Below are 44935 nucleotides of genomic sequence, written 5' to 3'. Positions count from 1 at the left end.
GCACCAGCACCAGCACCAGCAGTTTTGCAAGCGCAGGTTGACGCGAATATCGTCTTTGATAAGTCAAAAAGCCAAGCAGTAATAGCAAGCTCTACGTTAATGACCTACGAAGCTGGAGTTGATGCAATTTTGCGGGAAGCTATAGCTGATTCTTTAATACTTGCTAAATACTACGCCGATAGTGTGCAGAATTTTGAATCATCTCCGAAAGAATGGTTTGAAGCCTATCTGCGCGTTCTGGAAGCATGCGGATGGGCAGTAAGTGGATTGCTATCTGGTGACTATAAATCGGCGGGAAAGGCAGTACAGGTGCATCAAGCAATCATTGGTTTGCTAGCAGCTGTGGCGGGAGGAGCAACCGGAGGACTGCTGCTAGCAAAGGCACTTCTTGAGTCGTTAGATAAAATGGACGAAGGCGAGTGGATTACGCTTTGGAAAAAAGAAACATTTCAGTCGAAAATTTCTCAATTCCAAGTCGGGTTTGCTAGCATGAAGGACGATTTTGTGGTTGTGAGTCTTGCTCTAATGTATCTGAGGGCTGCAAAAAATCTTCAGCAGGTTCTATTTTTTAAGTGGAATAATGCCGAGGCGGATTTGTATGGGAGATCTCAATCTGTTTTGTTAGACAAAGCGGTCGTGCTAGAAACTGCGCCGGTTGTCAGAAGTAAAGTTAGACAAATGCGCGGAAACTTTCTTAGCTCTATTATGAATTTGACGCCGAATATTTAGAAGATTTATTGATTGATTTATAAAAGCACTCGATTCGGTCAAGTGCTTTTCAATTTATAATCTGTCTGTTGGATTTCTGTCAGAATTGCATTGCGGGTGCTGATATATTTTATGAGGCGATATTTCTTGTCGCATGCATGTTGTTTATCTAAATAAATAGTGCAAATGAAATTATTTTTCATAAAATACCGTGATGCAATTATTTGGATAAGTACAGCCTGTTTCGTTTGTGCTTCATCGGCGCAAGGCTTAGATGCTCCTTCAATAAAAGAGCAAACTAAGCGCATTATTGAAGCCGTTTCTCACTATGGGACGGCCATCGGTTGCATGGACGTGGCTCCCACATCGAAAGAGATTGCCGCAATGATTCCGTATCAGTCGATGGAAAATCGACTTGATGCAAAGTTCGCCGTTATTTGGTCGGGAGACATCGGGTGTAACGGCGGCTCTGGCTCATCCGGAGCTCACATTGCGATTGTTCGTGTTGGTAGCGGAGACACCTTCTATGTCAGTGCGTCAGAGTCCGAGCCACAAATTGATTCTCCATTGCCGAGATCGGTAGAGCGGCTAGTAGGAGCTACAAAAAACTCACTGATCCTGGATACCAGAGATTATGGTGAGAAGGACGCAAACTGCTGTCCTACTGAGCGCCAGAGAATAACTATCAGGCAATCAGAAAAGGGAAGCTGGAAGAAAGTTGAGATGAAGCAACTAGCGCCTGCAAAGTACTGAGCATGTGCGTCATCGAGGATCTGAAGCAACGCCGAGGTGTAGTGATCACACTACGATGTTGCTACGGATCTTCTTAATGTTGTTGTAGTTCTTTGTTTTTAAAGGATTTTTTTGTATTGTAGATCCCATCGATCATGGGCGCCACGGACATGCGCCACATGCTGGCAGGTGCTTGATTTTCTACGTTTCTCATTGATCTGATTGGGTTTTTTGCTCTGGCGTCGTTGCCTGATTCTTCGCCATACAACCCCGTTTTCCTATTTGTTCAACTCTAAGCACTCAATCGGAATGATCACCGCACACAAGCAGGCAGGCGGCTCGCTGGCTGACACCGTACAGGTCCTGCCAATGGGAACGGTACCTTCATCCACAGCGAGAGTCCGGCCTTCATCGGACGGTCTTGGCGGACGAGTGTCTGCGTAGGCGCGTGTATGAAATTGAGCAGGAGCGTGCATCTGGCAGATGCAGCACAAGAGAGTTTCAGTGGGGGAGTCGCTGTGGGACTATGTCAGCGTAGCTGAAAACGTGACTGAGTTGGGCCGTAGCAAAAAGGCCGACATCGCACGCCTGCAGGCCTCTGGCCTGGGTGACCTCCAGGCCTCCAAGCTCACGGTCCAGTTCGGAAGGGTCAATCTCCAAAGAAAAAGCCCCTGGCGCGCACGCACCCAAGGGGCTTGAGGCGCCGCCTAGACTTGGCGCGCACCTCCTTGCTTGGTGTATCGGCTGCACGCCGCCTAACTTTTGGCCTTTTCGACCAGGAATTGCCCGCGGTTCTTGCCGTTGATCCAGTTCGGCGGCTTGTCGCGGCCGAGCCGGGGCGCACTCGTCTCTGGGGCACGGAATCTGGGCGTGGCCACGAAGCTCTTCGCCTTGGAGCCGCTGGCAGGGAACACGTTCTGCTCGGTCAACTGGCAGTCTTGAATCAGGGCGCGAACCTCTTCCACCGCACCGGCTTTTTCTGTTTCCATCATTTCCGCGATGCGTGCATCCGGCTCGGCCTTCGGCTGCAGTGGGTTCAGCGCCGCATCCATGGTCCCTGTGCACGGGGACGTGCCTTGCTGTCGCTGGCGCGGCACTGTCCATCGCCGACAAGACTGCCTTGAATCCAAGCGAGTGGCATCACTGACGCAAAAATCATCCATTGCGCGAGGCTGGTTGTGGTCGCTGCATGTAGGTGGACGAAAGGATTCGAATGAATTTGATCTTCAATTGCGTGATGCTAGTAAAGAATTACTATCTTCACCAATGCCTTTCGATGTCATATTCTTGAGACTCATCGATCGACGCATCGAATAATGCAATTGGAGGCATGCCAAATGAATGCTGAAGAGAAACAAGAATCATTTGTACAGCAATCGCGGTTGCAGGCATTGTTGATCGACCCGGAGGTGGAGGACTTTGCAGGGTTAAACCTGTTGCTTGGTCAGGCTGGATATGATCTGCGGATGGCAGCAAGCCCGCCAGAAGCATTGGCGGAGTTTTCTGGTGGACGAATTGACTTATTGATATGCAATACGCATGTACTTGACAAGGATGGCGGACAGTGGTTGGAGAGTATTGTTGGAGAGTTCCCTGACCTGTTTGTGATTTTTCTTTCGGAATACGGCAGAACTGTGATTCCGAAAGGCATTGGTCGTTTGATGGGTTTGTACCGTCACATAGTAAAACCTTGGAATAGTGAGCAATTTTTGGATGCTATTGATCAATTAAACGATCAGAAAATTACACGCCATGAAAATATTCGTCTGGAACAAAAAAATAAAGCGCTGACGAAGGAGCTGGCAGAATTAAATGCAACTGTTGAGCTTACTGCCCATGAGCATGACGACGAATTGTTAGAGGCGCATAGGAAGCTTAAAAAGAATTTCGTCGCAGCTATCCGGATGTTTTCCAATCTTCTTGAGTGGCGGGGTGGGCTGCTTGCAGGGCATTCTAGACGCGTTGCGGACCTGACCCGCCGAACCGCAAATATTATGCAGCTGAGCGAAGAAGATCAGCAGAATTCTTTTGTTGCTGCGCTCATTCATGATATTGCCCATATTACTCTTGCCGATGGGATGTTGAACAAGCCCGTCCCAAGCTTAAGTCATGAAGAGCTGGAAAAATATAGGAATCACAGCAGCTTGGGAGAACAGTTGCTTCTGCCGATAGACGATGCGCACCCGGTCGCTATTCTCGTCAGGTCCCACCATGAGCGATTCGATGGGGCAGGTTTCCCTGATGGCCTGAAAGGGAAGGATATTCCAATAGGAGCGCGGATAATAGCGGTTGCTGATTTTTACGATGACCTGATGATAGGGCATTTAAGCAGCAAGCCACTAAATTGTGCAGAGGCAAGAACCCTCATTTCGCATGGTAGAGGAACACAATTTGATCCAGAGGTTGTCGATGCTTTCTTGCAGATTTTGATACAAGCAACCCCCGTTGCCGACCCAGCCCCACTTTATGTTCCCTGTTCGGAGCTCCGGCCAGGAATGATTTTGGCTCAAGACTTCGTATCGAGGGAAGGTTTGGTATTGCTTACGGCAGGTCGAGTTTTGACGACAGACTTGATACGCAGAATGCAATTGCGTGTTGATCTTGGCCGGAAATTGCCGATTCGCGCCATGGCCTCGGCTGTTTGATGATTTTTGAGATTTTGTAATTTTTTGGTATGGATTTGATCAAGTTGTTAATGGTTTTCGCTCTCTGGTCGTCTTAAAGAACTTCAGCAGAATTTCACCGTTGGATGTAATCGCTTGTTTTTCTGATATGTCAGCTATATGCGAAGGTGGTACTTCTGTGGAATATAGCTTGCTGTTGCTTATTCTGTATAAAATTCTCTTGTCTCCGACTATGAATTCATCTCCTTCAATCAGTCCTATATACCGGCCATTTTTCGTATAGGCTTTCCACCATCCGCCTTCTATCATTTTATGCCTCGCGATACTATGGTTTATTGTTGACGCCCAACACGTCAATGCTTAGGGGTGAAATGCTAATCTGAGAGTCGTCCGATTTTGCAATCGATGCAAAATTTGACAAAGTAATTGATTTTGATAATCCATTATCAGATTATCATCGAACGAGAGTGACATTCACATATGTGGGCGGTTTGGTGGGTAACTATTGATCAAAGTATTCACAAGCCCTGCGTGCTCCGCATCGGGAGCCATTTTTTCTTCACACGCTGCATGCGTTCAAAAAAAGAGGACCCTGGTTCCCCGGGGTCAAGCCATGGCTGCTGGCGGCAGGAGTCCTGCGTGATTTACCCGCCCACGCCCTTGCCCAGCGACAGTATTTCGCTCGCATGGACGATGGCCTGGGCAATCTCCTCCACCGAGCTTCGCCGGCTCATGGCCTGGGCGCGGATCATTTCGTAGGCTTGGTCTTCGTTGATCTGGTGGGTCTGCATGAGGATGGCCTTGGCTTCGGCCACGCGGCGCTGGCCCAGCAGCTTGGCCTGGAGCTTGGCGATGCGCTGCTGCTGCTGGCGTGATTCCTTGTGGTTTCTGCGCGCCAGCACCAATGTGGACAGCAGGCCGAAGGAGCGGATGGGCGAGGGCAGGATGGCTTGCACCTGCAGCTCCAGCACGGCGGAGACGATGGTGGGGTTCTCGTAGTTGACTACGGCGATGGCGGTGGGCGGGCTCTCTCCCTCGCCTTGGGTCCAGGCGTAGTTCAACTGCAGGTGATCGGGGCGCACGGCCAGGAAGACCACGTCCGTGCCCTCGGGCAGGCTGGGCTGGGGCGGCCAGATGGCCTGGACCTGGCAGCCTATGCGCTGCAGCTGCTGGGCCAGCAGGCGGCCGTCCGCGTCGTCGGGGTGGACGACGGCAATGCGCAGCTGGCGCAGTTCCTTCAGTTGGGGCGAGGTGGCACGCAGCAGCGGTTTTCTTTCCAGCAGCGGCCGGCCTGTGGCAGCGCTGCCGGCGTCCTTGTTCGGGGCGGCATCCACGCTCAGTTCTCCAGGGCACCGAGGCTGGCGGTCCAGTCGCCCAGGGAGTGGGTGACCAGGTAGGGGTCGGGCGAGACGGCCCGGGTGGCCTGGCGCACGATGGTGAAGCCGCCCTGTGCATTGGCGCGGCCCACGCGCGGGTGCAGCCAGGTGTGGTGGTTGTCGGGATCCAGCCGGATGCGGCCCTGGGGCGCGTCGAATTCGCTGCCCAGCAGATGGGGCAGCAGCTCACCTATGCGGTCACTGCCGGCCTGGCGGAATGCGTTGGCGAACAGGTGCATCTGAAAGTAGGCGGCCTCCCAGCACAGGTTGGGCCGGCAGTCGTCGCCCAGGCGCTGGCGTAGCCGGGCCAGGCAGCGCGCATTGGCCGGTGAATCGATGGACTGGAAGTAGGGCGCGGCCGTGAAGTGGCCGGCAGCCACATCGGCGCCCATCTGGGCGATCTCGGCCTCGGAGGTGGTGAGGCTGGCAATCGGCATGGTCTGCGGGTTGAAGCCTGCATCGGCATAGGCGCGGTAGAGGCTGGCCGTGGAGTCGCCGACCACGGTGGAGAAGATGAAGTCCGGCTGCCTGGCGCGGATGTCCTGCATGATGGCCGCGTAGTCGCGCTCGGTGGCATCCAGCGGCAGGTAGTGTTCACCGAGCTTGTCACTGCCCGGGTGCTGCATGACCAGCTCGCCCATGATGCGGTTGGACTCATAGGGGTAGATGTAGTCCGAGCCGATGAGGTAGACCCGCGCGCCGAAGCTGCTGGTCATGTAGTCGGCCAGTTGCACGCTGTTCTGGTTGGGCGCGGCGCCCGTGTAGATGACATTGCCCGAGAACTCGAAGCCTTCGTAGAGCGTGGGATAGAACAGCAGCTTGTTCCATTTCTCGACGATGGGGATGACGGCCTTGCGGCTGCTGGACATGTAGCAGCCGAAGATGACGTTGATGCCGTCGCGCACGATGAGCTGCTCGGCCAGGGCCGCATAGCGGGCCGGCGTGGAGGCCGGGTCGTAGCGCACTGCGACCAGTTCACGCCCCAGCAGGCCGCCCGCCTCGTTGATTTCGTCGATGGCCAGCTGCGCGCCCTGCAGCTGGGACTGGCCGATGGTCGATGTGGTGCCGGTGGCCGAGTAAAGAATGCCGACTCTGACGGGGTCGTTCATGGGTTCCTTCTGTGCCAGGTGCTGGCGTGCGTTCTTTGCAGGCTTCAGGTTAATCGAGATTTCCGTGGCGCTTGCCGTGGTCAGCGGCCGGCTGCGAGCCTTGCGCCCATCTGGGACAGCCGCCTTGGCAGATGTCGCGCGTCGTCGGCAATGCCGTAGTTGCGCCCGCCAAAGATGTGGCGCACATAGTCGTCTGCCTGGCTGTCCACAGCCAGGCAACTGATGCGTATGCCTGCGGCGCGGGCCTGCTGCACGGCGTGGCGCGCGTCTTCGATCAGGTAGCGATCGTCATGCACGTCGATGTCGGCGGGTGCGCCGTCGGTGATCACCAGCAGATGGCGCTGGCCAGCAGGCTCGGCCGCCAGCAGGCTGCTGGCGTGGCGCAGGGCGGCGCCCAGGCGTGTGGAATGGCGGCCCTGCAGTGCCTGCAACCGGATGGCTGCTGCTGCGGCAAAGGGTTGGCCGAAGTCCAGCAGGCGCAGGTAGCGGACTTCGGCGCGCGTGTTGGACGAGAAGGCGTGGATGGCCAGGCGGTCCACGCCGGTCCTGTGGCCTGCGCGCGATTCGGCCAGCATGAGGGCCGCCTGTTTCTCCAGCTCCAGCAGGCTGGCGCCTTGGGGGCCGGGCGTGTTGACCGATTCGGAAGCGTCCATCAGCACCAGCAGGCTGGTGGGGCGCGGGCCTTTGCCGGCACGCATGAAAAGGCGGGGCTCAGGGCGCAGGCTCAGGCGGCGGTCCACCTGGACCTCGATGGCGGCATTGAAGTCAAGCTCATCGCCTTCCCACTGGCGGCGCAGGCGCTGGCGCCGGTCCAACTGGCGTGCGGGCGGCAGCGGCAGGGGCGGCAGTGTCTGTCTGCCGGCCTGGGAGCCTTTCCCGGCCAAAGCCTCGGCCTGCCATGCGGGCAAGGTGTCGATGACGGTGCACCAGTCCGTCTTCAGGCGCTCCGACCTGCGGTCCCATTCGGGATAGCTGTGGCGCGACAGTTCCAGGCCTGGGTCCAGGTCCAGCGACGGGCCTTCCTGGGCATCGGACTGCTGTCCTGCGCCGGCCGGTGGAGGCGGAGCCGCGCGCGCAGCGGACTGCTGCAGCGCGAGTGTGTCTTCCTCGTCCTGGGGCGACTCCGGATGCTGCCAGAGATAGCTGTTGTCATCACGGTAGATGCTGGGCACGGCATGGTGCTGCGGGTCCATGCGCACGCGCATCTGGCCCAGGTCGTTGGCCAGGATGGACGCAATGGCCCGGAATGCGGCGTAGTCCTCCAGGCCATGGCGCGTGGCGGTGTTCTCGAACAGGTCACGGGCCTTGTGGATCCAGTGGTTGCCGTCCATGCGCTCTGGCCACAGCAGCATGCGGTCCAGCCGGGCCATGAAGGCGGCAAAGCCCAGGTCGGATGGGTCGGGCTCGGGCGCGATGCAGGCCTCGAACCAGCGGCGCACGCCGGGGTGCTGCAGACACAGCAGCCGCTCCACGCGCGCATCTTCCAGCGCGGCCACCACGGCCTGGCCCATGGGCTTGAGGGCGCTGCTGTCCTGGCTGGCGGGCGAAAAGCGCAGATGGGCTGCGGCATGGGCCATCGTTGCTGCGTGCAGGTGTGCCTGAGTGGACAAGTTGGCGGGAATCAGCAGTCGGGCAGGCTGGCTGATCAGCACGGCGCGCGGCGGCAGGGCGTGGGCCTGGCCCGGCGCCGGGGCATTGGCCGGCGCCCTGGCCAGCGCCTGCACGGCGACAGGCTGGCGCGCCAGGCCGCTGGCCAGCAAGCTCAGCCTGTGGAGCAGGCGAGTGTCTTCGGACAGTGCAAGGGCAGGGGCTGGCATGGCGTGCTGACCTCAGACGCCGAACTCGGCTTCGACCAGCTGGCGCAGTGCGGCTGCCGTGTCGGGGTCGTCGGTCAGGGCGCTGGTGATGGTCATGTTGCAGCTGTCGTGCACCGACACGCCGTCGCGCATCAGCAGGCCTGCATAGATCAGCATGCGGGTGGATGCGCCTTCGTCCAGGCCCCGGTGGCGCAGTTCGCGCGTGCTGCGCGCCAGGCTGACCAGGCTGCGAGCGGTGGCCAGGGCAATGCCGGTCTCGTGGGCCACGATGTCCGCCTCGATCTCGGGCGCCGGGTAGTCGAAGTCCAGCGCCGCGAAGCGCTGTCGGGTCGATGGCTTCATGTCCTTGGCGCTGCTCTGGTAGCCGGGGTTGTAGGAAACCACCAGCTGGAAGTCGGGGTGCGCGTGGACCACTTCGCCCTTCTTGTCCAGCGGCAGGGTGCGGCGCGCGTCGGTCAGCGGGTGGATGACGACCGTGGTGTCCTGGCGGGCCTCCACCACTTCGTCCAGGTAGCAGATGCCGCCGTGGCGCACGGCCAGGGTCAGCGGGCCGTCGTGCCAGGCCGTGCCGTCGGCATCCAGCAGGTAGCGGCCCACCAGGTCGGAGGCCGTCATGTCCTCGTTGCAGGCCAGCGTGACCAGGGGGCGCTTGAGCGCCCAGGCCATGTACTCCACAAAGCGCGTCTTGCCGCAGCCCGTGGGGCCCTTGAGGATGAGCGGCATGCGGTGCTGGTAGGCCTGGCGGTACAGCTGCACTTCGCGGCCCGAGGGGCGGTAGAAGGGCTCTTCCTCGATGCGGTAGGCCGCCAGCGGGTCGGCGGCCTGGCTGGCAGGAGCGTGCAGCGGGCCTGTGGTTGTTGTCGTGCTCATCTTCACTCTTCACCTTTCCGTGTTCGTGGGCGGGCCTGCCCCCAGGCCTGCAGGCTCGGGGGCAGGACGCTGTCAGCGGTGCTTGGGCGCCTCGTGTGGAATGCCTTCGATGGGGCATTCGGGCGTGCCCACGGTGGTGCGTGTGAAGGACTCCACCATCTCGCGTGTGCCCTCGGGATCGTTGACCCACTGGCTGTAGAAGTTGTAGGGGCAGGCGGCCACGCCCTTGTCGCCATCGCCGGAGTTGATGGTGCCGGTGTAGCCCCGGTGCACCAGCTTGAACAGATGGTTCTGCGACTGGCCGTTCTTGCGCGCATCGCGGATCAGGTGCTTGGACAGCTCGGCGTACTGGATGCCCATTTCCTCCTCGCCGGTCTCGCCCAGGGTGCGGCCGTCGAAACCGATGATGGCCGAGTGCCCGAAGTACGAGTACACGCCATCGAAGCCCGCCGCATTGGCCACAGCCACGTAGCAGTTGTTCATGAAGGCCATGGCCTTGGAGACCATGATCTGCTGCTCCTTGGCCGGGTACATGTAGCCCTGGCACCGCACGACAAGCTCGGCGCCGCGCATGGCGCAGTCGCGCCAGATCTCGGGGTAGTTGCCGTCGTCGCAGATGATGAGGCTGATCTTCAGGCCCTTGGGGCCCTCGCTCACATAGGTGCAGTCGCCCGGGTACCAGCCCTCGATGGGCACCCAGGGCATGATCTTGCGGTACTTCTGCACGATCTCGCCCTGGTTGTTCATGAGGATCAGGGTGTTGTAGGGCGCCTTGTTGGGGTGCTCCTCATGGCGCTCGCCCGTCAGAGAGAACACGCCCCAGACATTGGCCCTGCGGCAGGCGTCGGCGAAGATTTCGGTCTCTTCGCCTGGGATGGCGCTGGCCGTGTCGTACATCTCCTTGGCGTCGTACATGATGCCGTGCGTGGAGTACTCGGGAAAGATCACCAGGTCCATGCCCGGCAGGCCGCGCTTCATGCCCACCAGCATGTCCGCGATCTTGCGGCAGTTGTCCAGCACCTCGGCCTTGGTGTGCAGGCGTGGCATCTTGTAGTTGACCACCGCCACGCCGACGCAATCGTTGCTGCTGGAAATATCTCCGTGTCTCATGCTGCTGCTCCTGAAGGGGTTGAGGGGGCGGCGTGCGGCATCGCAGCCCTTTCGATTCCCGGCCAACAAAAAAAGGCCCGAACCGCTCCGGGTCAGGGAGCGGTTCGGGCCTTGTTGCCCGACATCGGCGCTGGCAGCTTTGGCAGCGGATGTCGTCTTGTCGGTAATGCGGGAATGAATCGGGGCGATGCCTTATCGCCGTGCATGCATTGTTGCCATGCACCCGCTCCGCGCATATACGTCATATGCCGGTTGTGGGGGGCGCGATGCCGTGGTATTTCCCGCGCGCGCTCTGCGCCCTGGTCCCTCAGAAGGATCCGAACATGGTGCCGAGCGTGATCACCAGCACCAGGGCCAGCAGGGGCGCGCCAATGGTCATGATGGCGATGTTGCCGTACGACTGGCGGTGCGTGAGGCCGCAGATGGACAGCAGCGTGATGATGGCGCCGCTGTGCGGCAGGGTGTCGAAGCAGCCGGCCGCCATCACGGCCACGCGGTGCAGCAGCTCGGGGCTGATGCCCAGTTGCGCGGCCATGGCCAGATAGTCCTTGCCCAGCGTGGACAGCGCAATCGACAGGCCGCCGGACGACGACCCCGTGATGCCCGCCAGCACGTTCATGGCCACGGCCTCGGAGATCAGCGGGTTGTGAGGCGCCACATTGAGCACGGCCTCGCGGATGATGGCAAAGCCCGCCAGCCCCGCGATGACCGCGCCGTAGCCCACTTCCGAGGCCGTGTTGAAGATGGGCAGCATGGAGCCCAGCACGCCCTTGTTCACCGACTCCTTGAGATTGCGCCAGCGGCCCAGGCCCAGCAGCACCAGTGCGGCGCAGGCCACGGCCAGGGCCATGATCAGCGCCCACAGGCCCGTCTGCTTGGCCGGGTCCACGGCAGGAAAGCGTTCCTTCAGAAAGCCGAAATCCATCTGCGGGAACACGCCGTAGGTGAGCAGCGCATTGACCGCGATCACCAGTACCAGCGGCAGCAGGGCCAGCAGCAGCGGCAGGTCCCGGCGGCTGTGCAGGGCGGGATCGCTTTCTTCATGCAGCCCCTGCTCGACGGCATCGTCATGGTCGCCGTAGCCTTCGCCGGCCACGCGCGCCTTGGCCGCGCGCGACTGCAGCCACCACAGGCCCAGGGCCAGCATGGTCATGCCGCCGATGATGCCCAGGCCCGGCGCCGCGAACACATTGGTGCCGTAGTAGGGAATGGGAATGGCGTTCTGGATGGACGGCGTGCCCGGCAGCGCCGTCATGGTGAAGGTGAACGAGCCCAGCGCGATGGTGGGCGGTATCAGCCGTTTGGGCACATGGGCCGCGCGGAAGAGCGACTTGGCAATCGGATAGATGGCAAAGGCCACCACGAACAGCGACACGCCGCCATAGGTGAGCACGGCGCAGGCCAGAACCACCGTGAGGATGGCGTGCTTCTCGCCCAGCACGCGCATGATCCAGTGCGATATCGCGGTGGCCGCGCCCGAGTCCGCCATCAACTGGCCGAACAGCGCGCCCAGCAGGAACACGGGGAAGAACTGCAGCATGTAGTTGCCCAGGGCGCCCATGAAGGTGCTGGTGTACAGCGGCAGCATGTGGCCCAGGTCGCCGGACAGCAGCACGGCCACGGCGGCCATCAGGGGGGCCAGCAGCAGCACGGAGATGCCTCGGTAGGCCAGGAACATCAGTCCCGCCAGTGAAATCACGATTGCCAGGGTACTCAAATCGTCTCCAGTCCAGTGGTTCTAGTCAAAAAGACAGAATAAATGCGGATGGGTGACAATTTGGCGTAATTGGCGTGCTTTGTAGATGATTTGGCGCAATATATCGCCACGTTTACCCGGCCTGTGCGCCGCTGCGCGACTGCAGCCGCAGTCTCAAGGGCGTGGATGGCCGCAGCGTGACCTGCAGCACAGGGCGGGGCGCGCCGGCACCTTCGGGCACGCTCAGCCGCAGACGCTGCAGCACCATGGCCGCCACCACCGTCATCTCCGTGCTGGCCAGGTGCTGGCCCAGGCATACGCGCGGGCCGGTGCCAAAGGGCATCCAGCTGCCGCGCGGCGCGGCAGGGGCTCCGTCCTTTTCGGCATCGGCGAAACGCTGCGGCTGAAAGGCATCGGGTTGAGGGAACCAGCGCGCATCGCGTTGCATGAGGCCGGGCGCAATCATGAACAGGGTTCGCGCGGGCAGGCGCCACGGACCCAACTGCACAGGCCGTGTGCAACGCCGGCTGATGAGCACGGGCGCGGCCGGGTACAGGCGCATGGCTTCCTGAAGGCTCCAGCCCAACTGGCGCAGCGCGGGCAGGTCCTGCGCCGTGGGCGTGCGGCCCTGCAGCTGTTCCTGGATCTCGTCAGCCACCTGCTGCTGCGCCTCGGGATGGGTGGCCATGCACCAGGACCACCAGGTCAGGCTGCTGGCCACGGTTTCGTGACCTGCCAGAAAGGCCGTCATGCACTCATCGCGCACGGCCTGCAGTGTCCAGGCCTGGGCGTCGCCCCGGTGCAGGCGCAGCAGGCGGCTGAGCAGATCCTCGGGCCAGTCTGCGTCGGCCTGCGCCAGCCGGAGCCGGACCTGCCGGTCGATGAAGCCGCGCAGCCAGGCAAGCGCCCGGCGCTTGCGGCGCTTCCAGGGCATGGCATCGGGCCAGCGCAGGGGCCAGTAGAACTCGCTGTTGGCGGCATGGCTGACTTCGCGGATGGCCTGCTCCGCGGAGCGCGCATCCTCGCCGATGGCGCCGGAGAACATCAGCCGCATGATCACATCCATGGCCAGGGCGGTCAGCGCCTGTTCCATGGGAAAGTCCTCGGACTGCTGCGGCCAGGCCTGGAGCGCGGCCTGCGCGGCTGCGGCCAGGGCCGGTATCTGGGCCTGCACGGCCTTGGGGGAGAAGGCCGGCAACAGGGCCTGCCGCTTGCTGCGCCAGGGCTGGCCTTCGCTGACCAGCACGCTGTGGCCGTGCAGCTGGGCAAAGACCGAGATGCCGTGCTCCCAGCGCACCAGCGCATCGTGCTGGCCCACCAGCAGCTCGCGCACCAGTTCAGGATCCGTGACGACGACCTGGTGCTCTGGCCAGATGCGCAGATGGATGGCATCGCCGTGCTCGCTACGCCATTGCGCCAGCGTACCCAGCAGGTCGCGCGACATGCGGCGCAGCAGGCCCCAGCCCATGAGCCCCGGGGCCGGGCCGGGTGGCCAGGCCGTGGAGGCCGTCTGCTCGGAGTGCTCGGTTTGCGCCGGTTGCGCGGGTTGCGTGGCGAAGGGGCAGGAGGCCGCATTCGACGGCGCCGGTGTGCAGGTATCTTGCGTGGAATTCGGGCGGTTCATGTTCCCATGCTCGCTGGTCAAGCCGCCCGTGGTCTTGAACGAAAGCGTCACGGGATCGGCGGGCGGCAAGGCCTACACTGCGCCTCCATGGATGCCGTCGTGATGCCCGAAGCCGCAATCGAAGCCTGTACGTCCAGTGCCTTTGCTGCCTGTCCGCCCCTGCATGCCAGGGCCGCGCGCTGGGCAGGCCAGGGGCGGCAGCCGCACTCCATGCTGTATCCCGCGCCGGCAGGGCTGCATGGTGCGGTGGTGGCCGTCGTCTGCCGCGATACGCGGGGCGTGGTCCTGGACGATGCGCAGCGGCTGTCGCATTTTCCCGCCACCCCCATGGTCTGCCTGTCCTGGTACCAGGACATGGCCGCAGGCCTGGTGGGCGTGCACGGCTGCGAGCCCTTTGAGGCATCCGTCATGCTCTCGGGCAGCCAGACCGCGCCGACGGCCAGCTGGGCCAGCGGACCGGGCCGTGGCGGCATGGTCTGCCTGCACCTGGATGCCGCGCTGCAGCTGTTCGGCCCCGGCGTGCTGCAGGCGCAGGATGGCTTTGTCGCGGCATCCGGGGTGCTGGGGCCGTCCTGGTCCGCGCTGTGCCAGGCCCTGCTGCATGCGCAGGACGATGCCGGCACCCTGGAGGCGTTGCAGCGCCACCTGGCGCCGCGCTGGCGCGAGGTCCGGGGGAGCGCCCTGCAGGTGCTGCCCTCATTGCGCGAGCATGGGCGCCACTGGGTGGCCTGGCTGGGGATGCAGGCGCTGCAATGGCAAAGAACGCTGGGCGCGCGCCAGGTGGAGCGGCGCATCAAGCAGTTCAGCGGCCGCTCCCTGCGGCAGTGGCAGGGCATGGTGCGCACGGAAAGCCTGTTCCATGCGGCGCGGCGCCACCATGAACAGGGACAGGCGCTGGACTGGGCCGCGCTGGCGCTGGACGAGGGCTTCTCCGACCAGGCCCATATGTGCCGCGCCGTGCGCCAGATCACGGGGTTTTCGCCGGGGGAGTTTGCGCGGCGCTTCGAGCACGATGAATCGTTCTGGATGTATCGGCTCTGGGTTTGACCCGGGGGTCTGCTCCGCTTGCGTGTCCGTCACGCTACAGCATTTTTTGCATGGTAGAAAACGCGGGGGCTGCAAGCCGTTTCCCTGTGAAAACAGGTCCCGAATGCCGCTGTAAAACCCTAAGTCTTCTACAAGACTTAAAAAATATGGCGGGTTCCGCTTAGAATTTTGTATTGTGGGATCGCATTGCAGAAAACGCCGGGGCAGCATGCTGGCGCGACGGGGCATTGCGTGACGGTCCTACTGCCTCAGGCTGCACCGGCCCCGTTTCCCCTAGCGGATGCCCGGTTCGACGGCCTGCGGCGCGACCCCTACCTTTTCACTACCTGAGACAAGAGATGAGCACGCAGCAACCCACCATCATCTACACCCTGACCGATGAGGCTCCGCGCCTTGCCACCAGTGCCTTCCTGCCTGTGGTGCGCGCCTTTGCCGCACCCGTCGGCGTGAATGTCGAGACCGCCGACATCTCCGTGGCCCACCGCATCCTGGGTGAGTTCTCCGAATTCCTGGCCGAAGACCAGCGCGTGGCCCACACCTTGTCCGAGCTCGGCAAGAAGACGCTGGAGCCCGATGTCAACATCATCAAGCTGCCCAACATCAGCGCCTCGGTGGCCCAGCTGACGGCTGCCATCAAGGAGCTGCAGGGCAAGGGCTACGCACTGCCCGACTATCCCGAGAATCCGACCAACGACCAGGAAAAGGACATCAAGGCACGCTACGGCAAGTGCCTGGGCTCGGCCGTGAACCCCGTGCTGCGCGAGGGCAACTCCGACCGCCGCGCTCCTGCCGCCGTCAAGAACTACGCCAAGAAGCACCCCCACTCCATGGGCGAGTGGAAGCAGTGGTCGCAAACCCATGTCTCGCACATGGAGCACGGCGACTTCTACCACGGCGAAAAGTCGATCACGCTGGACGCCGCACGCGACGTCAAGATGGAGCTGACCACCAAGAGCGGCAAGACCGTGGTGCTCAAGTCCAAGGTGGCCCTGAAGGCTGGCGAGATCATCGACTCCATGTTCATGAGCAAGAAGGCGCTGTGCGACTTCTATGAAAAAGAACTGGACGACTGCCGCGACGCCGGCATCCTGTTCTCGCTGCACGTCAAGGCCACGATGATGAAGGTCTCGCACCCCATCGTGTTCGGCCACTGCGTGAAGATCTACTACAAGGAAGCCTTCGAGAAGCACGGCAAGCTGTTCGACGAGCTGGGCGTGAACGTCAACAACGGCATGTCCACGCTGTACGAGAAGATCGAGACGCTGCCCGCCTCGCTGCGCGAAGAGATCATCCGTGACCTGCACGCCTGCCAGGAACACCGTCCCGCGCTGGCCATGGTGGACTCGGCCAAGGGCATCACCAACTTCCACTCGCCCAACGACGTGATCGTTGACGCGTCCATGCCCGCCATGATCCGCCAGGGCGGCAAGATGTGGGGCGCCGACGGCAAGCCCTACGACTGCAAGGCCGTGATGCCTGAGTCCACCTTTGCCCGCATCTACCAGGAGATGATCAACTTCTGCAAGTGGCACGGCAACTTCGACCCCAAGACCATGGGCACCGTGCCCAACGTGGGCCTGATGGCGCAAAAGGCCGAAGAGTACGGCTCGCACGACAAGACCTTCGAGATCGAGGAAGACGGCGTTGCCAACATCGTCGATCTGGCCACCGGCGAAGTGCTGATGAGCCAGAACGTGGAGCAGGGCGACATCTGGCGCATGTGCCAGGTCAAGGACGCTCCCATCCGCGACTGGGTCAAGCTGGCCGTCACGCGTGCCCGCAACTCCGGCATGCCTGCCGTGTTCTGGCTGGACCCCTATCGTCCGCACGAGGCCGAGCTGATCAAGAAGGTCAACACCTACCTGAAGGACTACGACACCACGGGCCTGGAAATCCACATCCTGTCTCAGGTCCGCGCCATGCGCTACACGCTGGAGCGCGTGGCCCGCGGGCTGGACACCATCTCGGTGACGGGCAACATCCTGCGCGACTACCTGACCGACCTGTTCCCCATCATGGAACTGGGCACCTCGGCCAAGATGCTGTCCATCGTGCCCCTGATGGCCGGCGGCGGCATGTACGAAACGGGTGCTGGCGGCTCGGCTCCCAAGCACGTGCAGCAGCTGGTGGAAGAAAACCACCTGCGCTGGGATTCGCTGGGCGAGTTCCTGGCACTGGCCGTGTCGCTGGAAGACCTGGGCATCAAGAACGACAACGCCCGCGCCAAGCTGCTGGCCAAGACCCTGGATGAAGCCACGGGCAAGCTGCTGGACGAAGACAAGTCGCCTTCGCGCCGCACCGGCGAGCTGGACAACCGTGGCAGCCAGTTCTACATCGCCCTGTACTGGGCACAGGCCCTGGCGGCGCAGACGGAAGATGCCGAACTGGCCTCCAAGTTCGCTTCGCTGGCCAAGCAACTGGCCGACAACGAGTCCAAGATCATCGAAGAGCTGCGCGCCGTGCAGGGCAAGGCCGTGGACATCGGCGGCTACTACATGCCCGACGTGGCCAAGATGGATGCCGTGATGCGCCCCAGCGCCACGTTCAACGCAGCCATCGACGCGCTGCTGTAAGCCACTGTGCCGGGGCCTGGCCCCGGCAGGCTTCAGCCATGACCGGCCGACCCGCAAGGGCGGCCGGTTTTTTCACGCCTGCAACGGCAGGAAAGAAAACCGCAGGCGAAAAAAAACCGGCCCAGAGAGCCGGTTTTTGGAAGCTGCGCCGTGATCAGTAGCGACCGCCGCCGTGGCCGCCATTGCCATAGCCGACGTCCGAACGCTTGCCGGCGTAACCCTGCGGGCTGTAGCCACCAGAGCTGCGGCCTTCTTCGCGAGGACGGGCCAGGTTCACGACGATCGAGCGTCCGTCCACGGACATGCCGTGCAGGCCCGTGATGGCGGCCTGGGCGACTTCGGCAGAAGCCATTTCCACAAAGCCGAAGCCCTTGGAGCGGCCGGTTTCGCGGTCCATCATGACCTTGGCGGAGGCCACGTTGCCGAACTCGGCAAAGTTGCTTTCCAGGCTGGAGTCGGTCACGGAGTAGGGCAGATTGCCCACGTAGATTTTGGTGGTCATAGGAAAACCTCTTCGATTGGATGTGCGCAAAAGGGCGCACCGTTGGCATGCATGCGGCGGACTGTGCAATCCGCGGCGGTGAATGGGTGGGAGGGCGGCAGGCAGCCGGGCAGGCAGGCCGTCAGCACGCAGGCGGATGCTGCATGCAGGTCTGAAGCCAGCCCTGGGTGACGGCAAACAGCCGTGCTGCTTCGCGGGAGGCGAACGCCTTGTCGAAACGGAATACGCGGCAGTAGCTGCCGTTGCCTTGGGAGCGATGGACCGCGAAGGAGGCGCGGAAGCGGCCGCAGTCGGTCGGGTGTGTCGAGGGCGAGACGACGTACTTGCCCATGGGAATGCCAGTGTTTGAAATGTGGTTCAGTCAGGTTCGCAGCCTTGAACAGGCCTGCGTGAGCATCTGGGAACTCGGTTGGCTGCAGCTCTACAGACCAACTGTGCGACAAAGGTCGCAAGAGACATCCTGCGGGGAGCGGCGGACAGCCGTTGTGCAGGGAAGGGAAGTGGGCGGCTTAAGCGCTTGGCCTCAACAACGGAGCTGACTATAACCTGTTGTGTATTTAGGTGCAACTTAATATTCTTTTTAATTGTAAAACAGTGCGTGGCCGCCGATTTTGTTATGTTATAACGTAACTGTTTTGATTCAGGGCAAGGTCGCTGCCCGCCCTTTTTGACCAGGAAACCACCATGTCCCACTCCCTGACCACCAAGCAACAACGCGTGCTCGACACGCTGCGCCAGGCCGGCGCGCCGCTGACGGCCTATGCGCTGCTCGACCAGTTGCGGGACCACGGTTTGACGGCCCCTACCCAGGTCTACCGCGCGTTGGACAAGCTGGCCGAGCAGGGCGTGGTCCATCGCCTGGAGTCGCTGAATGCCTATGTCTGCTGCTCGCATCCGGACGAGGGCAGCCACGATTTCTCGGCCTTTGCGATCTGCGACAGCTGCGGCCAGGTCGATGAGTTCGTGGACGACGCGCTCAACCGCTGCCTGGGCAGCTGGGCGCATGGCAATGCCTTTGCGCTGGCCCATTCGAACATCGAGCTGCATGGCAAGTGCTCCGCCTGCACCGCGCTCCCCGCCTGAGACCCCTCCCTGCGCATGCGGCCGCAGTGCCCGCCGCGTGCTCCCTGTCCCTGTTCGAGAGATTCCATGATGCATACCGTAGCGCCGGTTCAGCCGCCGCATGCCCGATTGCCTGTGACCGTGCTGTCGGGTTTTCTGGGCGCGGGCAAGACCACCTTGCTCAACCACATCCTGCACAACCGCGAAGGGCGGCGCGTGGCCGTCATCGTCAATGACATGTCCGAGGTCAACATCGACGCGGCCCTGGTGCGCGACGGCGGGGCCGACCTGTCGCGCACCGACGAAAAGCTGGTGGAGATGAGCAATGGCTGCATCTGCTGCACGCTGCGCGAGGATCTGCTGCTGGAGGTGGCGCGGCTGGCGGGCGAGGGCCGTTTCGACCAGCTGGTCATCGAGTCCACGGGCATCTCCGAGCCGCTGCCGGTGGCCGAGACCTTCACCTTCGCGGGCGAGGACGGACGCAGCCTGGGCGATGTGGCGCGGCTGGACACCATGGTGACCGTGGTCGATGCCTTCAACTTCCTGCACGACTATGGCTCGCGCGACAGCCTGCGCTCGCGCGGTGAATCGCTGGGCGAGGAGGACCGCCGCACCGTGGTCGATCTGCTGATTGAGCAGGTGGAGTTCTGCGATGTGATCGTGCTCAACAAGATCGATCTGGTCACCGAGGAGGACTGCACGCGGCTGATGAGCATCCTGCGCGGGCTCAACCCGCGTGCCAGGCTGGAGATCGCCTCCTTCGGCCAACTGCCGCTGGATCGCGTGCTGGATACCGGGCTGTTCGATTTCGAGGAGGCCTCCAGGGCGCCGGGCTGGCTGCAGCAATTGCGTGGCACGCACCAGCCCGAGACCGAGGCCTATGGCGTTGCCAGCTTTGTCTACCGCGCCCGCCGCCCCTTTCATCCCCGGCGCTTCTTCGGCCTGGTGCAAAGCGAATGGCCGGGAGTGGTGCGCTCCAAGGGGTTTTTCTGGCTGGCCAGCCATCCGGCGCTGGCCGGCTCCTGGTCGCAGGCTGGCGCCGTGGCCCGCCATGGCCCGGCCGGCCACTGGTGGGCCGCCGTGGAGGCCGAGCGCTGGCCGCGCGACCCCGAAAGCGTGGAGCGCATCCTGGACAAATGGGTCGATGGCGTGGGCGACGCGCGCCAGGAACTGGTGCTGATCGGCATGGGCATGGACGAGGACGCGCTGCGCGCCCGCCTGGACGAGTGCCTGCTGACCGATGCAGAAATGGCCCTGGGCCCACAGGCCTGGGCGCAATGGGACAACCCGTTTCCCGACTGGAATTGAACGAATACTGCGCCGGCCTGGGTCGGCGTGGCCACTGGAGTCCCGAATGCCTGCACCTCTTCCCGATGTTTCCCTGACCGATCCCGCTCCCAGCCTCAGCCCGCTGCAATGGGTGGGCATGCAGGGCATAGACCTGCCCGTGACCGTGGCCGAACCCGGCTACTGGCGCGAGCTGCATGCGCGTGCCGATGTGCAGGTCGATCTTCCTGCGGCCCATGTCAAGGGCATACACATGTCCCGGCTGTACCGGCAACTGGACAGCCTGGCCGAGGAATCCGCGCTGTCTGCCCTGGCGCTGCGCCAGGCGCTGCAGGCCATGATCGACAGCCACCTCGACTGCCAAAGCCGCAGCGCCCGGCTGCGCCTGTCGCTGGACCTGCTGACCCAGCGGCCCGCCCTGGTCACCCACGATCTGTCGGGCTGGAAGTCCTATCCCGTGCGCCTGGACGCCACGCTGGCGCAAGGCGTGTTCCAGCTGCGGCTGCAGGTGAGCGTGGGCTATTCCTCGACCTGCCCCTGCTCGGCGGCACTGTCGCGCCAGTTGCTGGAGCAGGGCTTTTTGCAGGCCTTTGCGGGCGAGCCGCTGGTGGAGCCGGACCAGGTGGCCTCCTGGCTGCGCCGGCATGGCACGCTGGCCACGGCACACAGCCAGCGCAGCGAGGCCCAGGTCAGCGTGGACCTGGCCTGTGATGCGCCCGACCTGGGCATCCTGCCCCTGATCGCTCGCGTGGAGCAGGCGCTGGGCACGCCCGTGCAGACCGCGGTCAAGCGCGCCGACGAGCAGGCCTTTGCCGCGCTCAACGGCCGCAACCTGATGTTTGTCGAGGATGCGGCGCGCCGCATACAGGCCGCGCTGGAAGGCATCTACGCCCGGCCGCGCGTGCATGTGCGCCACATGGAGAGCCTGCATCCGCACGATGCCGTGGCCTGGGCATGACCGGCGAGTCGGCACCCGTTTCTCTACAACCCAAGGAGTTTTCCCATGCAAGTTCTCTCGTCCCTCAAGGAAGCCAAGCTGCGCCATCGAGACTGCCAGGTGGTGCGCCGTCGTGGCCGCATCTACGTCATCTGCAAGAGCAACCCGCGCTTCAAGGCCCGCCAGGGCGGCGCAAAGAACAGGCGCAAGGGATGATCCGCAAGAACCCGCGCGGCGACCTGCCGCGCATCCATGCCAGCGCCTTCGTGGACCCCACGGCCATCCTGTGCGGACTGGTGGTCGTGGAAGAGAACGTCTTCATCGGCCCCTATGCGGTGATCCGTGCCGACGAGATGGATGCGGAAGGTCACATCGACCCCATCGTGATCGGTGCGCACTCCAACATCCAGGACGGGGTGGTGATCCACTCCAAGTCCGGCGCGCGCGTCAGCGTGGGGCAGCACACCTCGATCGCCCATCGCGCCATCGTCCACGGGCCCTGCACCGTGGGCAATGGCGTGTTCATCGGCTTCAACAGCGTGCTGTTCAACTGCGTGGTCGATGACGGCTGTGTGGTGCGCTACAACGCCGTGGTCGATGGATGCCACCTGCCGCCAGGCTTCTACGTGCCGTCCACCGCGCGCATAGGCCCGGAGACCGACCTGTCCACGCTGGCCCAGGTGCCCGCCGACGCCAGCGATTTCTCCGAGGACGTGGTCCGCACCAACAACGAACTGGTGCGCGGCTACAAGGCCATCCACAATGAGTTCTAGAACAAAGCACCCCCTGAGCGGCTACGCCGCTTCCCCCTCTCTCGCTGCGCGGGAGGGGGACGACACCCTCGGTGCGGGGCGGCGCGGCCGGCATAGGCCCTTCCTCGGTGTCCCTGAGCTGGGGTGCGCCAGTCTCGTGGACCGTGGACGGTTGGTAGCGCGCATTGGCGTGAATCACTGAGACAAGGGAGGGCTGCATGTCCGATTCCGCTGACCTCAAGAACCTGGGGCTGAAGGCCACGCTGGCGCGACTGTGGGTACTGGACATCTTTCGCCACGGGGACCAGCGGCATCTGGCGGCGGAGGAGGTCTACCGCCAGCTGCATGACCAGGGCCGGGGCACCAGCCTGGCCACGGTCTACCGCGTGCTGGCGCAGCTGGAGCAGGCCGGCATGCTGCGCCAGCAGCGCTTTGCGGCGGGCAAGGCGGTCTATGAACTCGACGACGGCGAGCACCATGACCACCTGATCTGCACGCGCTGCGGTCTGGTGCAGGAGTTCCACGATGCCGTGATCGAGCAGCGCCAGAAGCTGCTGGCGCGCTCGCATGGCTTTGCCATCGTGGAGCACTCCCACATCCTCTACGGGCGCTGTATCAAGCCCGACTGCGAACGGCTGGCGGGCCGGCAGGAGGCTAGCTCTCCTTGAGGCTGCGCTGCGCACGCTCGCAGATGCGGCGCGTGGCGGGCACGGGCGATTCCTGGAGCCATTGCGCGCACAGGGCGCGCACCCAGTCGGGCCGGCTCTTGGCCGCGTCGTTGAGCCAGTTGGCCACCGAGTCCTGCACATAGGGCGAGGCATCGGCGCGCAGCCGCTGCAAAAGGGGCAGGGCGATCTCCGGCTGCTGCTTGAGCGCCGCGATATGGCTGCACCAGACGCCGCGCGGCCGCAGGGCCTCGCTGGCGAAGCGGCGCAGGCGGTCGGAGGGCCTCCTTGTCCACCGGGACAACTCGGCCACAGCCTGCGGCAGATCGCTGGCCAGATGCGGGCGCACGCCCATCCACGACCATTCGCGCACGCCGAAATGCGAGTCATCGGCCAGCGGCTGCACCAGCTCCAGGCGCTGGCTCAGGGTCAGGCCCGGCTGCGCACCGGCCATGAAGCAGGCCCAGCCGCGCACCGTGTCAGAGCGGTGCGTGAGGCAGCGCTGCCAGCCCGCCTGGCCCAGCGCCTGCCACAGCAGGCCGCCAATGCACTCCATGCGCTTGAGGATGCCCAACTGGCCCAGCGCCTGCGCCGTGTCCTCCAGCTGCGGCCACGCGTCGGGAAAGACGGCCTGCAGCAGCCGGGCCTGGTCCACGGCCAGGCTTTCGGTCAGCGTGGCGGTCTCGATCTCGCCCAGGGACAGGGCCTGCAGCAGTTCGGGAGTGATATCGACCGTGCGGTTGGCGCCCTTGCGCCGGGGGGTGGGCGCCGTCATGCGCTGGCCTCCACGCCTGCGGCGGCCTTGGCCAGCAGCTTTCCCAACTGGCCGCGTTCGGCGGGCGACAGGTTGGAAAACAGGCCGGCGATCCATTGGCTGTGCCGGGCAAACAGCTTGCGCGCCAGCTGGCGGCCCTTGGCGGTGAGCTGCACGCGCAGCGCGCGGCGGTCGGCCGGGTCGGGCAGGCGCTCGGCCAGGGCCTCGCGTTCCAGGCCGTCCAGCAGGCCGGTCACGGTGGCGCGGGTGATGCCGGCCTGCTCTGCCAGGTGGTTGGGCGCGAGCCCTTCGCTGGCGGATTCCAGCAGGAACAGCAGCACGAAGCGCCCTTCGGACAGGCCATGGGGCGCCAGCAGCGCGGCGCAGTCACGGTCGATGCGTGCGGCCAGCGACAGGGTCTGGAAGCACAGCCGCATGCTGTCCACGTCGTCCAGCTTGCGGCGCTCGGCCTCGGCCAGCAGGGCCTGGTATTTCTGTTCGAGTTGCATGCGGCAAGCATACAGTATGGCGGCTAACCATGTGGCTGCGCCTCCAGGCAAGCAGTGGCCTGTGCGCGAAGGCTGCGCCTGCGGCGCAGCCTTCGCACGCCTATGAGCACGCCCGTGGCGCTCATCAGCAGGCCGCCCAGGCTGAAGGCCAGCAGCAGCCCATCCCACAGCGGCCGGCGCTGCAGCAGCGGCAGCCAGTCCCAGCTGTGCAGCATGGCGAACAGCCAGCGCTTGAGGCGCTGGGTGCCATCCAGCCGGCCCAGCACCTGGCCCGTGTGCGGGTCGATGTGCACCCAGCTGGCCGCAGCATCGCCAAAGACCACGCGCAGCACGGGCAGGGGCTTGTCATGGCCGCCCATCATGGTGTGCTCGGCGCGCTCGTACCAGTACAGGTCGTGCGCGGTCAGCCATTCGCTGCGCAGCACGGGTGCGTCGATCAGCAGGGCCGCGCGGTCCAGCAGGGCCTCGCGCGAATGGGCTGCGGGCGCTGCGCTGGCACTGTCCAGCACCAGGGGCGTGCCGGCTGCGGGCTGGGCCAGCACCTCGGTGCGGCCTGCGGTGCGCAGCCAGCGCAGTTCGCGCACGGGGCGGCCCGCTGCGGCAATCAGCGACTGCGGAGTGGCGTCGTCCCCGGTCAGGCTCAGCGGGCCTTGCTGCCACCGGGCCATGTGCAGTGGTGGCGTGCCCGTGTCGAACAGGCGCCAGGGGTTCATGGACATCAGGCCGCTGAAGATCCAGGCCAGCGTGGTCAGCGCAAACAGCAGGCCCGCCACATGGTGCCAGCGCATGGCGCGGCCCGGGTAGGGCGTACGCCGGCCGCTACGGTAGGGCTGCCTGAACCGCCAGCGCATCACCCCGACCACGGTGCCGGTGATGGCCACGGCAATGCCGACCAGCGACAGCACGTTGACGATGTCGGCCCAGGCGCCATCAAAGGCATTGCCCCGGAACATGTACAGCCAGTGCAGCCAGGCGCCCAGGTAGTTCCAGCCGCGCTCGGTGCGCGTGGCATCGCGCACCACCTCGGCCGTGCGGCCGGAGATGTACAGCAGCGTGCCCTGGGCATCGTCCAGTTGAACGCGGTGCAGGGGGCGGTGGATGTCCAGCGCGCGCGAGTGGCTGAAGGCATCCTCATCCACCGTGCCCAGGTAGTGCAGACCCGTGCCGTCCCCCGCGAAGGCTCGGGCACTGGCCAGGGCCTGCGCCTGGCTGGTGGCGGGCAGCACCTGGCCGCTGGCCGCATCAATGGCCACGGGCTGGCGCCGCCCGTCGGGCGTGGCCAGGTAGCTGGCACGGCTGGCGCTGCCGGCATGCAGGCGCAGATCCTTGAGCGGGCCGTCGATGCCGGCCGCATGCAGCGCCTCGGCGGGCGCGAGCAGGGCGGCGTTGCCATCAAGCGGGGGCAGGTGGCGCAGCCGTTCGGCTTCGGTGAGCTTGGGGTAGCCCACGTACATCATCACCATGCCCGAGACAAACCACAGCGCAAAGAACAGGCACACGGCAATGCCCAGCCAGCGGTGCAGAAGGAACAGCCAGCGTTTGAGGTGAAGGCGCATGGCGCGGCCCTTTCTCAGAACGCCACGCGCAGCGTGATATCGGCCGTGCGCGGCGCCCCCAGGTAGGCCATGGTGCTGGTCAGGCTGGCGGCGTAGACGCGGTCCGTGGCATTGCGCAGCCGTGCAACCACGGTCATGCGCGGGTCGATGCGGTAGCTCAGGCCCAGGTCCAGCAGGGTGTAGGCGGGCCAGGACAGGGTATTGGCCGCATCGGCATAGATGCCTCCCACGCGGCGCAGCCCGGCGTTGACCTCCAGGGCCGGCGTGATGCGGTAGCTGGTCCAGAGGTTGAGCACGCTGGCGGGAGTGTTCGTGGGCCGCTTGCCGGCCAGGGACACGCCGCCTTGCTGGTAGTTGTCATAGCGCGCGTCCACATGGCTCCAGTTGCCCTGGACCGACCAGCGCGGCGTGGGCGCCAGGCCCATGGACAGCTCCACCCCGCGCGAGGACTGCTGGCCCACCAGCACCGTGCGCGTGCTGTCCTGCGGGTCCTGGGTGGAGATGTTGCGGCGCGTGATGTGATAGACCGCCAGCGCCGCCGTTCCCTTGCCCTGCCAGAACGACAGCTTGCTGCCCGCCTCCACCTGGCGGCCCGTGGTCAGCCCGGTGTTGTTGATGGCGTCGGCAAACGAGGCGCCCATCAGCATGCCCGACGGCGGATCGGCCGCCGTGGAGAACTGCGCGTAGAGATTGGCCTCGGGCGTGGCATCCCAGACCAGGCCCACGCGCCCGGTCGTCGGGCTGTAGCTGCGGCTATAGCTGGCGGGCAGCGCGGGCGTTACATCGCGCCGGTTGGTCAGGTCCACATCGATGCGTTCATGGCGCAGGGCGGTCAGCAGGTGCAGGGCCGGGGTGAGGGCCGTGCGGTTTTCCAGGTACAGGGCGGTGGTGGTGACCTTGTTGTCGCGGTCGGGCCTGAAGCCGGGCGCCATACCGGGAATGTCGTAGAAGTTCTCTGTCGTGAAATCGTAGGGATTGACCGTGCTCACCGTGCCCGACAGGCTGTTCGGAAAGCGCGTCTGCCGGTTCACGCTCACATCCAGCCCAAAGGCCCATTCGCTGCGCCGGCCGGCCAGCTCGCCCAGGTAGCTGCCTTCGATGCGGTCGCCCACCATGCGCTGGTCATGGCGCTGCAGCAGCGCGGCCGAGCGCACCACCGCGCTGTTGTCGGGCGTGAAGCGGTAGGTCTCCACGTTGCGGTAGTCGCGCAGCGCGTCATAGGCGTAGAAGGTGTTGCTCAGCTTGAGCCGGTCGCTGGCCCGCCATTCGGTGATGGAGCGCAGCCACTGCACGCGCTGGGCGTACAGGCCGTCGGCGCTGTTGTAGTTCTTGCCGAGGGTGGCCTCGTCAATGCGCGCCTGGCCGCGCAGCGGGTTGAGCAGCGGCGTTCCCCAGTAGGGGCGGTCCACGCGCTCATGCTGGGCTTCGTAGGCCAGGGTGTGCGTCAGGCCGCCACCCAGGTCGGACAGCAGCGAGGCCGCCAGCTGCGTGGAGCGCGACTGCGTGCCGCCCACCCAGCTGCCGGCATCGCGGTGGTTGAGGTCCAGGCGCAGGTAATGGGTGGTGCCCTGGCTGTCGGTGGCATCGCCCAGGCGGCGGTTCAGCCCGACGGAGGCTTCTTTCAGCCCGTAGCTGCCCAGGCGCAGCTGGCCTTCGGTGAAGCTGTCGCGCTGGGCCAGCTTGGTGATGTAGTTCAGCGTGCCGCCCACGCCGCCTGCGCCGTAGAGAAAGCCGGAGGCGCCGCCAATGGCCTCCACCCGGTCGTAGATCCAGCTGTCCACGGGCCGTGCCGCAATGGAGTACTGCAGGTTGATGCCGTTGAACAGCTGGCTGACCGACCCCGTGCCGAAGCCCCGGTAGCTGATGCCGATGTTGCCGGGCGGGCTGTAGGCCGTGACGCCCGGAATGGAGCGCAGGATCTCCTGCGTGTCCTGGGCGCCACGCGCCTCGATGGCGGCGCGGTCCACGATGTGCACCGAGGCCGGTGTCTCGCGCGCCGTCAGGCCCAGGCGGCTGGCCGTGCCCACGGTCTTGTTCAGGGGCAGCAGTCCGTTGGCGTCGGCCGCGGCCTGGTCGGAGACTTCGACGGCGGGCAGTGCCGCCTCGGCCAGGGCCTGCGCTTGCGCGGCAGGCGTCCATGCGGCGCCCAGCGCACAGCACAGCGCCGTGGCCAGTGGATGGAGACGAAAGACGTGCGTGGACGCGCGCACCGGCGCCGCCATCGCGGGGAAAGGGGAAGAATTCACGAACTGACTCCGGGTCTTGCACCGCGCATGCGGCGCAGTCCTGGGCCACAGGCGCGGCACAGGCGGGCCGGGCGCGCATCAGCAGGCCCGGCGGCGATTCAAGAGAACACGGCAGTCAGCGGGGGAGGGCCGCGCGCCGGCAGCGGCGCGCGTGTGACGGAGGCAATGTGCGCCGCCACCAGCGGCAGCAGCGCGTGGGCCAGCGGTTGCTGGTGGGGCACGGCCATCTGCGGCAGGGCCGGCGGCGGTGCGCCGGCGGGCAGGCACATGGGGCAGTCGAGCTGGTGGTGGCCCATGCCCGGGGCTGCGCTGTCGCCAAGCGCCACCAGCTTGACGTCGCCACTGGCCGTGCAGACCAGCTCGAATCCCTGGGGATGGACCAGGGGCGATGCCACGGCAACGCCCAGCGTCACGGCAAACCAGGCCAATATCAGCCGGGTGAGCCAGAACGAGGAGCGAAGCGCTTGCATGGGGCGTGATTATGGCTTGGGGGCTGGCGTCGGTGTGAACAGACTGCCGCCCAGCTTGACGCCAGCCTTCAGGCCGCGCTTGGCGAACCAGCCCTGGTTCATCTCCAGCACATAGCGCACGGGCTTGGCCGAGCAGTGCGAGTCCTCGGTCATGGGCTTCATGTCGGCCAGGTTCACGATGGTGCCGTCATCGGCCACGAAGGCTGCGGTCAGCGGCAGCAGGGTATTGCGCATCCAGAAGCACTGCACGGCGGGCACCTCGAAGACGAAGATCATGCCCTCCTGCTGGGGCATTTCCTGGCGGAACATCAGGCCGATGGCGCGCTCGCGGTCCGAGGCGGCCACCTGGGCATCGATGCGGTGGAACCCGGCCGTCAACTCCACGCGGCGCAGATTCATCTGGGGGCTGCCCTGGGCCTGTGCGCCTGCCGATACGGCGGCGCCAGCCAGGCAGGCGGCCATGAGCAGCCGCTGCAGCGCGCGGCGGGAAAGGGATGTGTGGAGGGGTGTCGAAGGCTTCGTCATCTTGCACATTCTGTCGCAGGGGGCGCGTGGCCGGACGCAAAAATCGGCCTGGCCCGGCCATCATGGCCGGGCTGGCGGCAAAAAGCCCGCAGGGCATTGCTGACTTGCGGGCTTTTTTTGAGGGGATGCCGGCTGGCATCCCGCGGCATGGATCAGGCCACGGCCTTGTGTGCCTTCTTCGTGGAGCGCTTGGCGTGCTTCTTGCCGGAGTGCTTGCCGCTCTTGGCGACCTTGGCCTTCTTGGCTGTGTGAGCGGGAGCAGCTGCGGAAGCGGCCGTGGGAGCCGACATCGGCGCTTCGGGTGCTGCGGCGGCCTGTGCGAAGGCGCCTGCGGCAAACGAACCGGCGATCAGGACAGCGAGGAGTTTTTTCATATATGCCATTTCCTAGAAAAGCGGTAGAAGCCAAGTTGAATCAGACAACGGTGCGAAATTCTTGATGCACCGCACATGCTCAACGCGTTTACTGTATCGCCGTTGACAGGAGGGCGGCCCGATTGTCGTTAGAATTTTCTGCACCAAATTCGTGCCCGATCCGGGCATTCACTCTTGCCTCGTGCACCAGCCAACGGAGACCCGTCCCCATGAACCGCTTCCAGCACATCCAGGTGCCGGCCGAGGGCCAGAAGATCACTGTCAACGCCGACATGTCGTTGAACGTGCCAGACCAGCCCATCATTCCTTTCATTGAAGGCGACGGCACCGGCGTGGACATCACGCCCGTGATGATCAAGGTGGTGGATGCCGCCGTGGCCAGGGCCTATGGCGGCAAGCGCAAGATCCAGTGGATGGAGGTCTTCGCGGGCGAGAAATCCACGCGCATCTACGGCCCCGATGTCTGGCTGCCCGAGGAAACCATGCAGGCCCTGCGCGAGTACGTGGTCTCCATCAAGGGCCCGCTGACCACGCCCGTGGGCGGCGGCATCCGCTCGCTGAACGTGGCGCTGCGCCAGGAGTTGGACCTCTACGTCTGCCTGCGCCCCGTGCAGTACTTCAAGGGCGTGCCCTCGCCGCTGAAGGAGCCCGAGAAGACCAACATGGTCATCTTCCGCGAGAACTCCGAGGACATCTACGCGGGCATCGAGTACGAGGCGCGCAGCGAAAACGCCAAGAAGCTCATCGACTTCCTGGTCAAGGAAATGGGCGTCAAGAAGATCCGCTTCCCCGAGACCTCGGGCATCGGCGTCAAGCCCGTGTCCATCGAGGGCACGGAGCGCCTGGTGCGCAAGGCCATCCAGTACGCCATCGACAATGACAAGCCCAGCGTGACCCTGGTCCACAAGGGCAACATCATGAAGTTCACCGAAGGGGGCTTCCGCGACTGGGGCTACGCGCTGGCCGCGCGCGAGTTCGGCGCCCAGCCCATCGACGGCGGACCCTGGCTCAAGTTCAAGAACCCGCGCACGGGCCGCGACATCGTCATCAAAGACTCCATTGCCGACGCCTTCCTGCAGCAGATCCTGCTGCGCCCGGCCGAGTACTCGGTGGTGGCCACGCTCAACCTCAACGGCGACTACATCTCGGACGCGCTGGCGGCCCAGGTCGGCGGCATCGGCATTGCGCCCGGCGCCAACATGTCCGACTCCGTGGCCTGCTTCGAGGCCACGCACGGCACGGCCCCCAAGTACGCGGGCAAGGACTATGTGAACCCGGGCTCCGAAATCCTCTCGGCCGAGATGATGCTGCGCCACATGGGCTGGCGCGAGGCGGCCGACTTGGTCATCAGCGCGCTGGAAAAGGCCATCCAGAGCAAGCAGGTGACCTACGACTTCGCCCGCCTGATGGACGGCGCCACCCAGGTGTCGTGCTCCGGCTTTGGCGAGGTGATGATCTCCAAGATGGATTGACGGGCGCCCGTGCTCCATGAAAAAACCGCGCCAGGCGCGGTTTTTTCTTTGCTGGTCGTTGAGGGATCAGCTCTTGGGCAGCGCACAGCCATCGGGCCCGCAATCCTCGCCTTGGGGCGCGGTCTGCTCGCCGGCGGTGATGGCCGCCACCTGCTGCACCCACTCGCCCAGCTGCGTTGCCCAGCCCTGTGCATCGCCCAGCCAGGGTCCGATGTCGATGCGCTGGATGGCGCGCTGGCCCGGCTGCTCTGCCTCGGGGTGGTCGAACTCCAGCGCGAAGGTCGGGAAACCCTGGCCCTGTGCCAGTTCCAGCCATTCGCGCGACTGGGCGATATGGGCCTGGGTTGCGGCGCCCGAAAGGCGCTGGAAGGCGTCGGTGAAGGCCGCCACGTCCAGGCCCAGGTCCCGGGCCAGTTCCAGCAGCACGGCCGGATCGCTGATGCGGCGGCCTTCCACGTAGTGGGCCTGCTGCTGGCGCGCCAGCATGTCCAGGCCCCGGCCCGCCAGTTCCTCGGCGGCCAGCAGCGCCGTGGTGGGCGGCTCGGAGTCCAGCACGGCGCCCAGGTCGTTGAGCAGGCCGTCGAAGTAAGCCGTGCCGAAGGGCTGGCCCGTCATCTCGGCAATGCGCTGGTCGTGCGGCATCACGTGGCCGCGCCAGTCGGCCGTGATGGTGCGGGTGTGGGCGCCCGTGAGCATGCCGCCGCCATGCCACTGCAGCGTGACGCCGGGCACGCTGCGCGCGGCCTTGACCAGGGGCGCGGCGGCATAGCACCAGCCGCACAGCGGGTCGAAGATGTAGTGAAGGACAAAGGGCGGCTGCGCGGTCGTGGTCATGGCAGGAGCAGGCTGTGATGAAGGCGCCCACTGTAGCGGCTATTGGCTTGCCCGTGACTGGGCAGGGCCGCAGGCAGAATGGGCGACTGCCGCCGTGCAGCCACCGTGCTGCCATCGCCGATCCCGTCTGCATTGCCATGCGCCTCAAATCCACGCCGCCCCCGTCCGATCCGTCCGATCCGTCCGCTTCCTCCGCCCCGGCCGCCCCGGCCGCCGAGCCCAGCGTCCAGTCCGTCGCCCGGCGCGGCATGCTGGGTTTTCTGCTGTTCTGGCTGCTGGTCATGGGCGTGCTGTACTGGGCCATGCAGATGTACCTGAAGCCGGCCGGCGTCAAGGTCCAGGCCGATGGCACGGTGGCCATTGCGCGTGACCGCGACGGGCATTTCCGCGTGGAAGGGGCCGTCAACGGGCAGCCCGTCATGTTCCTGGTGGACACGGGCGCCAGCATGGTCGGCGTGACCGAGCCGCTGGCCGAGCGTGCGGGCCTGGACGGCGGCGAGCCCGTGCGCTTTCGCACCGCCAATGGCGAGCGCGACGGCCGCATGGTGGTGGCCGAGCAGGTGCGCGTGGCCTCCCTGGTGGTCAGCGGCCTGCGCGTGGGCACGGGCTATACGGGCAGCACGGACAGGGATGCGCTGCTGGGCCAGAACTTCCTGCGCCAGTTCGATGTGGAAATACGCGGCGACCGCATGCTGATCCATCCGCGCGGCAGCGGGTCTTCGCCCAAGCGGTAAGTAACTAACTAGCTAAGCAAGGGAGAGGGACATGACAAACAACGCCTTTCGCGCCGACAGGCGCAGATGGCTGCAGACGGGCGCAGCCCTGGCGACGCTGGGCTGCACGGCCTGTGCCAGCGTGGGGCAGGGCGGTGCCTTTTCCACCGGCACCGGCACCGGCACCGGCCTGGCCGAGGACCTGGGCGAACGCCTGGACCAGGGCGTGCAGAGCGGAGAACTGGCGAACCTGCACGCCGTCGTCGTGATGCGCCACGGCCGGCTGGCGCTGGAGCGCTATTTCGAGGGCGAGGACGAACGCTGGGGCGAGCCGCTGGGCAAGGTGGCCTTCAACGCCGACTCCCTGCACGATGTGCGCTCGGTCAGCAAGAGCATCGTCGGCCTGCTCTACGGCATGGCCTTGGCCGAGGGCAAGGTGCCCGCGCTGGACACGCCCCTGGTCCAGGCCTTTCCCGCCTACGGCGATCTGGCGGCCGATGAGGGCCGGCGCGCCATCCTGGTCTCCCATGCCTTGGGCATGACCATGGGCCTGCAATGGGACGAGGACCTTCCGTATTCCGACCCGCGCAACAGCGAAATCGCCATGGAGCGCAGCAGCGACCGCTACCGCTACGTGCTGGAGCAGCCCATCGTCGCCCCGCCCGGCGAACGCTGGTGCTACAGCGGCGGGGCCACGGCCCTGCTGGGCCATCTGATCGCGCAGGGCAGCGGCATGCCGCTGCTGGACTATGCGCGGCACAAGCTGTTTGCTCCGCTGGGCATCGACAAGGCCGAGTGGACGCCTGGCACCAACGGCGAGGCGGCCGCCGCCTCCGGCCTGCGCCTGCGGGCGCGGGACTTGGCCCGCATCGGCCAGCTGGTGCTCCAGCAGGGCGAGTGGCCGGGTGGAAGGCAAGGCCGGGCGCTGGTACCCCGGCATTGGATTGTGCAATCCATTCAGCCGCGCGTGGACGCCTGGCCCGGCCTGCGCTACGGCCACCACTGGTACGTGGGGCAGACCCGCGCCGGCCTGGCGTACTACATGGCCATCGGCCTGGGCGGCCAGCGGCTGGTGGTCGTGCCCCAGCATTCGCTGGTGTATGCCGTCTTCATGGGCAACTACGACAGCCCCCAGCAGGTGCAGCGCGTGGCCGCCGTGCAGGGCCTGATCGCCGCTGCCTTGCGTTGACTGCCTGGCGTTGACAGCCTTGCCCTGACAGCCGGGCGCGGGCACGTCGGGCGTGCGAGAATCCCCGCTTCCAAGGTCGGCTGCATGCCCGGCTCGCGCAAGCAGGGCGCGAAGCGGGGCGGGCCGGTGCGTGTCGAGGCTCGATCCACTTTCCTGGTTCCGGTGCCGGCCCATGAGCCCCTGAGGCCATGGCGCCGGTTGTTTCTGCCTCCCGCATGATCGCCAGATCACCGTTTGCCCGTGTCCCACCGCCAGCCCATCCGCATCGCCGACCGCCACCAGTTCGACACCCTGATCGACGCCCGTTCGCCTGCCGAATTCGCGCAGGACCACATTCCCGGCGCCATCAACTGCCCCGTGCTCGACAACGAGGAGCGCGCCCGGATCGGCACCATCTACAAGCAGGTCAGCCCCTTCGAGGCCAAGCGCCTGGGTGCGGCCATGGTCTCGGCCAACCTGGCGCGCCATCTGCAGGAAACCTTCGCCGACAAGCCCGCCAACTGGAAGCCGCTGGTCTACTGCTGGCGCGGCGGCCTGCGCAGCGGCTCCATGGTCACCTGGCTGCGCCTGGTCGGCTGGGATGCCCAGCAACTGGCCAACGGCTACAAGTCCTATCGTGGCCATGTGATCGAGCTGATCGACCGCCTGGTGCCCCAGCTGCGCCTGCAGGTGCTGTGCGGCGCCACCGGCAGCGCCAAGACCCGCGTGCTGCATGCCCTGGCCGAGGCCGGCGAGCAAGTGCTGGACCTGGAGGGCTATGCCAGCCACAAGGGCTCCTTGCTGGGCAACCTGCCCGGGGTGGAGCAGCCCAGCCAGAAATACTTCGAGACGCTGCTGGCCCAGCAGCTGGAGAGTTTCGATCCGTCGCGCACCGTGTACGTGGAAGGCGAGAGCGCCAAGATCGGCCGCGTGTCCCTGCCGCTGGTGCTGGTCGAGCACATGCGCCAGTCGCCCGTGATTGCGCTCGATGCCACGCCCGAAGCGCGCCTGGCCTACCTGCTGCGCGACTACGCCTACCTGGGCGACGATCCGCAGACGCTGGCCGACAAGCTGGGCTGGCTCAAGGAGCTGCAGGGCAAGGAGACCATCTCGCGCTGGCAGGCCTGGGCGCATGAGCGCAGCCTCTCGCCGCTGTTCTCCGAGCTCATGGCCCAGCACTACGACCCGCACTACGAGCGCTCGCAGGAGCGGCATTTCACGCAGTGGCGCACGCGCCGCAGGGTGCAGGCCGACGACCTCAGCGAGGCCGGCATCGCCGCGCTGGCGCAGCAGATACTGACGCTGGATGGGGCATCGGCCGCATGAAGCAGCCGCGTGGATCAGGCGTTTGAATCAGGCGTGTGAATCTGCCAGCACCGGGTACAGCGACAGCAGCAGCAGGGCGGCCATGCCCCAGTTGAAGCGGCGCAGTGCCTGCGGCGAGCGCAGCGCGCGCCCCACGGCGCTGCCGAACAGCGTCCAGACGCTGACGCTGGGATAGTTCACGATGCCCAGCACCAGGGCGGCCAGCACCAGGTTGATGAAGAAATCCTCGCGCGGCGTGTAGGTGGCAATCACGCCGATGGCCATGATCCAGGCCTTGGGGTTGACCCACTGGAAGGCCGCCGCCTGCCAGAACCCGAACGGCCGGGCACCTGCGTTGCCGCCGTCGATGCCGTCGCTGCCCGCGATCTTCCAGGCCAGCCAGACCAGGTAGGCCGCGCCCAGGTACTTGAGCGCGGTGTAGATCACCGGCAGGCGCTCGAACACCGCGCCCAGCCCCGCGCCCACCAGCAGCACCATGACCACCACGCCCAGGGTGATGCCCAGCATGTGGGGCACCGTGCGGCGGTAGCCGAAGGTGGCGCCCGAGGCCGTCAACATCACATTGTTGGGGCCGGGCGTGACGGAGCTGACGAAGGAGAACATGGCCAGCGGCAGCAGGAACGAGGTGTGGGCGGTATCGAAGGGCATGGTGGCAACAGGCATGGCAGGGAATCCGGCGCCCTGTCTGCGCATGCCGCAGGCCGCGGCGCCGTCAGGCCATGCTAATCGCAGTTGGTGGCAGCTATCGGTACAGTAGCAGTACACTTTGCCAGAACAATTTGCCAACTGGCCTGCCCACATGACCCTGACACTTGATCCCGCAGCCACGCCGAAGCAAGCGCAGGCACCGCAGGCACCGCAGACACTGCAGGCACCGCGCGCATCCTCCGATACGGCTTTCCAGGCCGCTGCGCCCTGGCGCCCGCTGCGGTCTTCCGACCTCTCGCTGGTGGACCAGCTGGTGGACCACTACGGCGGCCTGATCCGCCACCACGGCCTGCGCGCGGGCTCGCGCCTGCCTTCCGTGCGTGCGCTGGCGCAAGAGGCGGCCGTGAGCCGCGACACCGTGGTGCAGGCCTATGACCGGCTGGCCGCCCAGGGCCTGGTGCATTCGCGGCGCGGCTCGGGCGTCTTCGTCAGCGCCCGGCGCGCGGCCCAGGCGGCGCCCCGCGCCAGCGATGCCCTGCCTACGCTGGAGCAGGGCGCGGCCTTCGATACCGCCTTTTTGCTGCGCAGCATGTTCCGCGAGGGCATGGAGCATTCAGGTGGCGCGGGCATGCTGCCGCCGGAATGGTTGGACCAGGAGATGCTGGCCTCGGCCCTGCGCGCGGTGGGCCGCAGCACGGGTCCGAGCCTGCTGACCTACGGCGTGCCCCAGGGCTACCTGCCGCTGCGCCAGCAGATCGCCTCGGTGCTGCAGGCCCAGGATGTGCCCGCCCACCCCGAGGCCCACCTGATGACCGTGGCCGGCGTCACCCAGGGCCTGGACCTGATCGTGCGCAGCCTGGTGCGGCCCGGCGATACGGTGCTGGTGGAAGACCCGGGCTGGTTCCTCATCTTCGGCCGGCTCAACGCCCTGGGCGTGAACGTGGTCGGCGTGCCCCGCCTGCCCGGCGGCCCCGACGTGGAGGCGCTGGAGCGGCTGGCCCGCCAGCACCAGCCCCGGCTTTTCATCCTGAACACGGCCGTGCACAACCCCACGGGCCAGACCCTGTCGGCCGGCGTGGCCCACGAGGTGCTGCGCATTGCCGAGCGCCACGACTTCTACCTGGCCGAGGACGACACCTACTCCGACTTCCTGCCCGGCGTGCCCGTGCGCCTGGCCGCCATGGACCGGCTGCAGCGCGTGCTCCTGGTGGGCGGCTACTCCAAGACCCTGGCCGGCAGCCTGCGCGTGGGCTATGTCGCGGCGCACACCGACCTGATACGGCGGCTGACCGACCTCAAGCTGCTGGGCGGGCTGACCACGGCGCTGCCGGGCGAGCAGGTGGTGCACCGCGTGCTGGCCGATGGCCAGTACCGCAAGCATGTGGACCGCCTGCGCGAGCGCGTGGACCGCGCGCGCAACCGCTGCCTGCGCATGCTCGAAGCCCTGGACTGCCGCGCCCCGCACGAACCACAGGCCGGCATGTTCGCCTGGGTGGACTGCGGCGTGGACTCGGAGGTGCTGGCCCGCCATGCCGCGCCGCAGGGCCTGCTGCTGGCGCCGGGCCTGCTGTTTTCGCCCAGGCAGGCCGCGGGCAGCATGCTGCGCATTCCCGTGCCCATGGTGGAGCAGCCCCAGACCTGGAAGATCCTCGGCCACCTGCTGGCGCAGCACCGGGGCGGTGGATGACCGGATGGTGCAGCAACACTGCCTGACGGGAGGTTGACGCTGCCGGCGCAAGGGCATGTAAGACAGGGCATCGGGCCTCGGCGCCCCGGTAGTGCGCTGCTATCGTTCCGGGATGACTATTGAGCTTGTCTTGCCAGGGGAGGCCGGCCGCAGAGCCGGGGTGAACGACAGCCAGCCCCGACCGGGAGGCGGTGCGGCGCGCCGCCTGGCGCCGGTGCTGGCGCTGCTGCTGACAGCGGGCTGTGCCGACACGCCCGCGCCGCGCGGCAAGGTGGAGGGCGCCTCGTTCGAGCCCAGCGAAATCGTGCAGTCCGACAGCAACCGCATGGCCACCCTGGCCATGAAGGAGAACCTGGACAGCCTGATGCGCATCATGGACAAGCTGTACCTGCGCAACCCCGCCGAGTGGAAGAAAACCGCCGAAAGCCGCGAGGCTGCATCCGCCTACGTGCGCATCGCCATCACCGAGCGCCAGCCCTGGGCCGACCTGCGCGGCGCCCAGGACGTGGCCGCGCTCTCGCTGGCGCTGCAGCCCGACTTCAAGGGCGACCGCGTGGCCGCCTTCGTCCATGCGCTGGCCGACACCATCATCACCGCCCACGGCGGGCGCACCAGCTTCACCCTGGTCCATGGGCTGGACCCGCAGCTGATCTACAACGCCGCACGCAACGTGGAAGTGGCCAACTGGATTCTCAACTCACGGCGCAACGCAGCGGGCGGGCCGCTGCTGCTGTCCAACCACCTGGGCGACGACGCGCGCAACCTCAGCTTCGAGCGCGAGATGGGCAAGATCATCGGCAGGCTGGACCTGATCGCCAACTACACCACCGAGCGCTACAGGCGCTCCTTCATCGGCTACGGGCAGGGACTGGTGGCCGGGCCATTCATGCAGTTCCTGCCCGTGCGTTGAGGCGCGGCCTCAGAGCCTGTAGCTGAGCGTCACGGCCACCGAGCGCGGTGCCCCGTAGCGCGCCAGGCCCCCCGACCATGAATAGCCAAGATCCTGGTAGTAGCGACGGTCCAGCAGGTTGTCCACGCTCAGCTGCACATGGGCATTGGCATTGACCTGGTAGCCCACGCCCAGGCCCAGCAGGGCGTAGCTGCGCTGCGTGGTCTCGAAGCCCGTTTCGCGGCGGAACATCTTGCTTTGCGCATGCAGCGATCCGTACAGGCTCCAGCGCCCGTACTCGCCGGGCAGGCGATAGCTGGTGTAGAGCTTGAGCAGGTGCTGGGGCTCGTCGGTGCTCACGCGCTGGCCGATGTTGGTGGCAATCCGGTCCTTGGTGTAGCGCGCCCGCACATAGGTGTAGCCGGCCGAAACCTGCCAGCCGGGCTGCAGCAGTCCGGACAGCTGCAACTCCAGGCCATCGCTTTGGATCTCGCCGGCCGCGCGAAAGCAACTGATGGCGCCGCTGGTGGGGCAATTGGCATCGTCACGCACGGCACGGTTGCGCTGCGTGATGCGGAACACCGAGGCGCTGGCATGGAGTCGCCCGTCAAAGTACTCGCCCTTGGCGCCCAGCTCGTAGTTGGTGCCTGTCATCGGGTCCAGGGTGTTGCCCCGCACGTCCATCGAGCTTTGGGGCTGGTAGCTCTGTGTCAGGCTGGCATAGACCGAATGCCTGTCATCCACGTCATAGACCAGGCCCGCATAGGGAACGAACCTGGCGCTCTCGTCCAGGCTGCGCTTCCAGTTGGGCGTGCCGGTGTACCAGCCCGTCGTGTCCTGCTCATACCAGCCAAGACGCCCGCCCAGAATCAGGTGCAGCGGATCGGCCAGGCTGAAGTTGCCGCTGGCGTAGATGGCTTTTTCGCGCGTCTTGCGGCCCCACAGGTCGCCATTGGCAGGCACTGAGCCGGTCCAGGGCGCGGAGTAGGGATTCCAGTTCGCAATGTCGATGATGCGCGAGGCCGACGACCCCCAGGTCTCGGCCGCATGGGAGCTGTCATTGCGGTAGCTGGCGCCCACGGCGATCTCGTGCGTGCGCCCGAACCACTCGACCGGGCCCCGGGCGCGCAGGTCGGCCACGGTCTGGCGTGTGCCGTAGCGCCAGCCCGTCTCGGACTGCTCCAGCTGTGTGGTCGATCCCGCGACGCGGCTGTTGGTGGTGTTTCGGATGTCGGAATCGGCCTCGACATGGTTGATGCCCAGCTTGACCGTCCAGCCGTTGCGCAGGCGCTGCTCCAGATCAACGAACACGCCATCGTTGTCGCGGTTCTGGAAAGACTCCGCGTTGTTGAGGAAGGTGGAGCGCGGCAGGTCCATATGGCCGCCATCGGGCAGGGTGGGCAGGCCCGTGAACACGCCCTTGGTGCGCGTGCGCTGGCGGTAGGCGCCCAGGCCCAGCGTGGTGTCGGGCGTGAGGTCCGCTTCCACGATGCCGTACAGGCTGGCATTGCGGGTGTTGGTGACATCGACAAAGCTGTCGCTGTCACGCCAGCCGCCCACCACGCGAGCGCGCACGCTGCCGCTGGCATTGAGCGCACGGCTTGCGTCCAGCGAGGCCTGGCGGTTGTTCCAGCTGCCCAGGCCCAGCGTGGCATTGAGCAGCGGCTGGGCCGTGGGACGCTTGCGCACCAGGTTGACCGAGCCCGAAGGCGCGCCCACGCCATCCATCAGGCCCGTGGCGCCGCGCACCACCTCCACGCGGTCATACATCAGCAGGTCGGCCGAGACATTGCGCGAATTGAAGCCCGTCACGTCCAGCGGCAGGCCGTCCACATTCACATGCTCCAGCGCAAAGCCGCGCGCGTAGAAGGTGGACTCCGAATCGGTCACGGCCGGGTTCTTGGCGTACAGCCCGGGCGTGACCTTGGCAATGTCCTGCAGGGTGCTCAGGTGGAAGTCATCCATTTGCTGGCGCGTCACCACGCTCACGGACTGCGGCGTCTGGCGCTGCGACAGGTTCAGCCCCGTGGCGCTGGCCATGCTGGGCGTGGTGTATGAGCCCGTGCCTTCCGTGGCGCTGCTGCGCTCCGCATCGGCCGTCACATTGACGGTCTGCAGCGTGCTGGCGGAAGACGGTGGGGTCGGGCCTGCCGCAGCAGGCAAGGGCGCGGCAGCCTTCAGTGAAAAGCCTCCGCCAGGCTGCTGCACGGCTGCCACGCCGCTGCCCGCCAGCAGTTGCTGCAACCCGGCCGACACGCCGTGGCTGCCGGTCAGCCCGCCCGTGCGCAGGCCCGCCACCAGTGCCGGGTCATAGGAGAGGCTGACGCCCGCTGCGCGGGAGAAGCGATCCAGTGCCGCATCGAGCGGACCTGCTGCAATGCTGAAATCGCGCGTGAGCGCTCCGGCCTGGCCTGTGGCCGTCTGCGCCCATGCTGCGCCTGAAGGCACCAGGGCCGACATCGCCATGCCGATGACGGCGGCTTGCACAAGGGTGACAAGCGGCCGGGGACGCCACTGCGGTTGGCTACCGGGCCTGGGCGGGTGATGACGGGACATGCTGGGTTCTCCTGGATGCAATACGGGAAAGGATTGAAGGACTCATTCCCAGGCCGTACGAAAATCCGGATCCCCTCACTTTCTCTGAAAAAAAGTGGAAATCACTGGCCGGATGCCGGCCCCACATGAACCCACCAGCGCGTGCGCCGGCTGATGCTCACGGGCTGCGTCTGCGCGATGAGCTGCAGCACCTGCTCGGTCTGGCGCACATGGAAGGTGCCCGACAGGCGCAGGCCTGCCACGCGCTCATCGCAACTGATGTGCCCATGGCGGTAGCGCCCCAGTTCCGCCAGAAGGTCACCCAGGCGGATGGCCCGGCCTGCCATCACGCCATCTGCCCAGTCGTCCGCACCAAAGTCCGGGGGAGGTGCCGGGGTACTGGCATCGGCCGACAGCCACCACGGCGAGCCGGGCATCGCCGTTTGCCGTGCGGCGCTGTCTGCGGCCTTTGCAGGCGTCAGCCGTACGGCGCCTTCCTGCACGCTGACAAGGGCCCGATGCTTGTGCAGCCTGACCACAAAGCGCGTGCCCAGGGCCTGCAGATCGCCAAAGGGCGTGCGCACCCTGAAGGGCCGGTGGCCGGGTGCAGTCTCGTCGGCGCCCGTGGTCACCAGGATTTCCCCACGGCTGAGCACCACCAGTCGCTGCTGCGGGTCCAGCTCCGTACGGATGGCCGTGTCCGTGTTGAGCACGATGGTGCTGCCATCGTCCAGCCTGACGGTGCGCTGCTCGCCCACCGAGGTGCTGGCGCTGGCCAGCAGGCGCTGCCAAGGCATGTGGCTGTAGGCCATCCAGCCCGTTGCCGTGGCGATTCCGGACAAGGACAGCAGCTTGAGGGCGCGGCGGCGCGAGACGCTGCGGGACTGGCGCAGGCGCTGCGCTGCATCCAGCGTGTCCAGTGCCAGGCGTTGCGGCATGCGGTCAAAGTCGGTCCTCAGTGATTGCACCCGATCCCAGGCCAGGGCGTGGGCGGGCTGCGCATGCAGCCATTGCTCGAAGGCCTGCCGTGTGGCGGGGCTGGGCGTGTTGAAGTCCAACTGTACGGACCACTGGATGGCTTCGTCGATCAGGCCGGGTGAAAGATCGCTGCTCATGCCCCGAAGCGCAGTGCGTAGCAGTGGCGCAGGGCCGTGGCGATGTAGCGCTCGGCCGTGGCCAGGGACACGCCCAGTCGTTCGGCGATCTGCGGGCAGGTGAGTCCTTCCAGCTGCGCCCACAGAAAGGCGCTGCGCACGCGGGGCTTCAAGGCATCCAGCATGCGGTCTATGGCGACCAGGGTTTCCAGGAAGATCAGCCGACTTTCCGGCGAGGGGGCCTGCGCCTCGGGCATGAGGGCCAGGGTCTCCAGCCAGGCGCGCTCCAGCTCGCGGCGGCGCCAGTGGTCCACCAGCAGGCCATGGGCAATGGTGCTCAGGTAGGCGCGGGGCTGGCGCAGGCCGGTTGCGTCAGGGCCGGGTTGGCGGGTGAGCAGGCGCATGAACACGTCCTGCGCCATGTCGGCCGCGTCGAAGGAGTCGCCCAACCGGCGCCGCAACCAGCCCTGCAGCCAGTTCTGGTGGCTGTGGTACAGGCTTTCCACGCTGGTTGTCGCCTTGGCGGACTGGGAAATCTGCGCGTCCATGGAGCGTCCATTCAACGAATGCAATCACGGGGCTCGTCATGCATTGCGAAGGGCCGGCGGCGGCTGCGTCCATGGCGTGAGCTAACGAGAAAGGCGTGATTATAGATTTGGTAATGAGAATGAATCGCAAATGAGGCGCAGGCACAGCCATTCGCACGCGGGCAGGCCGCGCGCGAGGCTGCATGTTCCGCGTCAGCCGTTCAGCTGCACAGAACGATGGTGACCAGAGCGGAGGTGTCTTCGATGGCGCGTACCGCATGCGCCATGTTGGCCGGCAGGTGCATCAGCTGGCCGGCCTGCAGGGACTGGCGGCTTTCGCCGAGCATCACCTCCAGCTCTCCTTCCAGGCAGTGCAGGCTGACGCTGCCAGGCACCTTGTGCGGCGGCAGCGACTGGCTGGCGCGCAGCACCACGCGGATGACTTCCATGTCCTGGGACTTGAACAGGGCGCAGGTCCGGGCGCCCGCCAGCCGCGCACCAAACGGCAGGACATCGATGGCTTGAGCGGTCAGTGCAAAGGGGGTGGCCATGGCGGACCTCCGGGCGTTGGCGGGCAATACTGCCATTGTCCTCCGAAGCACCGCAATCCATCAACCGCAGCTGTGTGACAGCAGGGGCTTGTGCAGGGTCTCAGCCCGGCACGCTGGCCTCCACCAGCAGGGTCAGCAACTGCAGCGACTCCTGCCAGCCCAGGTGACAGGCCTCGGCGGGAATGACGGCGGGCACGCCTTCCTGGGTCACATCCATTTCAGTGCCGCAGAACACCTCGCGCAGCGTGATGGTGGTGATCATCTCGCCAGGCAGCTGCGGGTCGTCGAAGCGGTCGGTATGGCGAACCAGCCGGCCGGGCTCCAGGTCCAGGAATTCCCCGCCGAAGCCGCTGCGCCCGCCCGTGGACAGATTGACGAAGGCCATGCGGTAGCGCCCGCCGACCCGGGCGTCGAACTCGGGCACCTCGCAGATGTAGCCGTGGGGCGGCAGCCATTTGGCCAGGGCAGCGGCCGTGGTGAAGGCTTGGTACACGCGCTGCGGCGGCGCCTTGAGGACGCGATGAAGCCGGATGGTGTGGACGGTGTGTGACATGCGGAACTCCTTGGCGTGGTGTCGTGCAAGGCTGCCAGCCTCGCACCGATGCAGTCCTTGCGCAAGAGGCGGGACATGGAGCCTGACGCAGGATTCAATGATTCATAAATCGAATTCTTGATTGGTTTTAAAGAATTGGACTTGAATCATTGACGCCCGCACCATGGCGGCGAGCGCTGGACACACAGCGCCGCCTTCCATAGGAAAACAGGATAGGAAACAGGAGACAAGCAAATGAAGCATTCCCCGTTGCGCAGGGCCCTGGCCCTTGGCGCTATCAGCACCATTGCGGCCGTGGCCGCGCCCTCCGTGTCGGCGCAGGGTGGTTACCCCTCCAATCCCATCACCCTGGTCGTGCCGTTCGCGGCCGGCAGCGGCACGGACGCCGTGGCGCGCCTGGTGGCCACCCGGCTGGGCGAGCGGCTCAAGCAGCCCGTGATCGTGGACAACAAGGCCGGCGCCAATGCCCAGATTGCCGCCAACCATGTGGCCAAGGCCAAGCCGGACGGCTACACCCTGTTCATGACCACCAACACCTCGCATTCGGCCAACCCCTGGCTGGTCAAGGGCCTGAAGTATGACCCCGTCAAGGACTTCACGCCCGTGGCACGTGTGGGCGAGCTGCCGTTCGCGCTGCTGGTCCACCCCTCCGTTCCTGCCAAGACCGTGCAGGAACTCATCGACTACGCCAAGGCCAATCCCGACCGCCTGTCCTACGGCACGCCCAACAGCACCTCGCTGGTGGCCTCGGAAACCTTCAAGTACGTCACGCACGCCCAGATCACCTCGGTGCCCTACAAGTCCAGCCCCCAGGCGCTGACCGACCTCATGGGCAACCAGATCCAGGTCTACGTGGCCGACCTGGGCTCGGCCTGGGGCACGATCAAGACCGACCGCGTGCGCACCCTGGCCGTTACGGCGGCCAAGGGTTCCACCCTGTTGCCCAATGTGCCGGCCATCGGCAAGACGCTGCCGGGCTTCGACATCACGTCGTGGAACGGCATCTTCGGCCCGGCCGGCATGCCCGCCGAGATCACCGAGCGGCTGAACACCGAGCTGCAGGCCATCCTCAAGGACAAGGCCGTGCAGGAGCAACTGGCCCAGGTCGGCTTCGAGGTCTGGCCCACGGCCACGCCTGCCGAGTTCGCCACCTATGTGAAGGACCAGATGGCCCGCTGGGGGCAACTGGTCAAGCAGGCGGGCATCGAGGCGCAGTGAAGGAGAGCCGCATGGAACAAGCGCAGCAAGGGCAGCAAGGCCCTCTTGCAGGGGTGAAGGTGCTGGACATGACCTCGGTGGTCATGGGCCCCTTTGCCACCCAGATCCTTGCGGGCCTGGGGGCCGAGGTGATCAAGGTCGAATCGCCCGAGGGCGACAACATGCGCCACGTCGGCCCCATGCGCAACCCCGCCATGGGCCACATCTTCCTGCAGGCCAACCAGGGCAAGCGCTCCGTGGTGCTGGACCTCAAGCAGGGCGCCGCGCGCGAGGCCCTGCTGCGCCTGGCCGAAGGCTGCGACGTGCTGGTCAGCAACGTGCGGCCCCAGGCCATGGCGCGTCTGGGCCTGGCCTACGAGGACGTGGCGGCGCGCAACCCGCGCATCATCCACGTGAGCTGCTGCGGCTTCGACCAGCGCGGCCCCCATGCGGCCCGGCCCGCCTATGACGACCTCATCCAGGGCGCCACCGGCGTGCCCTGGCTGGCGCAGCAATACGGCGGCGGCGAGCCGGCCTATGCCCCCATGACCCTGGGCGACCGCGTCACCGGCCTGCACGCGGTCTACGCCGTCACTGCCGCCCTCTATGCGCGCGAGAAGACCGGCAAGGGCCAGGCCGTGGTCGTGCCCATGTTCGAGGCCATGACCCAGTTCATCCTGGGCGACCACATGGCGGGCCTGTCGTTCGAGCCGCAACTGGGCGGCCCCGGCTATGCGCGCCTGCTCACGGCCCACCGCAGGCCCTATCGCACCAGCGACGGCCACCTGTGCGTTCTCATCTACAACGACAAGCACT

The 44935-nt window shown here is 65.5% G+C and carries 43 protein-coding genes (1 of these 43 running past the window's edge); 19 read left to right on the top strand and 24 right to left on the bottom strand.

Translation table 11 applies throughout. The annotated features are described in order from the left end of the window. Both KDK82_RS31990 and KDK82_RS31985 read left to right on the top strand, forming a co-directional pair. Positions 1–729, top strand: a 729-nt coding sequence (locus KDK82_RS31990) for a hypothetical protein (protein WP_179217884.1), incomplete at its 5' end; no start/stop codon positions are given. A 165-nt stretch (positions 730–894) separates the two neighbouring features. Then, positions 895–1461, top strand: coding sequence for a hypothetical protein (locus tag KDK82_RS31985; protein ID WP_143343450.1), 567 nt, complete (start codon positions 895–897; stop codon positions 1459–1461). 734 nt (positions 1462–2195) lie between these two features. Here KDK82_RS31985 and KDK82_RS10685 read toward each other — a convergent pair. Further along, positions 2196–2492, bottom strand: coding sequence for an H-NS family nucleoid-associated regulatory protein (locus KDK82_RS10685; RefSeq protein WP_088164842.1), 297 nt, complete (start codon positions 2490–2492; stop codon positions 2196–2198). 285 nt (positions 2493–2777) lie between these two features. On the opposite strand from KDK82_RS10685, the gene KDK82_RS10680 reads away from it, so the two are divergent. Further along, positions 2778–4085, top strand: a complete 1308-nt coding sequence (locus KDK82_RS10680; RefSeq protein ID WP_088165490.1) for an HD domain-containing phosphohydrolase — start codon at positions 2778–2780, stop codon at positions 4083–4085. A gap of 623 nt (positions 4086–4708) precedes the next feature. On the opposite strand, the gene KDK82_RS10675 is transcribed toward KDK82_RS10680, so the two are convergent. The 7 genes from KDK82_RS10675 to KDK82_RS10645 form a co-directional block, all read right to left on the bottom strand. Next, positions 4709–5398 (bottom strand): ANTAR domain-containing response regulator, encoded by a 690-nt coding sequence (locus tag KDK82_RS10675; protein WP_088164841.1) that lies wholly within the window; start codon positions 5396–5398, stop codon positions 4709–4711. Between the two features lie 2 nt (positions 5399–5400). Then, entirely contained in the window at positions 5401–6549 is a 1149-nt protein-coding gene (locus tag KDK82_RS10670; protein ID WP_013802527.1) for a transporter substrate-binding domain-containing protein, read from the bottom strand. A gap of 80 nt (positions 6550–6629) precedes the next feature. Then, positions 6630–8366, bottom strand: a complete 1737-nt coding sequence (locus tag KDK82_RS10665) for a nitric oxide reductase activation protein NorD (protein ID WP_088164840.1) — start codon at positions 8364–8366, stop codon at positions 6630–6632. 12 nt (positions 8367–8378) lie between these two features. Beyond that, positions 8379–9236, bottom strand: a complete 858-nt coding sequence (locus KDK82_RS10660; RefSeq protein WP_088164839.1) for a CbbQ/NirQ/NorQ/GpvN family protein — start codon at positions 9234–9236, stop codon at positions 8379–8381. A gap of 72 nt (positions 9237–9308) precedes the next feature. Next, positions 9309–10346, bottom strand: a complete 1038-nt coding sequence (locus KDK82_RS10655; RefSeq protein WP_012205469.1) for an aliphatic amidase — start codon at positions 10344–10346, stop codon at positions 9309–9311. Between the two features lie 307 nt (positions 10347–10653). Next, a complete protein-coding gene (locus KDK82_RS10650) occupies positions 10654–12063 on the bottom strand; it encodes a GntP family permease (protein WP_034393326.1) in 1410 nt (469 codons plus the stop codon). 112 nt (positions 12064–12175) lie between these two features. Next, positions 12176–13666 carry a cytochrome P450 gene (locus KDK82_RS10645; protein ID WP_088165488.1) on the bottom strand — a complete coding sequence of 497 codons (1491 nt, stop codon included), beginning with the start codon at positions 13664–13666 and terminating at the stop codon, positions 12176–12178. Positions 13667–13768: 102 nt separating this feature from the next. Between KDK82_RS10645 and KDK82_RS10640 the strand changes: the two genes are divergently transcribed. Both KDK82_RS10640 and KDK82_RS10635 read left to right on the top strand, forming a co-directional pair. After that, a complete protein-coding gene (locus KDK82_RS10640; protein WP_088165489.1) occupies positions 13769–14713 on the top strand; it encodes a helix-turn-helix domain-containing protein in 945 nt (314 codons plus the stop codon). 338 nt (positions 14714–15051) lie between these two features. Then, complete coding sequence (locus tag KDK82_RS10635; protein ID WP_088164838.1) at positions 15052–17286, top strand: NADP-dependent isocitrate dehydrogenase; 2235 nt, start codon at positions 15052–15054, stop codon at positions 17284–17286. 154 nt (positions 17287–17440) lie between these two features. On the opposite strand, the gene KDK82_RS10630 is transcribed toward KDK82_RS10635, so the two are convergent. Continuing rightward, the gene (locus KDK82_RS10630) at positions 17441–17788 is read right to left on the bottom strand and encodes an RNA-binding protein (protein WP_012205474.1); all 348 of its coding nucleotides are present in this window, start codon (positions 17786–17788) and stop codon (positions 17441–17443) included. Positions 17789–17909: 121 nt separating this feature from the next. Next, a complete protein-coding gene (locus KDK82_RS10625) occupies positions 17910–18119 on the bottom strand; it encodes a hypothetical protein (RefSeq protein WP_012205475.1) in 210 nt (69 codons plus the stop codon). Between the two features lie 353 nt (positions 18120–18472). On the opposite strand from KDK82_RS10625, the gene KDK82_RS10620 reads away from it, so the two are divergent. The 6 genes from KDK82_RS10620 to fur all read left to right on the top strand — a co-directional run bounded on the left by KDK82_RS10620 (position 18473) and on the right by fur (position 22494). Then, a complete protein-coding gene (locus tag KDK82_RS10620; protein WP_051940745.1) occupies positions 18473–18871 on the top strand; it encodes a Fur family transcriptional regulator in 399 nt (132 codons plus the stop codon). Positions 18872–18937: 66 nt separating this feature from the next. After that, positions 18938–20158: a zinc metallochaperone GTPase ZigA gene (gene zigA / locus KDK82_RS10615; protein ID WP_088164837.1), complete on the top strand. Its 1221-nt coding sequence runs from the start codon at positions 18938–18940 to the stop codon at positions 20156–20158. Between the two features lie 46 nt (positions 20159–20204). Next, the gene (folE2, locus tag KDK82_RS10610; RefSeq protein ID WP_088164836.1) at positions 20205–21095 is read left to right on the top strand and encodes a GTP cyclohydrolase FolE2; all 891 of its coding nucleotides are present in this window, start codon (positions 20205–20207) and stop codon (positions 21093–21095) included. A 45-nt stretch (positions 21096–21140) separates the two neighbouring features. Then, on the top strand, positions 21141–21290 hold the full coding sequence (gene ykgO, locus KDK82_RS10605) for a type B 50S ribosomal protein L36 (protein WP_013802515.1): 150 nt from the start codon (positions 21141–21143) through the stop codon (positions 21288–21290). Continuing rightward, positions 21287–21847, top strand: coding sequence for a carbonate dehydratase (locus KDK82_RS10600; protein ID WP_012205480.1), 561 nt, complete (start codon positions 21287–21289; stop codon positions 21845–21847). The genes ykgO and KDK82_RS10600 overlap by 4 nt, the downstream gene beginning before the upstream one ends. A 197-nt stretch (positions 21848–22044) precedes the next feature. Beyond that, a complete protein-coding gene (gene fur / locus KDK82_RS10595) occupies positions 22045–22494 on the top strand; it encodes a ferric iron uptake transcriptional regulator (protein WP_013802513.1) in 450 nt (149 codons plus the stop codon). Here fur and KDK82_RS10590 read toward each other — a convergent pair. The 7 genes from KDK82_RS10590 to KDK82_RS10560 all read right to left on the bottom strand — a co-directional run bounded on the left by KDK82_RS10590 (position 22481) and on the right by KDK82_RS10560 (position 28925). Further along, entirely contained in the window at positions 22481–23266 is a 786-nt protein-coding gene (locus tag KDK82_RS10590) for a DNA alkylation repair protein (protein ID WP_088164835.1), read from the bottom strand. The two genes, fur and KDK82_RS10590, sit on opposite strands and share 14 nt — an antisense overlap. After that, positions 23263–23754 carry a MarR family winged helix-turn-helix transcriptional regulator gene (locus KDK82_RS10585; RefSeq protein ID WP_012205483.1) on the bottom strand — a complete coding sequence of 164 codons (492 nt, stop codon included), beginning with the start codon at positions 23752–23754 and terminating at the stop codon, positions 23263–23265. Before KDK82_RS10585 ends, KDK82_RS10590 begins: the two co-directional genes overlap by 4 nt. A 23-nt stretch (positions 23755–23777) precedes the next feature. Further along, positions 23778–25310, bottom strand: coding sequence for a PepSY domain-containing protein (locus tag KDK82_RS10580; RefSeq protein ID WP_088164834.1), 1533 nt, complete (start codon positions 25308–25310; stop codon positions 23778–23780). Positions 25311–25324: 14 nt separating this feature from the next. Continuing rightward, the gene (locus tag KDK82_RS10575) at positions 25325–27532 is read right to left on the bottom strand and encodes a TonB-dependent siderophore receptor (protein ID WP_088164833.1); all 2208 of its coding nucleotides are present in this window, start codon (positions 27530–27532) and stop codon (positions 25325–25327) included. Between the two features lie 122 nt (positions 27533–27654). Next, the gene (locus KDK82_RS10570) at positions 27655–28026 is read right to left on the bottom strand and encodes a hypothetical protein (protein WP_013802509.1); all 372 of its coding nucleotides are present in this window, start codon (positions 28024–28026) and stop codon (positions 27655–27657) included. 9 nt (positions 28027–28035) lie between these two features. Beyond that, entirely contained in the window at positions 28036–28488 is a 453-nt protein-coding gene (locus KDK82_RS10565) for a DUF192 domain-containing protein (RefSeq protein WP_088164832.1), read from the bottom strand. 215 nt (positions 28489–28703) lie between these two features. Continuing rightward, positions 28704–28925, bottom strand: a complete 222-nt coding sequence (locus KDK82_RS10560) for a hypothetical protein (RefSeq protein WP_012205488.1) — start codon at positions 28923–28925, stop codon at positions 28704–28706. Between the two features lie 209 nt (positions 28926–29134). Between KDK82_RS10560 and icd the strand changes: the two genes are divergently transcribed. Next, positions 29135–30397, top strand: coding sequence for an NADP-dependent isocitrate dehydrogenase (gene icd, locus KDK82_RS10555; RefSeq protein ID WP_088164831.1), 1263 nt, complete (start codon positions 29135–29137; stop codon positions 30395–30397). Positions 30398–30463: 66 nt separating this feature from the next. Here icd and KDK82_RS10550 read toward each other — a convergent pair whose 3' ends face one another. Further along, complete coding sequence (locus KDK82_RS10550; RefSeq protein WP_088164830.1) at positions 30464–31231, bottom strand: DsbA family protein; 768 nt, start codon at positions 31229–31231, stop codon at positions 30464–30466. A gap of 137 nt (positions 31232–31368) precedes the next feature. On the opposite strand from KDK82_RS10550, the gene KDK82_RS10545 reads away from it, so the two are divergent. The 3 genes from KDK82_RS10545 (at position 31369) to mnmH (ending at position 34438) form a co-directional block, all read left to right on the top strand. Then, entirely contained in the window at positions 31369–31965 is a 597-nt protein-coding gene (locus tag KDK82_RS10545) for a TIGR02281 family clan AA aspartic protease (RefSeq protein WP_256974448.1), read from the top strand. A 31-nt stretch (positions 31966–31996) separates the two neighbouring features. Further along, positions 31997–33133 (top strand): serine hydrolase, encoded by a 1137-nt coding sequence (locus KDK82_RS10540; RefSeq protein WP_088164828.1) that lies wholly within the window; start codon positions 31997–31999, stop codon positions 33131–33133. Between the two features lie 240 nt (positions 33134–33373). Beyond that, positions 33374–34438 carry a tRNA 2-selenouridine(34) synthase MnmH gene (gene mnmH / locus KDK82_RS10535; protein ID WP_179217923.1) on the top strand — a complete coding sequence of 355 codons (1065 nt, stop codon included), beginning with the start codon at positions 33374–33376 and terminating at the stop codon, positions 34436–34438. Between the two features lie 27 nt (positions 34439–34465). Here the strand turns inward: mnmH and KDK82_RS10530 are convergent, their stop codons facing one another. Further along, positions 34466–35101: a LysE family translocator gene (locus KDK82_RS10530; RefSeq protein WP_088164826.1), complete on the bottom strand. Its 636-nt coding sequence runs from the start codon at positions 35099–35101 to the stop codon at positions 34466–34468. 136 nt (positions 35102–35237) lie between these two features. On the opposite strand from KDK82_RS10530, the gene KDK82_RS10525 reads away from it, so the two are divergent. Together KDK82_RS10525 and KDK82_RS10520 are read left to right on the top strand one after the other, a co-directional pair. Continuing rightward, positions 35238–36773 (top strand): PLP-dependent aminotransferase family protein, encoded by a 1536-nt coding sequence (locus KDK82_RS10525; RefSeq protein ID WP_088164825.1) that lies wholly within the window; start codon positions 35238–35240, stop codon positions 36771–36773. A 130-nt stretch (positions 36774–36903) separates the two neighbouring features. Further along, positions 36904–37683 (top strand): hypothetical protein, encoded by a 780-nt coding sequence (locus tag KDK82_RS10520; protein ID WP_016445979.1) that lies wholly within the window; start codon positions 36904–36906, stop codon positions 37681–37683. A gap of 9 nt (positions 37684–37692) precedes the next feature. Here the strand turns inward: KDK82_RS10520 and KDK82_RS10515 are convergent, their stop codons facing one another. The 5 genes from KDK82_RS10515 to KDK82_RS10495 form a co-directional block, all read right to left on the bottom strand. Beyond that, positions 37693–40218: a TonB-dependent receptor gene (locus KDK82_RS10515; RefSeq protein ID WP_088164824.1), complete on the bottom strand. Its 2526-nt coding sequence runs from the start codon at positions 40216–40218 to the stop codon at positions 37693–37695. A 101-nt stretch (positions 40219–40319) separates the two neighbouring features. After that, positions 40320–41312: a FecR domain-containing protein gene (locus KDK82_RS10510; protein WP_088164823.1), complete on the bottom strand. Its 993-nt coding sequence runs from the start codon at positions 41310–41312 to the stop codon at positions 40320–40322. Next, the gene (locus KDK82_RS10505; RefSeq protein ID WP_088164822.1) at positions 41309–41839 is read right to left on the bottom strand and encodes a sigma-70 family RNA polymerase sigma factor; all 531 of its coding nucleotides are present in this window, start codon (positions 41837–41839) and stop codon (positions 41309–41311) included. The genes KDK82_RS10510 and KDK82_RS10505 overlap by 4 nt, the downstream gene beginning before the upstream one ends. A 200-nt stretch (positions 41840–42039) precedes the next feature. Then, entirely contained in the window at positions 42040–42369 is a 330-nt protein-coding gene (locus KDK82_RS10500) for a cupin domain-containing protein (protein WP_013802496.1), read from the bottom strand. A gap of 100 nt (positions 42370–42469) precedes the next feature. Beyond that, a complete protein-coding gene (locus tag KDK82_RS10495; protein ID WP_012205499.1) occupies positions 42470–42922 on the bottom strand; it encodes an SRPBCC family protein in 453 nt (150 codons plus the stop codon). A 234-nt stretch (positions 42923–43156) separates the two neighbouring features. On the opposite strand from KDK82_RS10495, the gene KDK82_RS10490 reads away from it, so the two are divergent. Continuing rightward, on the top strand, positions 43157–44140 hold the full coding sequence (locus KDK82_RS10490) for a tripartite tricarboxylate transporter substrate binding protein (protein ID WP_088164821.1): 984 nt from the start codon (positions 43157–43159) through the stop codon (positions 44138–44140). A gap of 11 nt (positions 44141–44151) precedes the next feature. Further along, positions 44152–44935, top strand: partial view of a CaiB/BaiF CoA-transferase family protein gene (locus KDK82_RS10485; protein ID WP_088165487.1) — the 5' portion only. The gene runs 506 nt beyond the window's last position; 784 of the gene's 1290 nt are visible here — the first part of the coding sequence; its start codon is at positions 44152–44154; its stop codon lies off the right edge, out of view.

Source organism: Delftia sp. K82 (genome assembly GCF_002193035.1).
GTDB lineage: Bacteria > Pseudomonadota > Gammaproteobacteria > Burkholderiales > Burkholderiaceae_C > Comamonas > Comamonas acidovorans.
The sequence above is the reverse complement of the archived record's forward strand: the minus strand, read 5'-3'. Positions and strand labels throughout refer to the sequence as shown.

Coding starts and splice junctions, on each gene's coding strand:
- KDK82_RS10565 (WP_088164832.1), bottom strand. CDS start 28,488: ATGGCCGCCTGCCTGGCTGGCGCCGCCGTATCGGCAGGCGCACAGGCC.
- KDK82_RS10495 (WP_012205499.1), bottom strand. CDS start 42,922: ATGTCACACACCGTCCACACCATCCGGCTTCATCGCGTCCTCAAGGCG.
- KDK82_RS10510 (WP_088164823.1), bottom strand. CDS start 41,312: ATGAGCAGCGATCTTTCACCCGGCCTGATCGACGAAGCCATCCAGTGG.
- KDK82_RS10590 (WP_088164835.1), bottom strand. CDS start 23,266: ATGACGGCGCCCACCCCCCGGCGCAAGGGCGCCAACCGCACGGTCGAT.
- KDK82_RS10630 (WP_012205474.1), bottom strand. CDS start 17,788: ATGACCACCAAAATCTACGTGGGCAATCTGCCCTACTCCGTGACCGAC.
- KDK82_RS10500 (WP_013802496.1), bottom strand. CDS start 42,369: ATGGCCACCCCCTTTGCACTGACCGCTCAAGCCATCGATGTCCTGCCG.
- KDK82_RS10525 (WP_088164825.1), top strand. CDS start 35,238: ATGACCCTGACACTTGATCCCGCAGCCACGCCGAAGCAAGCGCAGGCA.
- KDK82_RS31985 (WP_143343450.1), top strand. CDS start 895: ATGAAATTATTTTTCATAAAATACCGTGATGCAATTATTTGGATAAGT.
- KDK82_RS10560 (WP_012205488.1), bottom strand. CDS start 28,925: ATGAAAAAACTCCTCGCTGTCCTGATCGCCGGTTCGTTTGCCGCAGGC.
- KDK82_RS10660 (WP_088164839.1), bottom strand. CDS start 9,236: ATGAGCACGACAACAACCACAGGCCCGCTGCACGCTCCTGCCAGCCAG.
- KDK82_RS10640 (WP_088165489.1), top strand. CDS start 13,769: ATGCCCGAAGCCGCAATCGAAGCCTGTACGTCCAGTGCCTTTGCTGCC.
- KDK82_RS10540 (WP_088164828.1), top strand. CDS start 31,997: ATGACAAACAACGCCTTTCGCGCCGACAGGCGCAGATGGCTGCAGACG.
- KDK82_RS10645 (WP_088165488.1), bottom strand. CDS start 13,666: ATGAACCGCCCGAATTCCACGCAAGATACCTGCACACCGGCGCCGTCG.
- KDK82_RS10580 (WP_088164834.1), bottom strand. CDS start 25,310: ATGCGCCTTCACCTCAAACGCTGGCTGTTCCTTCTGCACCGCTGGCTG.
- KDK82_RS10670 (WP_013802527.1), bottom strand. CDS start 6,549: ATGAACGACCCCGTCAGAGTCGGCATTCTTTACTCGGCCACCGGCACC.
- zigA (WP_088164837.1), top strand. CDS start 18,938: ATGATGCATACCGTAGCGCCGGTTCAGCCGCCGCATGCCCGATTGCCT.
- KDK82_RS10550 (WP_088164830.1), bottom strand. CDS start 31,231: ATGACCACGACCGCGCAGCCGCCCTTTGTCCTTCACTACATCTTCGAC.
- KDK82_RS10655 (WP_012205469.1), bottom strand. CDS start 10,346: ATGAGACACGGAGATATTTCCAGCAGCAACGATTGCGTCGGCGTGGCG.
- KDK82_RS10620 (WP_051940745.1), top strand. CDS start 18,473: ATGTCCCACTCCCTGACCACCAAGCAACAACGCGTGCTCGACACGCTG.
- KDK82_RS10490 (WP_088164821.1), top strand. CDS start 43,157: ATGAAGCATTCCCCGTTGCGCAGGGCCCTGGCCCTTGGCGCTATCAGC.
- folE2 (WP_088164836.1), top strand. CDS start 20,205: ATGCCTGCACCTCTTCCCGATGTTTCCCTGACCGATCCCGCTCCCAGC.
- fur (WP_013802513.1), top strand. CDS start 22,045: ATGTCCGATTCCGCTGACCTCAAGAACCTGGGGCTGAAGGCCACGCTG.
- KDK82_RS10505 (WP_088164822.1), bottom strand. CDS start 41,839: ATGGACGCGCAGATTTCCCAGTCCGCCAAGGCGACAACCAGCGTGGAA.
- KDK82_RS10625 (WP_012205475.1), bottom strand. CDS start 18,119: ATGGGCAAGTACGTCGTCTCGCCCTCGACACACCCGACCGACTGCGGC.
- KDK82_RS10635 (WP_088164838.1), top strand. CDS start 15,052: ATGAGCACGCAGCAACCCACCATCATCTACACCCTGACCGATGAGGCT.
- KDK82_RS10680 (WP_088165490.1), top strand. CDS start 2,778: ATGAATGCTGAAGAGAAACAAGAATCATTTGTACAGCAATCGCGGTTG.
- KDK82_RS10685 (WP_088164842.1), bottom strand. CDS start 2,492: ATGGATGCGGCGCTGAACCCACTGCAGCCGAAGGCCGAGCCGGATGCA.
- KDK82_RS10575 (WP_088164833.1), bottom strand. CDS start 27,532: ATGGCGGCGCCGGTGCGCGCGTCCACGCACGTCTTTCGTCTCCATCCA.
- KDK82_RS10585 (WP_012205483.1), bottom strand. CDS start 23,754: ATGCAACTCGAACAGAAATACCAGGCCCTGCTGGCCGAGGCCGAGCGC.
- KDK82_RS10530 (WP_088164826.1), bottom strand. CDS start 35,101: ATGCCTGTTGCCACCATGCCCTTCGATACCGCCCACACCTCGTTCCTG.
- KDK82_RS10570 (WP_013802509.1), bottom strand. CDS start 28,026: ATGCAAGCGCTTCGCTCCTCGTTCTGGCTCACCCGGCTGATATTGGCC.
- icd (WP_088164831.1), top strand. CDS start 29,135: ATGAACCGCTTCCAGCACATCCAGGTGCCGGCCGAGGGCCAGAAGATC.
- KDK82_RS10600 (WP_012205480.1), top strand. CDS start 21,287: ATGATCCGCAAGAACCCGCGCGGCGACCTGCCGCGCATCCATGCCAGC.
- KDK82_RS10665 (WP_088164840.1), bottom strand. CDS start 8,366: ATGCCAGCCCCTGCCCTTGCACTGTCCGAAGACACTCGCCTGCTCCAC.
- KDK82_RS10515 (WP_088164824.1), bottom strand. CDS start 40,218: ATGTCCCGTCATCACCCGCCCAGGCCCGGTAGCCAACCGCAGTGGCGT.
- KDK82_RS10545 (WP_256974448.1), top strand. CDS start 31,369: ATGCGCCTCAAATCCACGCCGCCCCCGTCCGATCCGTCCGATCCGTCC.
- ykgO (WP_013802515.1), top strand. CDS start 21,141: ATGCAAGTTCTCTCGTCCCTCAAGGAAGCCAAGCTGCGCCATCGAGAC.